The organism is Amycolatopsis sp. NPDC047767 (genome assembly GCF_040704195.1).
Taxonomy (GTDB): Bacteria; Actinomycetota; Actinomycetes; order Mycobacteriales; family Pseudonocardiaceae; genus Amycolatopsis.
Genome location: NZ_JBEYSJ010000020.1, coordinates 1 through 56,350, shown reverse-complemented (window position 1 = coordinate 56,350; position 56,350 = coordinate 1). Strand labels below are relative to the sequence as shown.

General features: G+C 71.8%; 55 protein-coding genes and 2 pseudogenes (1 of these 57 cut by a window edge). 22 read left to right on the top strand and 35 right to left on the bottom strand.

Annotation, left to right across the window (positions count from 1 at the left end; genetic code table 11):
- Positions 1-127, bottom strand: the 5' portion of a protein-coding gene (locus AB0878_RS30890; RefSeq protein WP_366583738.1) for a maleylpyruvate isomerase N-terminal domain-containing protein. It extends 641 nt beyond the left edge of the window; only the first 127 of its 768 coding nucleotides appear in the window; it begins with the start codon at positions 125-127; its stop codon lies beyond the left edge, outside the window.
- The gene (locus tag AB0878_RS30885; RefSeq protein ID WP_366583737.1) at positions 117-578 is read right to left on the bottom strand and encodes an SAV_6107 family HEPN domain-containing protein; all 462 of its coding nucleotides are present in this window, start codon (positions 576-578) and stop codon (positions 117-119) included. Before AB0878_RS30885 ends, AB0878_RS30890 begins: the two co-directional genes overlap by 11 nt.
- A gap of 220 nt (positions 579-798) precedes the next feature.
- Between AB0878_RS30885 and AB0878_RS30880 the strand changes: the two genes are divergently transcribed.
- Positions 799-1,323, top strand: coding sequence for a YbaK/EbsC family protein (locus AB0878_RS30880; RefSeq protein WP_366583736.1), 525 nt, complete (start codon positions 799-801; stop codon positions 1,321-1,323).
- Positions 1,320-1,892 carry a GNAT family N-acetyltransferase gene (locus AB0878_RS30875; protein ID WP_366583735.1) on the top strand — a complete coding sequence of 191 codons (573 nt, stop codon included), beginning with the start codon at positions 1,320-1,322 and terminating at the stop codon, positions 1,890-1,892. The genes AB0878_RS30880 and AB0878_RS30875 overlap by 4 nt, the downstream gene beginning before the upstream one ends.
- On the opposite strand, the gene AB0878_RS30870 is transcribed toward AB0878_RS30875, so the two are convergent.
- From AB0878_RS30870 to AB0878_RS30860, 3 genes are all read right to left on the bottom strand, one after another.
- Positions 1,831-2,739 carry an EamA family transporter gene (locus AB0878_RS30870; RefSeq protein WP_366583734.1) on the bottom strand — a complete coding sequence of 303 codons (909 nt, stop codon included), beginning with the start codon at positions 2,737-2,739 and terminating at the stop codon, positions 1,831-1,833. The two genes, AB0878_RS30875 and AB0878_RS30870, sit on opposite strands and share 62 nt — an antisense overlap.
- Before the next feature lie 294 nt (positions 2,740-3,033).
- Entirely contained in the window at positions 3,034-4,719 is a 1,686-nt protein-coding gene (locus tag AB0878_RS30865; RefSeq protein ID WP_366583733.1) for a DUF885 domain-containing protein, read from the bottom strand.
- A gap of 42 nt (positions 4,720-4,761) precedes the next feature.
- Entirely contained in the window at positions 4,762-5,646 is an 885-nt protein-coding gene (locus AB0878_RS30860) for a methylenetetrahydrofolate reductase (protein WP_366583732.1), read from the bottom strand.
- Between the two features lie 101 nt (positions 5,647-5,747).
- Here AB0878_RS30860 and merB point away from each other — a divergent pair, with 101 nt between their 5' ends.
- The 5 genes from merB (at position 5,748) to AB0878_RS30835 (ending at position 10,873) form a co-directional block, all read left to right on the top strand.
- The gene (gene merB / locus AB0878_RS30855; protein WP_366583731.1) at positions 5,748-6,434 is read left to right on the top strand and encodes an organomercurial lyase; all 687 of its coding nucleotides are present in this window, start codon (positions 5,748-5,750) and stop codon (positions 6,432-6,434) included.
- A 160-nt stretch (positions 6,435-6,594) separates the two neighbouring features.
- Positions 6,595-7,686 (top strand): polyprenyl synthetase family protein, encoded by a 1,092-nt coding sequence (locus AB0878_RS30850; RefSeq protein WP_366583730.1) that lies wholly within the window; start codon positions 6,595-6,597, stop codon positions 7,684-7,686.
- Positions 7,683-9,161 (top strand): phytoene desaturase family protein, encoded by a 1,479-nt coding sequence (gene crtI / locus AB0878_RS30845; RefSeq protein WP_366583729.1) that lies wholly within the window; start codon positions 7,683-7,685, stop codon positions 9,159-9,161. The genes AB0878_RS30850 and crtI overlap by 4 nt, the downstream gene beginning before the upstream one ends.
- A complete protein-coding gene (locus AB0878_RS30840) occupies positions 9,158-10,081 on the top strand; it encodes a phytoene/squalene synthase family protein (RefSeq protein WP_366583728.1) in 924 nt (307 codons plus the stop codon). The genes crtI and AB0878_RS30840 overlap by 4 nt, the downstream gene beginning before the upstream one ends.
- A 3-nt stretch (positions 10,082-10,084) precedes the next feature.
- The gene (locus AB0878_RS30835; protein WP_366583727.1) at positions 10,085-10,873 is read left to right on the top strand and encodes an LLM class F420-dependent oxidoreductase; all 789 of its coding nucleotides are present in this window, start codon (positions 10,085-10,087) and stop codon (positions 10,871-10,873) included.
- Between the two features lie 136 nt (positions 10,874-11,009).
- On the opposite strand, the gene AB0878_RS30830 is transcribed toward AB0878_RS30835, so the two are convergent.
- The gene (locus AB0878_RS30830) at positions 11,010-11,378 is read right to left on the bottom strand and encodes an Rv2175c family DNA-binding protein (RefSeq protein ID WP_360605980.1); all 369 of its coding nucleotides are present in this window, start codon (positions 11,376-11,378) and stop codon (positions 11,010-11,012) included.
- 103 nt (positions 11,379-11,481) lie between these two features.
- Here AB0878_RS30830 and AB0878_RS30825 point away from each other — a divergent pair, with 103 nt between their 5' ends.
- From AB0878_RS30825 to AB0878_RS30805, 5 genes and pseudogenes are all read left to right on the top strand, one after another.
- Positions 11,482-13,536: a PASTA domain-containing protein gene (locus tag AB0878_RS30825; protein WP_366583726.1), complete on the top strand. Its 2,055-nt coding sequence runs from the start codon at positions 11,482-11,484 to the stop codon at positions 13,534-13,536.
- Entirely contained in the window at positions 13,533-13,742 is a 210-nt protein-coding gene (locus AB0878_RS30820; protein WP_220238050.1) for a hypothetical protein, read from the top strand. The genes AB0878_RS30825 and AB0878_RS30820 overlap by 4 nt, the downstream gene beginning before the upstream one ends.
- A gap of 47 nt (positions 13,743-13,789) precedes the next feature.
- Complete coding sequence (locus tag AB0878_RS30815; protein ID WP_366583725.1) at positions 13,790-15,310, top strand: SPFH domain-containing protein; 1,521 nt, start codon at positions 13,790-13,792, stop codon at positions 15,308-15,310.
- Positions 15,311-15,313: 3 nt separating this feature from the next.
- Positions 15,314-15,928: pseudogene (locus tag AB0878_RS30810) on the top strand (hypothetical protein); the annotation flags it as partial.
- A gap of 801 nt (positions 15,929-16,729) precedes the next feature.
- On the top strand, positions 16,730-18,055 hold the full coding sequence (locus AB0878_RS30805) for a wax ester/triacylglycerol synthase family O-acyltransferase (protein WP_366583724.1): 1,326 nt from the start codon (positions 16,730-16,732) through the stop codon (positions 18,053-18,055).
- 3 nt (positions 18,056-18,058) lie between these two features.
- On the opposite strand, the gene AB0878_RS30800 is transcribed toward AB0878_RS30805, so the two are convergent.
- The 4 genes from AB0878_RS30800 to gltB all read right to left on the bottom strand — a co-directional run bounded on the left by AB0878_RS30800 (position 18,059) and on the right by gltB (position 25,885).
- Positions 18,059-19,450 carry a class II 3-deoxy-7-phosphoheptulonate synthase gene (locus AB0878_RS30800; protein ID WP_285969235.1) on the bottom strand — a complete coding sequence of 464 codons (1,392 nt, stop codon included), beginning with the start codon at positions 19,448-19,450 and terminating at the stop codon, positions 18,059-18,061.
- A 224-nt stretch (positions 19,451-19,674) separates the two neighbouring features.
- The gene (locus tag AB0878_RS30795) at positions 19,675-19,812 is read right to left on the bottom strand and encodes a hypothetical protein (protein WP_366583723.1); all 138 of its coding nucleotides are present in this window, start codon (positions 19,810-19,812) and stop codon (positions 19,675-19,677) included.
- 30 nt (positions 19,813-19,842) lie between these two features.
- Entirely contained in the window at positions 19,843-21,351 is a 1,509-nt protein-coding gene (locus AB0878_RS30790) for a glutamate synthase subunit beta (RefSeq protein ID WP_366583722.1), read from the bottom strand.
- On the bottom strand, positions 21,344-25,885 hold the full coding sequence (gene gltB, locus AB0878_RS30785; protein WP_366583721.1) for a glutamate synthase large subunit: 4,542 nt from the start codon (positions 25,883-25,885) through the stop codon (positions 21,344-21,346). The genes AB0878_RS30790 and gltB overlap by 8 nt, the downstream gene beginning before the upstream one ends.
- 371 nt (positions 25,886-26,256) lie before the next feature.
- Between gltB and AB0878_RS30780 the strand changes: the two genes are divergently transcribed.
- The 4 genes from AB0878_RS30780 to AB0878_RS30765 all read left to right on the top strand — a co-directional run bounded on the left by AB0878_RS30780 (position 26,257) and on the right by AB0878_RS30765 (position 29,807).
- Positions 26,257-27,042 (top strand): SDR family oxidoreductase, encoded by a 786-nt coding sequence (locus AB0878_RS30780; RefSeq protein ID WP_366583720.1) that lies wholly within the window; start codon positions 26,257-26,259, stop codon positions 27,040-27,042.
- Positions 27,043-27,184: 142 nt separating this feature from the next.
- Complete coding sequence (locus tag AB0878_RS30775) at positions 27,185-27,523, top strand: hypothetical protein (protein ID WP_366583719.1); 339 nt, start codon at positions 27,185-27,187, stop codon at positions 27,521-27,523.
- 41 nt (positions 27,524-27,564) lie between these two features.
- On the top strand, positions 27,565-28,980 hold the full coding sequence (locus tag AB0878_RS30770; protein WP_366583718.1) for a proline-rich domain-containing protein: 1,416 nt from the start codon (positions 27,565-27,567) through the stop codon (positions 28,978-28,980).
- Between the two features lie 14 nt (positions 28,981-28,994).
- Entirely contained in the window at positions 28,995-29,807 is an 813-nt protein-coding gene (locus AB0878_RS30765; protein WP_366583717.1) for a hypothetical protein, read from the top strand.
- Between the two features lie 232 nt (positions 29,808-30,039).
- Here AB0878_RS30765 and lgt read toward each other — a convergent pair whose 3' ends face one another.
- The 6 genes and pseudogenes from lgt to AB0878_RS30735 all read right to left on the bottom strand — a co-directional run bounded on the left by lgt (position 30,040) and on the right by AB0878_RS30735 (position 34,770).
- A complete protein-coding gene (lgt, locus tag AB0878_RS30760) occupies positions 30,040-31,110 on the bottom strand; it encodes a prolipoprotein diacylglyceryl transferase (protein WP_366583716.1) in 1,071 nt (356 codons plus the stop codon).
- A 91-nt stretch (positions 31,111-31,201) separates the two neighbouring features.
- Positions 31,202-32,377 (bottom strand): M20 family metallopeptidase, encoded by a 1,176-nt coding sequence (locus AB0878_RS30755; protein WP_366583715.1) that lies wholly within the window; start codon positions 32,375-32,377, stop codon positions 31,202-31,204.
- A complete protein-coding gene (locus AB0878_RS30750; RefSeq protein ID WP_366583714.1) occupies positions 32,374-33,504 on the bottom strand; it encodes an amidohydrolase family protein in 1,131 nt (376 codons plus the stop codon). The genes AB0878_RS30755 and AB0878_RS30750 overlap by 4 nt, the downstream gene beginning before the upstream one ends.
- 82 nt (positions 33,505-33,586) lie before the next feature.
- Positions 33,587-33,766 carry a DUF397 domain-containing protein gene (locus AB0878_RS30745; RefSeq protein WP_366583829.1) on the bottom strand — a complete coding sequence of 60 codons (180 nt, stop codon included), beginning with the start codon at positions 33,764-33,766 and terminating at the stop codon, positions 33,587-33,589.
- 3 nt (positions 33,767-33,769) lie between these two features.
- A pseudogene (locus tag AB0878_RS30740) lies at positions 33,770-33,925 on the bottom strand (DUF397 domain-containing protein); the annotation flags it as partial.
- Positions 33,922-34,770, bottom strand: coding sequence for a helix-turn-helix transcriptional regulator (locus AB0878_RS30735; RefSeq protein ID WP_366583713.1), 849 nt, complete (start codon positions 34,768-34,770; stop codon positions 33,922-33,924). The pseudogene AB0878_RS30740 and the gene AB0878_RS30735, both read right to left, overlap by 4 nt.
- 145 nt (positions 34,771-34,915) lie before the next feature.
- Between AB0878_RS30735 and AB0878_RS30730 the strand changes: the two genes are divergently transcribed.
- Entirely contained in the window at positions 34,916-35,563 is a 648-nt protein-coding gene (locus tag AB0878_RS30730; protein ID WP_366583712.1) for a hypothetical protein, read from the top strand.
- Between the two features lie 121 nt (positions 35,564-35,684).
- Here the strand turns inward: AB0878_RS30730 and AB0878_RS30725 are convergent, their stop codons facing one another.
- Positions 35,685-37,124 (bottom strand): APC family permease, encoded by a 1,440-nt coding sequence (locus AB0878_RS30725; protein ID WP_366583711.1) that lies wholly within the window; start codon positions 37,122-37,124, stop codon positions 35,685-35,687.
- An 89-nt stretch (positions 37,125-37,213) separates the two neighbouring features.
- On the opposite strand from AB0878_RS30725, the gene AB0878_RS30720 reads away from it, so the two are divergent.
- Complete coding sequence (locus AB0878_RS30720; protein WP_366583710.1) at positions 37,214-38,578, top strand: glutamine synthetase family protein; 1,365 nt, start codon at positions 37,214-37,216, stop codon at positions 38,576-38,578.
- Here AB0878_RS30720 and AB0878_RS30715 read toward each other — a convergent pair.
- From AB0878_RS30715 to AB0878_RS30685, 7 genes are all read right to left on the bottom strand, one after another.
- Positions 38,517-39,233 (bottom strand): peptidoglycan recognition family protein, encoded by a 717-nt coding sequence (locus tag AB0878_RS30715; protein WP_366583709.1) that lies wholly within the window; start codon positions 39,231-39,233, stop codon positions 38,517-38,519. The genes AB0878_RS30720 and AB0878_RS30715 overlap by 62 nt on opposite strands.
- Before the next feature lie 73 nt (positions 39,234-39,306).
- Entirely contained in the window at positions 39,307-40,134 is an 828-nt protein-coding gene (locus tag AB0878_RS30710) for a MarR family transcriptional regulator (protein ID WP_366583708.1), read from the bottom strand.
- A 49-nt stretch (positions 40,135-40,183) separates the two neighbouring features.
- On the bottom strand, positions 40,184-40,978 hold the full coding sequence (trpA, locus tag AB0878_RS30705) for a tryptophan synthase subunit alpha (protein WP_366583707.1): 795 nt from the start codon (positions 40,976-40,978) through the stop codon (positions 40,184-40,186).
- The gene (gene trpB / locus AB0878_RS30700; protein ID WP_366583706.1) at positions 40,975-42,195 is read right to left on the bottom strand and encodes a tryptophan synthase subunit beta; all 1,221 of its coding nucleotides are present in this window, start codon (positions 42,193-42,195) and stop codon (positions 40,975-40,977) included. Before trpB ends, trpA begins: the two co-directional genes overlap by 4 nt.
- Positions 42,192-43,001 carry an indole-3-glycerol phosphate synthase TrpC gene (gene trpC, locus AB0878_RS30695; protein ID WP_366583705.1) on the bottom strand — a complete coding sequence of 270 codons (810 nt, stop codon included), beginning with the start codon at positions 42,999-43,001 and terminating at the stop codon, positions 42,192-42,194. The genes trpB and trpC overlap by 4 nt, the downstream gene beginning before the upstream one ends.
- 154 nt (positions 43,002-43,155) lie before the next feature.
- A complete protein-coding gene (locus tag AB0878_RS30690; RefSeq protein WP_366583828.1) occupies positions 43,156-43,668 on the bottom strand; it encodes a Trp biosynthesis-associated membrane protein in 513 nt (170 codons plus the stop codon).
- A gap of 73 nt (positions 43,669-43,741) precedes the next feature.
- Positions 43,742-45,304 carry an anthranilate synthase component I gene (locus AB0878_RS30685; RefSeq protein WP_366583704.1) on the bottom strand — a complete coding sequence of 521 codons (1,563 nt, stop codon included), beginning with the start codon at positions 45,302-45,304 and terminating at the stop codon, positions 43,742-43,744.
- Positions 45,305-45,400: 96 nt separating this feature from the next.
- Between AB0878_RS30685 and AB0878_RS30680 the strand changes: the two genes are divergently transcribed.
- On the top strand, positions 45,401-46,009 hold the full coding sequence (locus tag AB0878_RS30680; protein WP_366583703.1) for a TetR family transcriptional regulator: 609 nt from the start codon (positions 45,401-45,403) through the stop codon (positions 46,007-46,009).
- A 9-nt stretch (positions 46,010-46,018) separates the two neighbouring features.
- Here the strand turns inward: AB0878_RS30680 and AB0878_RS30675 are convergent, their stop codons facing one another.
- The 10 genes from AB0878_RS30675 to AB0878_RS30630 form a co-directional block, all read right to left on the bottom strand.
- Positions 46,019-46,813, bottom strand: coding sequence for a hypothetical protein (locus AB0878_RS30675; RefSeq protein WP_366583702.1), 795 nt, complete (start codon positions 46,811-46,813; stop codon positions 46,019-46,021).
- The gene (locus tag AB0878_RS30670) at positions 46,810-47,529 is read right to left on the bottom strand and encodes a DUF3592 domain-containing protein (RefSeq protein ID WP_366583701.1); all 720 of its coding nucleotides are present in this window, start codon (positions 47,527-47,529) and stop codon (positions 46,810-46,812) included. Before AB0878_RS30670 ends, AB0878_RS30675 begins: the two co-directional genes overlap by 4 nt.
- Positions 47,530-47,811: 282 nt before the next feature.
- Complete coding sequence (locus AB0878_RS30665) at positions 47,812-48,579, bottom strand: DUF3592 domain-containing protein (RefSeq protein WP_366583700.1); 768 nt, start codon at positions 48,577-48,579, stop codon at positions 47,812-47,814.
- Between the two features lie 26 nt (positions 48,580-48,605).
- Positions 48,606-49,382, bottom strand: coding sequence for a DUF3592 domain-containing protein (locus AB0878_RS30660; RefSeq protein WP_366583699.1), 777 nt, complete (start codon positions 49,380-49,382; stop codon positions 48,606-48,608).
- A 227-nt stretch (positions 49,383-49,609) separates the two neighbouring features.
- Complete coding sequence (locus AB0878_RS30655; RefSeq protein ID WP_366583698.1) at positions 49,610-50,317, bottom strand: DUF3592 domain-containing protein; 708 nt, start codon at positions 50,315-50,317, stop codon at positions 49,610-49,612.
- Positions 50,318-50,346: 29 nt separating this feature from the next.
- Positions 50,347-50,709, bottom strand: a complete 363-nt coding sequence (locus AB0878_RS30650; RefSeq protein WP_366583697.1) for a DUF1304 domain-containing protein — start codon at positions 50,707-50,709, stop codon at positions 50,347-50,349.
- The gene (hisI, locus tag AB0878_RS30645) at positions 50,706-51,071 is read right to left on the bottom strand and encodes a phosphoribosyl-AMP cyclohydrolase (RefSeq protein ID WP_366583696.1); all 366 of its coding nucleotides are present in this window, start codon (positions 51,069-51,071) and stop codon (positions 50,706-50,708) included. The genes AB0878_RS30650 and hisI overlap by 4 nt, the downstream gene beginning before the upstream one ends.
- Positions 51,068-51,841, bottom strand: coding sequence for an imidazole glycerol phosphate synthase subunit HisF (gene hisF, locus AB0878_RS30640; RefSeq protein WP_360592030.1), 774 nt, complete (start codon positions 51,839-51,841; stop codon positions 51,068-51,070). Before hisF ends, hisI begins: the two co-directional genes overlap by 4 nt.
- A gap of 58 nt (positions 51,842-51,899) precedes the next feature.
- Positions 51,900-53,009: an FAD-dependent monooxygenase gene (locus tag AB0878_RS30635; RefSeq protein WP_366583695.1), complete on the bottom strand. Its 1,110-nt coding sequence runs from the start codon at positions 53,007-53,009 to the stop codon at positions 51,900-51,902.
- Positions 53,006-53,446 (bottom strand): MarR family transcriptional regulator, encoded by a 441-nt coding sequence (locus tag AB0878_RS30630; protein ID WP_366583694.1) that lies wholly within the window; start codon positions 53,444-53,446, stop codon positions 53,006-53,008. The genes AB0878_RS30635 and AB0878_RS30630 overlap by 4 nt, the downstream gene beginning before the upstream one ends.
- Positions 53,447-53,524: 78 nt before the next feature.
- Between AB0878_RS30630 and AB0878_RS30625 the strand changes: the two genes are divergently transcribed.
- Genes AB0878_RS30625 through AB0878_RS30615 form a run of 3 tightly spaced genes read left to right on the top strand, consistent with a single transcriptional unit; the run spans position 53,525 to position 55,360 of the window.
- On the top strand, positions 53,525-54,034 hold the full coding sequence (locus tag AB0878_RS30625; protein ID WP_366583693.1) for a sigma-70 family RNA polymerase sigma factor: 510 nt from the start codon (positions 53,525-53,527) through the stop codon (positions 54,032-54,034).
- Entirely contained in the window at positions 54,031-54,960 is a 930-nt protein-coding gene (locus AB0878_RS30620; RefSeq protein ID WP_366583692.1) for a hypothetical protein, read from the top strand. Before AB0878_RS30625 ends, AB0878_RS30620 begins: the two co-directional genes overlap by 4 nt.
- 19 nt (positions 54,961-54,979) lie before the next feature.
- Positions 54,980-55,360, top strand: coding sequence for a PPOX class F420-dependent oxidoreductase (locus AB0878_RS30615; RefSeq protein WP_366583691.1), 381 nt, complete (start codon positions 54,980-54,982; stop codon positions 55,358-55,360).
- A 3-nt stretch (positions 55,361-55,363) separates the two neighbouring features.
- Here AB0878_RS30615 and AB0878_RS30610 read toward each other — a convergent pair whose 3' ends face one another.
- Complete coding sequence (locus AB0878_RS30610; protein ID WP_366583690.1) at positions 55,364-55,705, bottom strand: DUF1330 domain-containing protein; 342 nt, start codon at positions 55,703-55,705, stop codon at positions 55,364-55,366.
- Between the last annotated feature and the right edge of the window lie 645 nt (positions 55,706-56,350).

Sequence of the window (56,350 nt, the reverse complement as noted above, 5' to 3'; positions counted from 1 at the left end):
AGCCGGGGGCCGTGGGCACCGGCGCCTCGGCCGACGCCGTGTGCGCCACTTCCCCCAGCACGCGCGCTTCGATCTCCAGCGCTTCGAGCAACCGGCCGTGGTCGACCGGACCGAGCTCACGCGACATGGGCTTCGCCGGAGATGGGCAGGCCGTGGACGAGCCGGCGGACCAGTTCGAGGAACAGACCGGTGGCGCGCAGCAGGTTCGCGGCCGACTCGGCCGTGACTTTGCCCGTGATGCCGGCTTCGGCGGCCGCACGGGTGGCCGAGTTGGCGGCGAAGAAGGCAGACCACTCCTGCAGCTCCGGCGCCACGGCGTCGAGCAGCACCCAGCCGCTGGCCGGACGGCCGCGGCCCCGGCGCGGCCGCCCGCGCACGGCGAGCACCGCCGCCGCACCGCGCAGCGCCGCGAGGTAAGCGCCGATGAACCGCTCGGCGGGATCACGTTCGTTCTCGGCGTCGGCCAGACCGCGCTTGGCCTGGGCGAGCAGGGTGGCCGCCGCCGGGGGTGCCGGCGGGCGAAGCGACAGGGGCAGCTGAGGCTGCCCGGGGTCAGGGGACACGACCGAGACGGACATGACGACCCTCCTCCCGCTCGGGCGAGTCCGGCAGGTGCCCGGCCGCGGGGCGCTTCCCCCGCCCCTCGCCGGGCACCTGCCGGTGAACACTCACCGGATGTCGAACGTCTGTTCGAACGATTTCCAGAGTAACCCCCGGTGCCGCGTTCTCTCAACCCCGCCGGTGGAATCCGGGGACGTGGTGCGGGACACGGTGCCGTCGGCGTGGTCTCATAACGGCATGAGCTCCCTCGACCATCCCGCCGTCGCCAAGGTCACAGCCGCTCTGAGCGAAGCAGGCCAGCAGGCCGCCGCCGAGGGGGTGCGCGTGTTGCCGGCCGAGGTCCGCACCGCGGCCCAGGCCGCCGAAGCGCTCGGGGTCGAGGTCGGGGCGATCGCCAACAGCCTCGTGTTCCGCGCCCGCACGACCGGGGGCGAGGAGACGGCCCTGCTCGCCCTCACCTCCGGCGCCCACCGCGCCGACCCGGCCCGCCTGGCCGCGCTCGCCGGCCTCGCCGAGGTGGGCAAGGCCGACGCGGACTTCGTGCGCGAGCACACCGGCCAGCCCATCGGCGGCGTCGCCCCCGTCGGGCACCCCCGGCGGCTCGTGACGCTCGTGGACACGGCCCTGCGCGCGTACGACGAGGTGTGGGCCGCGGCCGGGCACCCGAAGTCGGTGTTCCCGACGACGTTCGACGGGCTCGTCGAGCTGACCGGGGGCACCCCGGGCGCGCTCGCGGCGGGAGTGGAGGATGGACAGCCGTGACCGCCATGTCCTCCGGGTGTTCCCGATACGTGCAGTTGTCCGCGGACGAGTTCCGCACACGCCTGCCCGAAGCGCTGGCCATCTACGTGAAGGCCATGCAGTACCCCGAAGGCACCGCCGAGCAGCGCGCGCCGATGTGGCTCACCCACGCGTTGCGCGAGGGCTGGCGCTGCATGGCCGCCCTCGACGCCGACGACGTGCTGCTCGGCCTCGCCTACGGGTACAAGGGCCGCGCCGGGCAGTGGTGGCACGAGCAGGTGCGCCACGGCCTCACCCGCCGCTCCGGCCCCGAGGAGGCCGAGCGGTGGATGAGCGACTACTTCGAGCTCACCGAGATCCACGTGCGCCCCGAGAACCAGGGCAAGCAGATCGGCGAGGACCTGCTGCGCCGGCTGCTCGACGGGGTCCCGAACGCCAACGTGCTGCTGTCCACGCCCGAAGGCACCAGCCGCGCGTGGAAGCTCTACCGGCGCACCGGTTTCGTCGACGTCCTGCGCGACTACCAGTTCACGGGCGACCCGCGTCCGTTCGCGATCCTCGGCCGTCCGCTGCCGCTCGACCCGAAGTAGGTTCCGGGCGCCAATAGCCGACGGCCAGGGCCGCGGTCAGCAGGGCCGCGCCGCCCCAGGCCTGCGGGCTCAGGTGCTCGTGGAGGAAGGCGACGGACAGGATCGTCGCCGTGAGCGGTTCCAGCAGCGCCGACAGCGCGCCGAGCACGGGGTGGGCCGTGGTGAGGCCCTTGAAGTACGCGGCGTACGCGAGCGCTGTTGGCACGACGCCGAAGTAGACCGCGACGAGCAGCACGTCGGGGCGCGCGGGCAGCCCCAAGCCCAGCGTGAGGGCGGCCGGGGTGAGCAGCAGACCGCCGGTGAGGCAGCCGTACGCGGTGGTGGCCAGGGGGTCGTCGACCGGACGGGTGGTGAGGATCGCGAACCCGGCCGCCGCGGCGAGGGCCAGGACGATGGCTGTTTTCGAGGTTTCGACGTGCGGCGTCCAGGACAGCAGCACCAGGCCGGCCAGGGAGCCGACGACCGACAGCAGGGTCCAGGACCGCGGCGCCCGCCGCTTCCGGACCGCCGTGGCGACGGTGAGCATCACGGGCGCGGCGCCGATGGTGGTCATGGTCGCCGTGGCGACGGACCCGAGCGCGACGGCGGCGAAGTAGGTCGTCTGGAAGAACGCGAACAACACGCCGACCACGAGCACCCGCCCGATCCGGGCGCGCGGAACCCCCTTGCCGGACACCGCGATCGCCGCCGCCCCTCCCAGCAGCAAGCGATACGCGGCGACGGCCAGCGGGTGCAGCCCGGCCAGCTGCCCGAGCAACGACCCGGCCAACCCCCCGGTCCCCCACAACACCCCGGCGACAACCAGCGCGACCGACCCCCGGGCGCGCTCGGACAGCACAACAGACATGGACAACGCTCCAGCGTCGAAGGATTTCGGACATCGACGACGCGGGGCGGTTTTCGCTTTCGTGCAGCACTGATCAGCCGCGGGGTCCTGGGACGGACTCACACGCGGCGGACACCACCCCGCTCAGAGCGCGGGCGGTGGGGTGACGAGGAAGATCCGATGCACGGGCGGGAGTTTAGGGGGTGGGGCGGTGGTGGAGCCAAAGGGTTTTCGCGCGAAGGGAAGTTCCCCGAACACAGTGAAGCCCTCCACCGCCGCGGCCGTGGAGGGCTTCACCGAGCCGAACCAGAGAACTCAGCTCAACAGAGCCAACTGCTCCCGCAACGTGTCCAGCCCCATCCCGCCCATCTCCAGCGCGCGGGTGTGGAACTGCTTGATGTCGAACGCATCCCCCAGCCGGCGGCGGGCGTCGTCGCGGGCGGCCAGCCAGAGGCGTTCGCCGAGTTTGTACGCGGGGGCCTGGCCGGGCCAGCCGAGGTAGCGGTCGATCTCGTCGCGGACGTGGGCCTGGTCGGTGATGGTGCGGGTGAGCATGAACTCCAGGCCGAGGTCCGGGGTCCAGCGCGAGCCCTCGTGGAAGCCCGTGCCGCGCGGGATCTCGAGTTCCAGGTGCATGCCGAGGTCGACGACGACGCGGGCGGCGCGGAACAGCTGTTCCGAGAGCATGCCGAGCAGGTTGCCGTCGTCCGACAGGTAACCGAGTTCCTGCATGAGGCGCTCGGAGTACAGGGCCCAGCCCTCACCGTGGGCGGAGATGAAGGTCATGAGCCGCTGGTACTTGTTGAGCGACGCGGCCTGGTTGACGGCCGTCGCGATCTGCAGGTGGTGGCCCGGCACGCCCTCGTGGTACACAGTGGACACTTCGCGCCAGGTGGTGAACTCGTCCTTGTCCGCCGGCAGCGACCACCACATCCGGCCGGGGCGGGTGAAGTCCTCGCTCGGGCCGGTGTAGTACGCGCCGACGCCGCCGCCCGGCGGGGCGATGCGGCACTCCAGCGCCATGAGGCGGTCGGGGATGTCGAAGTGCTTGCCGCGCAAGGACTTCAGGGCCTCGTCGGACAGCGACTGCATCCAGACCTCGAACTGCGGGCGGCCCTGCACGCGGTAGCGCGGGTCGGCGTCGAGCACCTCGGCGGCCTCCGCGACGGACGCACCGGGGCGGATCCGCTCGGCCACCGCGCGCATCTCGGTGTCGATGCGGGCGAACTCGTGCCAGCCCCATTCGTACGCCTCGCGCAGGTCCAGCTCCGCGCCGATGAAGTACCGCGACCACAGCCGGTAGACGTCCTCGCCCACGGCGTCCTTGGCCGGGGCCTTCGGCGCGAGCTCGGCGCGCAGGAAACCGGCGAACTCCGCGAACGCCTCGTCGGCCGCGCGAGCGCCTGCCTGCAGATCACTGGACAACGCAGCACCCACCTCGCCCGCGTTGCCCACGAGGCCGGCGAAGAAGCTCGGCCCCTCGCCGAGGCCGGCGTAGGTCTCGCACTGCTCGGCGACCTTGCCGACCTGCCGCAGCGCCGACACGCGCCCGGCGTCGGCCGCGGCCAGCAGCGACGCGCGCACCCCCGCGAGCGCTTCGGGCACCTTCTTCAGGCGGGCCGCGATGTCAGCCCACTGCTCGGGCGTGTCCATCGGCATCAGGTCGAACACCATGCGCAGGTCCTGCACCGGGCTCGCGATCACGTTCAGCGCGGCGATGTCGAGGCCGGCGTCGTGGATCTCCACGTCCAGGCCCACGCGCTCGGTGAACACCGTCTTCGCGACCCGCTCCCCCGCGTCGGCGGGCTCGGCGGCGGTCACGTCCGCGAGCGCCTTCGCCGCGAGCTCGGCCCGGGCCGCGTGGCCGGCGGGCGAGTAGTCGGTGAGCTGGTCGTCGTACCCCGAGACGCCGAGCATGGTGGCCGCGACCGGGTCCACGGCCGCGTAGTCGTCGACGTACCGGTCCGAGATCCCGTGCACGCTGTGTTCGCTGGAAGCCATGGGCCGAACCGTACCGGCCGGGCCCCGGCCGGGGGTACGGACTTACGCGCGCGCCGGCACGAGCCCGAGGCGCGTCACCACCTCGCGCGTGGCTTTGGACCGGTTGAACGTGTAGAAGTGCAGGTCCGGCACACCCTCGGCGAGCAGTTTCTCACCCAGTTCGGTGACGGCGTCGATCCCGGCCGCGCGGAACGCCTTCGGGTCGTCCGAAAGGGGCTCCAGCCGGTCGAGCAGCCGCTGCGACGCGGGTGCGCCCGAGAGCTTGATCGTGGTGTGCAACGTGCGCAGCGTGGTCAGCGGCATGATGCCGGGCAGCACCAGCGCGTCGCAGCCCGCGGCGGCCACGCGGTCGCGCAGCCGCAGGAAGTCCTCGGCCTCGAAGAACAGCTGCGCGATGGCGAAATCGGCGCCGGCGCGGAACTTCCGCACGAGGTACTTGGTGTCCGACTCCAGGTCCGGCGACCGCGGGTGCCCGTACGGGAACGCCGACACGCCGACGCAGAAGTCGCCCAGCGAGCGGATGAGCTCCACCAGCTCCTCGGCGTACGTGAGACCTTCGGGGTGCGGCACCCAGTCGCCGTACACCTCGCCGGCCGGGTCGCCGCGCAGCGCCAGGATGTTGCGCACGCCGACGGCCGCGTACCAGCCGATCACGTTGCGCAGCTCCGACACCGAGTGGTCGACCGCGGTCAGGTGCGCCATCGGGCAGAGCGTGGTCTCGGTGGCGACGCGGGCGATGCTGCGGATCGTGCCATCGCGGCTCGAACCGCCCGCGCCGTAGGTGATCGACATGTACGCCGGGTCGAACGGCTCGAGCTCCCGGATGGAGCGCCAGAGCACGGCCTCGTCGGCCTCGTCGCGGGGCGGGAAGAACTCGATGGAGAACCGGGGCCCGTCCCCCTGCAACCGCTCGATCACCGACGTCATGAACGCACATGTTAGTGGGCGAAACCGGACACTGGCAGCCCCGGCGCGTGGCCTTGGCCACGGGTACCGTCGGACTCGCACCCTCCGGCGAGGAGCCACCGATGAGCCGCGAAGACGACACCGCCTGGGACGAAGACGTGCGAGTGGCCGTGTACCGGGCCTTCGCCACCCACGGACGCGCGCCGACGGCACCGGAGCTGGCCGACGCGGCGCACGGCTCGCTGGCCGTGGCCAAGCAGGCCCTGCACCGCCTCGCCGACGCCCGCCACCTGGTGCTCGACGAGTGCGAGCACGTGGTGCTGGCCCACCCGTTCGCGGCGATTCCGCTGGGGTTCTCCGTGATGGGCGAGCGAACGCTGTGGTGGGGCGGCTGCGCGTGGGACTCGTTCGCGATCCCGCACCTGGTGCCCGCCGAGCCCGAAGTCCTCGTCGCCACCCGCTGTCCGTGCTGCACCGAGCCCACCGCGTTGGTCGTGAGCCGCGAAGCGCCGCCCGAAGGGCCTCAGGTCGCCCACTTCCCCGTGCCGACGGCCCGCATGTGGGACGACGTGCGCCACACCTGTTCCGTCCAGCGCCTGTTCTGCGGCGAGTCCTGTGTGGACGAATGGACCGAGCGCACGGGCATGGCGAAAGGCACCGTGCTCGACCTCCCGGCCCTGTGGCGCCTGGCCGAGGGCTGGTACGCCGGACGCCTGGCGCACGGCTACCGGCGCCGGGAACCGGCGGAGGCCGCCGCGTACTTCACTGCCGCCGGGCTGCCCGGCGAGTTCTGGACAGGACGGTCGTAAGGGCCGCGACCGGGCGGGCAGGCTGAGACGACTCGGCCGCGAGCACCCGCCACGGTGCGCACCCACGACCGGCCGAGCACATCCCGCAGCAGACGTCTCGTGCGCCACATCGGGGGCACCCGGCGCGAGCGGCCGGGCCCGCGCCCCGGATGATGGCGGCATGGACGCGCCCGGTTTCGACGACGATCTGCCTGCCCACGTCGAGCGTGCGCTGACCGCGTTCCTCGAGCGTGCGGGCGACGAGATCGTGCGCACGGAGCCGAGTGTCGCGGCGGGCATCGACGTGCTGTCGGGCTTCGTGCTGTGCGGGGGCAAGCGCATCCGGCCGACGTTCGCGTGGTGGGGCTGGCGCGGGGCCGGCGGGGCGGCGTCCGGCACCGAAGCCGAGGGTGCGCTGCAGGTCGTGGCAAGCCTGGAGCTGATCCAGGCGTGCGCGCTGATCCACGACGACCTCATCGACTCCTCCGACTCGCGCCGCGGCAACCCGACCGTGCACGTCGCGTCGGCCAAGGTGCACGCCGACCACGGCTGGCTGGGTTCGCCCGCGACGTTCGGGCTGGCCACGGCGGTGCTCGTCGGCGACCTCGCGCTCGCGTGGGCCGACGACATGTTCGCCGAGGCCCCGCTGCCCGCGCAGACGCTGGCGAAGGCCCGCCCGGCCTGGCGCGCGATGCGCACGGAGGTGCTCGCCGGGCAGTACCTCGACGTCCGCACGCAGGCCGTCGGCGACGCGTCGCCCGAGGCCGCGCTGCGCATCGACCGGCTGAAGACCGCCGCGTACACCGTGCAGCGCCCGCTGCACCTGGGCGCCGCGCTCGCCGGGGCCGACGACCGGCTCGTCGACACGTTGCTGGAGTTCGGCGGCGACGTCGGCGTGGCGTTCCAGCTGCGCGACGACCTGCTGGGCGTGTTCGGCGACCCGTCCGTGACCGGCAAGCCCGCGGGCGACGACCTGCGCGAGGGCAAGCGCACCCTGCTCGTGGCCCTGGGCCTGCAGCTGGCCGACGAGCGCGGCGACCGCACGGCCGCCAAGGTGATCGCCGACGCCATCGGCAAGGCCGACCTGTCCGACACGGCCGTGGACGCCGTGCGCGAGGCCCTGACGAGCGTCGGCGCGGTCGACGCCGTGGAGCACCGCATCGACGACCTCACCGCCTCGGCGATGGCCGCCCTCGAGCGCGCGCACCTGGCCGAGCCGGCTCCGGCCGCACTGGCCGACCTCGTCGGCAAGGCGACGCGGCGGACCTCGTGACCAAGACCGTCTCCGGGCCCACCGACCACGTGGTGGTGGTCGGAGCGGGCCTGGCCGGGCTTTCGGCGACGCTGCACTTGCTCGGCGCGGGCCGCCGCGTGACGCTGCTGGAGCAGGACAAGGTGCCGGGCGGGCGCGCCGGGCAGCAGGACTTCGGCGCCAACGCGGTGGACACCGGCGCGAGCGTGCTGACCATGCCGGAGCTGGTGGACGAGGCCCTGCACGCCGTCGGCGAATCGCTGGCGGACGCGCTGCCGCTCACCAAGCTCGACCCCGCCTACCACGCCCGCTTCGCCGACGGCAGCACGCTCGCGCTGCGCACCGACGGCGACGCGATGGAGCAGGAGATCCGCGCGTTCGCCGGCCCCACCGAGGCCGCCGGTTATCGCGCGCTGCGCCGCTGGCTCACCGAGCTGTACGCGGCGCAGAAAGACCACTTCATCGGCGCCAACTTCGATTCGCCGCTCGACCTGGCGCGCCCGGAGCTGGTGAAGCTCGCCGCGCTGGGCGGGTTCGGGCGGCTCGGCCCGAAAGTCGCGAAGTTCCTGCGCGACGAACGCGTGCGCCGGCTGTTCTCCTTCCAGGCGCTCTACGCGGGGCTCGACCCGGCGCGGGCGCTCGGCGCGTACGGCGTGATCGCGTACATGGACACCGTCGGCGGCGTCTACTACCCGCGGGGCGGCATGGGCGCGGTTGCGCGCACGATGGCCGCGGCCGCCGCGAAAGCGGGCGCCGACCTGCGGTTCGGCACCGAAGCCGCGTGGCTGGAGCGCGTGTCGGCGCGGGTGCGGGCCGTGCGCACGCGTTCGGGCGAGCGGATCGGGTGCGACGCGGTCGTGCTCGCCACCGAGCTCGGCACCGCGTACCGGCTGGTGGGCGCCCGGCCCGGTCGCGTGCTCCCGTTGCGCTACTCGCCTTCGGCCGTGGTCCTGCACGGGCGCGCGAAGCGGTCGTGGCCGCAGCTCGGGCACCACACGATCTTCTTCGCCCGGGCCTGGGACCGGACGTTCGCCGAGATCGTGCGCGAAGGCCGGCTGATGAGCGATCCGTCGCTGCTCGTCACGCGGCCCACCGCGACGGAACCGGGGCTCGCGGGCGACGGCGGCGAGATCGTGTCGGTGCTCGCGCCCGCGCCGAACCTGCGCCGCGGCGGCATCGACTGGCCGCGCGTCGGCCCGGCCTACCGCGAGGAACTGCTGCGCACACTGGAATCCCGCGGGCTGACGGGGTTCGGCGACGAGTTCACCGTGGACGAGGTCGTGACGCCCGCCGACTGGGCCGCGCGCGGGCTGTCCGCGGGCACGCCGTTCTCGCTGGCCCACACGTTCACCCAGACCGGCCCGTTCCGGCCCGCCAACCTCGTGCGGGCCGCGGGCAACGTGGTGCTCGCCGGCTGCGGCACCACCCCCGGCGTCGGCATCCCGCCGGTGCTGATCTCCGGACGTCTCGCCGCGGAAAGGATCACCGGCCGGTGACAGAACTGGACGCCGCCGGCATCTCGGACCCCGGCCTGCGGGCCGCCTACGCCGAATGCCGCCGCATCAACGCCCACCACGGCCGCACGTTCTTCCTCGCCACCCGGCTCCTGCCCGCGCGGGCCCGGCCCGCCGCGCACGCGCTGTACGGCTTCGCGCGCATGGCCGACGAGCTCGTGGACAACCCGGAACCGGGTACGGATCCCAAGGCCGCGCTGGACAACGTGGCCGGGATGGTCGACGAGGTCTACGAAGGCGGCGCGCCGGCCGATCCCGTGCTGGCCGCGCTCGCCGACACCGTGCGCCGCTACGGCATCCGGCGCGAGCTCGTGGACGCGTTCCTGCACTCGATGCGGATGGACCTCACCGTCACCGAGTACGCCACATATGCGGAGCTGGCGGAGTACGTCCACGGTTCGGCGTGCGTGATCGGGCTGCAGATGCTGCCGGTGTTCGGCACCGTCGTTCCCTTGGCAGAGGCCGAATCCAGCGCCGCTGCGCTCGGGGAAGCGTTCCAGCTTACGAACTTCTTACGGGACATCGGCGAAGACCTCGACCGCGGCCGGCTTTACCTTCCCGTTGAAGAACTTTCGGCGTTCGGTATCGACCGCGAACTGCTCGTAGAGTCACGCCGGCGCGGGGTGCCCGATCCGCGCGTGCGGCGTGCGCTCGCCGTCGGCGTGTCGCGCGCCCGCGCGGTGTACCGGCGCGCCGAAGCCGGAATTCCCTTGCTGCGTCCCGAATCCCGGCCCTGCGTGCGCACGGCGATCACGCTGTACGAAGGCATCCTCGACGAGATCGAGGCGCTGGACTACGACGTGCTCAACCGGCGCGCGGTCGTCGGCAAGGGCCGCCGCCTGGCCGTGGCGCTGCCGCGGTTGGTCACCGTGTGGGCCCGCGGCCGCGTGCGTAGGCTCTGAGCCATGACTTCCGCTTCGAACCGGCGGCTGCGGGTCGGCCTGCAGCTCCAGCCGCAGCACGCCGACTACGACACCATCCGCCGCACCGCCTCGGCGGCCGAGGACATCGGCGCCGACATCGTCTTCAACTGGGACCACTTCTACCCGCTCTACGGCGATCCCGACGGCATGCACTTCGAGTGCTGGACCATGCTCGGCGCCTGGGCGGAGTCGACGTCCCGCGTCGAGATCGGCGCGCTGGTCACGTGCAACAGCTACCGCAACCCGGAGCTGCTCGCGGACATGGCCCGCACCGTCGACCACATCTCGGGCGGCCGGCTCATCCTCGGCATCGGCTCGGGCTGGTTCGAGAAGGACTACGACGAGTACGGCTACGAGTTCGGCACCGCCGGCGGGCGCCTCGACAACCTCGCCGAGTCGCTGCCGCGCATCGAATCCCGGCTGGGCAAGCTGAACCCGGCGCCGACGCGCAAGATCCCCGTGCTCATCGGCGGTGGCGGCGAGAAGAAGACCCTCAAGATGGTCGCGAAGCACGCCGACATCTGGCACGGCTTCGGCGACCCGGAGGTCGTCGAGCGCAAGGTGAAGATCCTCGACCAGCACTGCGCCGACCTCGGCCGCGACCCGCTCGAGATCGAGCGCTCCTGCGGCGTGCAGGGTGACCCGGAAGAGCTCGGCCCGAAGCTCGTCGAGCTGGGCGTGACCACGTTCACCGTCGGCGTCGGCGGTCCCGACTACGACCTCACGGCCCTCAAGACGTGGGTCGCCTGGCGCGACAAGCAGAACGGCTGACACACGAAGTTCTCCGAAGGCCTCCTCGCGCGAGCGGGGAGGCCTTCGGGCGGTTCGGACGGAAAACTCGGAGCGGCAGGCCGCGATCGGCTACCCCACGTGGTCGGACCGGCGCGGAGCGAATCGGGCGAAAAGCCTAGAAAGCCATGGCCTGGGCGCGCCGCTTCACTTCGGTGCCGTGGCTCGTCCGCAGCGCGTTGACGGGGGTCACGCCCGGCAGCGTGTCGTCCTCCGCGAAGAGCCAGCGCAGCATCTCGGTGCGGCTGAACCCCGAGTCCGCGAGCACCGTGATGGTGCCCGCCAGGCCCTTGACCACTCCGTCTTTGACGAAGAAATCGCTGGGCACGCACAGCTCGCCTTTGCGGCGCACGGCGATCAAGTGACCGTCGCGCAGCATCTGGCGCACCTTGTTGGACGAGATCCCGAGCACGGCCGCCACCTGGTTCAGGGGAAGGACGGTGACAGCGGAGTCGAGGACGTCATCGGCGACAGGAATCCCACTCACACGTGACACTGTGCCACATTCGACCGGTTTCCCGACTGGTACGCACGGGTGACCCGCCTCCTCACCTCACCCAGGCGGGCGTGGTTCCGTACGATAGCCAGCCGTGACACGCACGCACCCCAGCCTCGTCGGCACGCTGCTCGAACGCCGCTACCGCGTGGACAGGCTGCTCGCCCGGGGCGGGATGTCGTCGGTCTACCGGGGGATGGACACCCGGCTGGACCGCGCGGTCGCGATCAAGATCATGGATCCCCGCTTCGCCGACGACCGCTCGTTCGTGGACCGTTTCGTGCGCGAAGCGCGTTCGGCCGCCCAGCTGCACCACCCGAACGTGGTCGCCGTGCACGACCAGGGCTTCGACGTCCCGCCCGGCGAGGACGCGGGGCTCGCATTCCTCGTGATGGAGCTCGTCGACGGCGGGACGCTGCGCGACCTGCTGTCCGAGCAGGGCAAGCTCGACGTCGCCCTCGCGCTGAGCATCGCCGAGCCCGTGCTGTCGGCCCTGGCCGCCGCGCACGCCGCCGGGCTGGTGCACCGCGACGTGAAGCCCGAGAACGTGCTCATCGGCCGCAGCAGCGGCGCCCTGTCGGGCGGTGTGGTGAAGGTCGGCGACTTCGGCCTCGTGCGCGCGGTCGCCAGCGCGGGCACGACGAGCTCGAGCGTCATCCTCGGCACCGTCGCCTACCTCTCGCCCGAGCAGGTCACCACGGGCGTCACAGGGGCCCGCGGCGACGTGTACTCGGCCGGGATCCTGCTGTACGAGATGCTCACCGGCCAGACGCCCTACTCCGGCGACACGGCCCTGTCGGTCGCCTACCGGCACGTGAACGACGACGTGCCGCGCCCCAGCGAGCTGCGGCCGGACCTGCCGCCCGCGCTCGACGACCTCATCCTGCGCGCCACCCGCCGCGACCCCGAGCTGCGCCCGGCCGACGCCGGCGTGTTCCTGGCCGAGCTGCAGGCCGTGCGCGCGGAGCTGGGCCTGCCGGTCGTGCCGGTGCCCGTGCCCCCGCCGCCGGACGGCGACCGCATGTCCGACACCGAGCGGACCATGCCGCGCATCCCGGTGACCGAGCAGACGATGCCCGTCTCCGGTCCGCAGGGCACGCGAGCGCTGACCCGGGCCGTCCCGGTCGGGCCGCCGCCGTCGCCGCCCGCGGGCCAGCCGATGCCGACGCAGGTCGCCGCGGTCCCGCCCACCCCGCCTCCGCCGCGGCGCCCGCGTCCGCCGGCCGACGAGCCGAAGCCACGGGACCGGCGGAAGATGTTCGCCCTGATCGCGGTGGGCGTGCTGGTGCTGGGCGGGCTGATCGGCGCGTTCGCGTTCATCCTCAGCGAGTCGGCGCCCACCACGGCGGCCGTGCCGAAGCTGGTGGGCCTGACGCAGGCCGAGGCCGGTGACAAGCTGCGCGCGGCGAACCTGACGCCGCAGTACAGCCAGGAGTTCAGCAACACCGTGCCGGCCAACACCGTGGTCAAGGTGACACCGGCCGAGGGCACGCAGCTGGAGAAGGACGCGAACGTCTCCGTCGTGGTGTCCAAGGGCAAGCCGGTGGTGCCGAACATCCAGGTCGGCACTTCGCTGGCCGAGGCGACGAAGGCGATCCAGGCCCAGCAGCTCAACGTCACACAGGGCACGCCGGCGTTCAGCGACACCGCGCCCCAGGGCACCGTCGTGAGCGTGAGCCCCGCGGCCGGCACACCGGTGGACATCGGCGGCCAGGTCACCGTGGTCCTGTCGAAGGGTCCGGAACCGCTCCCGCCGGTGCCCGACGTCACGGGCCGGCCGAAGGACGAGGCGTTCCAGCTGCTGCAGCAGGCCGGCTTCCAGCCGGTGGACGGCGGCGAGGAGTTCTCGCAGACGATCCCGGCCGGCGGCGTCACCCGCACCGACCCGCCGGCGAACTCGCCGGGCAGCAAGCAGGTGAAGGTCTTCGTCTCCAATGCCGTGCAGGTGCCCGACGTGCGGTTCAAGCAGTTCGACGAGGCCGAGCAGATCCTCAAGCAGGCCGGGCTCGACGTCGACAAGCAGGGCGGCGGCGGTGGCCGCGGCCACGGCGGCGGCGGCGGCTTCAACTTCGTCTTCCAGCAGGACCCGCAGCCGGGTTCGCTGGTGCCGAAGGGCACGAAGGTGAAGATCCGGGGCTTCGGCGGATGATCGGCAACCGAGGCCGCGTCACGGGCGCCGTCGGCCCGGGCCTGATCGGTGAGGTGCTGCTCAGCGTCCGCGGCGGCACCGAGGCCTTCTACGCCTACGCGGCCGACCCCGAAGTGTCCTTTCCGACCGGTACGCAGGTCCTTGTGGTGGATTTCGAACCCCCGCGCACGGTTTACGTCGAACGGTGGCAACCGCTGAAGCCTTAGCGGCGTCGAAGAGCTACCAACAACCGAAAATCGGGCTGCGAGGGGTTATGGAAATCTGGCTCATCGTCGTGATCGCGGTCGTGGCCGTGATCGTGCTGTTCGGGCTCCTGCGGATCCTGTACAAGGTCGCGGAGCCGAACGAGGCGCTCATCATCTCCGGGTGGGGGATCCGGGTGGAGCGCACCGAGACCGCCGACAGCCTCGGATTCAAGATCGTGACCGGCCGGGGCGTCAACGTGATCCCCGGCTTCCAGACCGCGCGGCGGCTTTCGCTGGACACGCGCGGCGTCAACCTGCAGGTGTCCTGCGTGACCAAGCAGGGCCTGCCCGTGACCGTGCGCGCGGTGGTGATCTACAAGGTGGGCGACGACTACGCCTCCATCGCCAACGCCGCCCGCCGCTTCCTCGACCAGCAGAAGGGCATGAACGACACCATCCACGAGCTGTTCTCGGGCCACCTGCGCTCGATCGTGGGCGGGCTGACCATCGAGGAGATGATCCACAACCGCGACGCGCTGACCGGCGAGATCCGCCAGTCTTCGGCGACGGAGATGATCAAGCTGGGCCTGATCGTCGACTCGCTGCAGATCCAGGAGATCGACGACGAGTCGGGCTACATCCTCAACCTCGGCAAGCCGCACGCCGCGGCCATCGCCGCGTCGGCCCGCATCGCCGAAGCGCAGCGTGACCAGGAGGCCACGCAGGCGGAGCAGGCGGCCGCCGCGCAGAAGGCGGGCGCGATGCGGGAGAGCCAGATCAAGCAGGCCGGGTACCAGGCCGAGGTCGACCAGGCCAAGGCGAAGGCCAGCCAGTCGGGCCCGCTGGCCGAGGCGACGGCGCGGCAGGAGGTCGTGGTCCAGGAGACGCGAGCGGCCGAACTGGAGGCCGCGCTGGCCGAGCAGCGCCTGCAGTCGCAGGTCCGCAAGCCGGCCGACGCGAAGGCGTACGAGACCCGCACGACGGCCGATGCCGACCGCGACGCACAGATCGCCCGCGCGCAGGCCGAGGCCAAGGAGACCGAGCTGCGGGCCGCGGCCGACGCGACGCGCGTGAAGACGGCCGCCGAGGCGGAGGCGCAGGCCACGAAGGCCCGGGCCGAGGCGTCGGCGGGGGCCACGCGCGCCACCGGTGAGGCCGAAGCGGCGGCCGCGCAGGCTCGCGGTCTGGCGGAGGCAGAGGCCGCGAAGGCGCGGGGTCTGGCGGAAGCCGAGTCGGCCCGGGCCCGTGGTCTGGCCGAGGCCGAGTCGATCAAGGCGCGAGCGGCGGCACTGGCGGAGAACCAGGAAGCTGTGGTAGCACAACAGCTGGCCGAACGTTGGCCGGAAATCGTCGAGGCCGGCGCGCAGGCGTTCGGTAACGTCGACCACATGGTGGTCCTGAACGGCGCGGACGGGATGTCGGACATGTTCACCAAGGCGTTGTCGCTCGGCGGAACGGGCCTCGGCCTGGCCCGCCAGCTGATGGACGCCATGGGCAGCCCCTCGAAGCCGTCGGGTGGCAAGAGTTCGGAGCAGGCCCTCGGTTCGGAGCAGGCGCTGTCGAACGGCGACCTGTCCCCGCGCGAGTAGCCCATGAGCTTCTTCACGGACGGTCCTCGTGAACGCCCCCTGTTCCCCGTGCGGGAACGGGAGCTGTTCGGCTACGAGGGCCGTCCGTGGATGGGCCCGCCGAACGACCACATCGTCCCGGCGCTCCTGCCGTGGGCGCGGCCGCTCGGCCGTTCCGAACGCACGATCGTCGCCCTGCGCGGCATCGAGGTCTGGCCGTCGGCGCTGACGCTGCGGCTGGCCGTGTACTCGCGCGACAGCCTGGAGGAGGGCCGCAGCGGCTCCCTCATCGACCACCGGCGGGTCCCGGACTACAACGCGCTGCTCGTCGGTGTGCTGTACCCCGACGGGAGCCGGGCCAGCTCGGAGTCCATTTCGGTGCCGTCGGCCTCGGAGCCCACTTCGCCCGTGCTGCGCGCTGTCGGTGGCGGCGGGACGCAGTTCCACCTGGACCACCAGATCTTCGTGTGGCCGCTGCCGGGGGACGGGCCGTTCACGCTCGTGGTCCAGTGGCTGGACCGGGACATCAAGGAGACGCACACGGAACTCGACGGCGCGGCGATCCGGGCGGCGGCGGAGGAAGCCGGGGAGTTGTGGCCGGGGCTGCCGAAGCGGCCGGGCAACGGGGTGGCGCTGCGGAACGCCGTGGCGGTGACCGATTCCGGTGTTTCCGCCGGGCCTTCGGCTGCCAGGACCGACAGCGCGCTTCCCCAGCGCACCGATCCTGGTTCCGAGACCGGCCACGAGGCTGAGGACAGCAACGCCGCTGAGCCGGTGACCGCACCCGGTGAGCTTCGGCCGGAACGGTCCCCCTCCGTGCTGCTCCCGCGCTTGGCCGACGGGGGCTCGCTGCTCCCCCGCCGCAACGTCGCACTCGGCCCCGAGCGGCCGGTGCCGCGCCCACCCGGCACTGCCACACCCCTTCCCCGGCGGACCCCCACCAGCCGTTCCGGCAACGCGCCCCTCCCAGAACCGCCGGCCGGTCTCGCGGACCTGCTGGCCGGGCCCGTGCCACCGGAGCCGCCGGCCGAGCCCGCAGGGTCGCCCCCGGGCACCACCGACAGCCCGACCGTCGCGCTGCCTGTGCCCGGAGCAGCCGAACCGGCACCGCGGCCCGAGCGCACGGGCGACACGGGCGACAGCCCCACGGTTGCGCTGCCTGCACCCGCAGCCGCGGGTCCGGAGCCGCAGGCCGCCGAACCGCCGCGCCCACCGGCGCCGCTCCCCCAGCCCTCACGGCGGTTGCCGCAGCCGTCGAGGTCGGCGAAGGACGCGCCGCCGAAGCCGGGGCGGGGTGGCCGGGCGTGGCGGTGGCGTGACCCGGGTGAGTGAAACCGCGGGTCGTTAGCGCCGGCGAAACACGGTGACCACCCTCCCGTCATGTCAAGGTGGTGTCGTGGGGCGCATTCCACCCCTGCCTGCCGCAGAAGGACGGTCGCGATGGTTCGCACCCCGCTCAGCCCGCTCGACGTCGCGTTCCTTTGCCTGGAAAGCGAAACCGCGCCGATGCACATGGGTGCGGTACTGGTGTTCACCTCTCGCGGGCGAGCCGATGGCGCGGAGCTCGCGGCGCTGCTGGCCGAGCGCGCGGAGAAAATGCCGCAGCTGCGCCGAAAAATGCGGACCGAGCTGTTTCCGCCCGGTTCCGCGACGTGGTCGGACGACCCGGATTTCGTTGCGGCGCACCACATCCACCACCACCAGCTGAGCACGCTGTACGACCCCGACCCGCTCGCGGACTTCGCCGCGCGGTGGATCGCCGAGCCGCTCGACACGGGCCGTCCGTTGTGGGATTTGACCGTGGTGACCGGGCTGCCCCAGGATGGTTTCGCGGTGCTGCTCAAACTGCACCACGCGCTCACTGACGGCGAAGGCGCGTACGCGGTGACCGTCGGCCTGCTCGACGGCCTGGCCGTCGCGGACCGCACCCTCGCCCGCGCGTCCGGGCCGGCGCCGATCCCGCGGCCGCGTTCGGCACTGAACAGCGTCAGAAACAGTGTGAAGGACAGCCTCGCCCACGCCGGGGAGACGGCCGGGATCGCGACGTCGCTCGTCCGCGCGGCGCGGCCGCCGCTGTCACCGGTGTCGGCGCCCGCGTCGGCCGAGCGCCGGCTCGGGTTCGTGCGGCTGCCCACCGCCGACCTCCGCCGCATCCGCCGCGCGCACGGCGGCACGAGCAACGACGTCGTGCTCGCAGTGCTGGCCGGCGCGCTGCGCGAATGGCTGGTCAACCGCGGCAAACGCGCCGACGGCCGCACGCTGCGAGCGCTGATTCCCGTGAGCGTGCGCGGCCGCGCGAACGCCCAGGTCGGCGGCAACAAGCTGTCCGGCTACCTGTGCGACCTGCCGATCGGCGAGGACGACCCCGTGGAGCGCCTGCACGTGGTGCGCCGCGCGATGACGCGCAACAAGGCCGCCGGCCCGTCCCGCGGCGCCGGCGCGTTCCCGCTGCTGGCCGACCGCGTGCCCCCGGTGCTGCACCGCCTCGGCACGAAAACGGCCGGGCTGGCCGCGCCGCTGCTGTTCGACCTGGTCGTGACCACCGTGCCGCTGCCGGCCGCCCGCCTCACCCTCGCGGGCGCGCCGCTGGCGCAGGTGTACCCCTTCGTGCCGCTGGCCCCGCGCCACGCCGTGGGCATCGCCGTCGCGACCTACCGCGACGGCGTCCACATCGGACTCCAGGCGAACGCCGAGGCCGTCCCCGACCTCGGCGGCCTGCGCGACTCGGTGCTCAAGTCGACCGCGGCGCTGCTGAACACCGTTTAGGCGTCAGCCCCGCAGCATCTCCGCGACGAGGAACGCCAGCTCGAGCGACTGCTGGGTGTTCAGGCGCGGGTCGCAGGCGGTTTCGTAGCGGCCGGAGAGGTCGACGTCGGAGATCTCCTGGGCGCCGCCGAGGCATTCGGTGACGTCTTCGCCCGTGAGCTCCACGTGGATGCCGCCCGGGTAGGTGCCGAGCTTGTGGTGCACCTCGAAGAAGCCCTGCACCTCGTCGACGATGCGGTCGAAGTGGCGGGTCTTGTAGCCGGTGGACGACTCGTGCGTGTTGCCGTGCATCGGGTCGCACTGCCAGATGACCTTGTGGCCCGAGGCCTCGACCTTTTCGACGATCGCGGGCAGCACCTCGCGGACCTTGCCGTTGCCCATGCGCGAGATGAGCGTGAGCCGGCCCTCTTCGTGGCGCGGGTCGAGGCGCTCGACGTACTCCAGCGCCTGCTCGGGCGTGGTCGTCGGGCCGATCTTGAGGCCGATCGGGTTGGACAGCAGCTCCGCGAACGCGATGTGCGCGCCGTCGAGCTGGCGGGTGCGCTCGCCGATCCACAGGAAGTGCGAGGACAGGTTGTACAGCTTGGGGTTGGCCGCGTCGGCGTTGTCCAGGCGCAGCAGGGCGCGCTCGTAGTCGAGCAGCAGAGCCTCGTGGCTGGCGAAGATCTCGGTGGACTGCAGCGACGTGTCGGTGACGCCGCAGGCGTTCATGAACCGCAGGCCGCGGTCGATCTCGTTGGCGAGCGCCTCGAAGCGCTGCGCGGCCGGGGAGGCCGACACGAAGTCCTTGTTCCAGTCGTGCACCTGGTGCAGGTCGGCCATGCCGGCGCCGGTGAGGGCGCGGACCAGGTTCATGGCGGCACCCGCGTTGGCGTACGCGCGGATCATGCGGCCGGGGTCGGGCACGCGCAGCTCGGGCTTGGGCACCAGCGAGTTGATGATGTCGCCGCGGTACACGGGCAGGCCCAGCGCGTCGGTGGCCGCCGAGCGGGGCTTGGCGTACTGGCCGGCGATGCGGCCCATCTTCACCACGGGCAGGCTCGCGCCGTAGGTGAGGACCACGGCCATCTGCAGCAGCGTGCGCAGGTTGGCACGGATGTGGGGCTCGGTGTTGGACTCGAACGTCTCTGCGCAGTCGCCGCCCTGCAGCAGGAAGGCCTCGCCGCGCGCCACCATCGCGAGCCGGCTCTGCAGCCGGTCGATCTCGGCGGGCACGGTGATCGGCGGCACGCTCTCCAGCACGCCGCGGACCCGCTTGGCCAGCTCGACGTCCGGCCACTCGGGCTGCTGGGCGGCGGGCAGCGCCAGCGCCGCGTCGAGGCGTTCGCGCAGCTGGGGCGGAAGCGGCGGGAGCTCGGGAAGCGTGTCGACGGGAACGTCCACTGTCCAGTTCACGGCTCCCAGGATAGGGTTCGCCGCCCGCGCGGCTCCCGGAGGGCGGTGCGGGTCACACGTCCGGGTCGTCCTGGTGATCGTCCTGGCTCGTCCGCATCGAGCGCCGGGGGGACCACGGACCGGTGGTGGAGGCTCACGGTTCCGGCGACGATCCGGCAGCGGGCCCGGCACGAAGAACCGGCTCCGGCGCGTCCGCACGCCGGAGCCCGGTGGACCGCGAAACGTCAGGTGCGCAGCGTCAGCTTTTCGATCGAGCCGGACGGCTTGCCCGCGCTCGGCGACGTGCCGTGGTTGGCGATGTACACGTCGTCGCCGTCGTTGGCGAGGCCTGCGGGGTGAAAAACAGGCCCCCAGCGCGCCATTGCGCTGGAGGCCTGCGTACAGGGGACGGATCAGACCACTGCGAGGGGCAACGCCGTCGGGTGCACCGGAGCCGGCAGGTCCGAGTCGCCCATGAGGAACGCGTCCACGGCGTTGGCCACGGACCGGCCCTCGGCGATGGCCCACACCACCAGCGACGCGCCGCGGTGGGCGTCGCCGCAGACGAACACGCCCGGCGTCTCGGTCTGCCAGTCGGCGCCGCACGACAAAGTGCCGCGCCGCGTCAGGGAAAGGCCGAGCCCGTCGAGCAGCGGCATGTGCTCCACGCCTTCGAAGCCGATCGCCAGCAGCACCAGGTCGGCGGGCAGCACCTCGACCTCGTCGCTCGTCGGTACGACCTCGCGCCGGCCCGTCTCCGGGTCCTTCACCACGCGGACCTGCTGCAGCTCGAGAGCCTTGACGTTGCCGGCACCGTCGTCGACGAACCGCTTCACGGCCACGGCGAACTTGCGCTCGCCGGCCTCCTCGTGCGCCGGGTAGGTGCGCAGGATGTAGGGCCACGTGGGCCACGGTGAGCGGCCGTCGTCGCGGCTCGTCGGCGGCACGGGGTACTGGTCCAGCTGCGTCACCGACAGCGCGCCCTGGCGGGTGGCGGTGCCGTAGGAGTCGGCGCCGGTGTCGCCGCCGCCGATCACGACCACGTGCTTGCCGGCCGCGTCGATCGGCGACGGGCCGTCGCCCTCCACGAACCGGTTGGCGGGCACGAGGTGCTCCATGGCCAGGTGGATGCCGCGCAGCTCGCGGCCCGGCGTGGTCCGGTCGTCGCGACCGCGCAGCGCGCCGACGGCGAGCACCACGGCGTCGTACTGCTCGCGCAGGTCCTCCACCGTGAGGTCCACGCCGACCTCGCAGCCGGTGACGAACCGCGTGCCTTCCTTGCGCAGCTGCGCGAGGCGCCGGTCGAGGACCTTCTTCTCCATCTTGAACTCGGGGATGCCGTAGCGCAGCAGGCCGCCGAGGCGGTCGTCGCGTTCGAACACCGTGACCTCGTGGCCCGCGCGCGTGAGCTGCTGGGCGGCGGCGAGCCCGGCCGGCCCGGACCCGACCACGGCGACGCGGCGGCCCGAGGACACCTCGGACACCTGCGGCTGCACGTACCCGGCTTCCCACGACTGGTCGGCGATCGTCGCCTCCACCCGCTTGATGGCCACCGGCCCGCCCGAGAGCGGCGAGATCGACAGCACGCAGCCGGCCTCGCACGGCGCCGGGCACAGCTTCCCGGTGAACTCGGGGAAGTTGTTGGTGGCGTGCAGCCGGTCGCTCGCCGCGGCCCAGTCGCCGCGGCGGACGAGGTCGTTCCACTCGGGGATCAGGTTGCCGAGCGGGCAGCCCGAGGCGCCGGAGTGGCAGAACGGGATGCCGCAGTCCATGCAGCGCGAGGCCTGCGTGCGCACGGTTTCGTTGCGCTCGCCCGGCTCCACGTCGGCGTAGACCTCACCCCAGGAGGCGAGACGGTCCTCTTTGGACTTCTTCTTCGGCTCTTCACGCCGATACTTGAGAAAACCGGTCGGGTCAGCCACGAGCGGCCTCCATGATCGCTTCGTCGACGTCGCGGCCGGCGGCACGAGCCGCCGTCGCCGCGTCGAGGACCCGCTGGTAGTCGCGCGGCATCACCTTGGTGAAGGCCACCGAACGCCGCGTCCAGTCGCCGAGGAGCGACGCGGCCACCGCCGAGCGGGTCAGGTCGTGGTGCTGCTGGACGATCTGCTTGAGCCACACCAGGTCCTCGGAACCCGGCACGGACAGATCCACCATGTCACCGTTGACCTTGGCGCGATCGAGGTCGAGCACGTACGCGGTGCCGCCGGACATGCCGGCCGCGAGGTTGCGGCCCGTCGGGCCGAGCACCACGGCGCGGCCGCCGGTCATGTACTCGAAGGCGTGGTCGCCGACGCCCTCGGCGACGACCGTGGCGCCGGAGTTGCGCACGCAGAAACGTTCGCCCACCTGGCCCCGCAGGAACATCTCGCCGGCCGTGGCGCCGTACGCGAGCGTGTTGCCCGCGATCGTCTGGCGCTCGGCGGAGAACACGGCTTCGGGGTCGGGCCGCACGATGATGCGGCCACCGGAGAGGCCCTTGCCGACGTAGTCGTTGGCGTCGCCGACCATGTCGAGCGTGATGCCGCGCGGGAGGAACGCGCCCAGCGACTGCCCGGCCGAACCGGTGAGCAGCACGTGGATCGTGTCCTCGGGCAGGCCCTCACCGCCGTAGCGGCGGGTGATCTCCGAGCCCAGCAACGTGCCGACGGTGCGGTTCACGTTGCGCACCGGCAGCTCCAGGCGCACCGGGTGCGCGTCCTCCAGCGCCGCCTCGGCGAGCTGGATGAGCGTGCGGTCCAGGGCGTGCTCCAGGCCGTGGTCCTGCGCCCGCACGCGCCGCTTCGCCCCGCCGTACGGGGTCTCGGCCGGCACCTCGAAGATCGGCTTGAGGTCGAGCCCGGCCGACTTCCAGTGCGCCTCGGCCTCGGCGGTGTCGAGCACCTCGGCGTGCCCGATGGCCTCGTCGAGCGTGCGGAAACCCAGCTGCGCCAGCGTTTCCCGCACCTCCTCGGCCACGAACTCGAAGAACTTCACGACGTGCTCGACCTGGCCGGTGTACCGCTTGCGCAGCTCGGGGCTCTGCGTCGCGACGCCGACCGGGCAGGTGTCGAGGTGGCACACGCGCATCATCACGCAGCCCGCGACGACGAGGGGGGCCGTCGCGAAGCCGTACTCCTCGGCGCCGAGCAGCGCCGCGATCACCACGTCGCGCCCGGTCTTCATGGCGCCGTCGACCTGCACGGTGATGCGGTCGCGCAACCCGTTGAGCAGCAACGTCTGCTGGGTCTCGGCGAGGCCGATCTCCCACGGCGTGCCGGCGTGCTTGAGCGAGTTCATCGGCGAGGCGCCGGTGCCGCCGTCGTGCCCGGAGATGAGCACCACGTCGGCGTGGGCCTTGGACACACCGGCCGCGACCGTGCCGACCCCGAGCGAGGAGACCAGCTTCACGTGGACGCGGGCCTGCTCGTTGGCGTTCTTGAGGTCGTGGATCAGCTGCGCCAGGTCCTCGATGGAGTAGATGTCGTGGTGCGGCGGCGGCGAGATCAGCCCGACGCCCGGCGTCGAGTGCCGCGTGCGCGCGATCCACGGGTACACCTTGTTCGGCGGCAGCTGGCCGCCTTCGCCGGGCTTCGCGCCCTGCGCCATCTTGATCTGGATGTCGGTGGCGTTGACCAGGTACTCGCTCGTCACGCCGAAGCGGCCCGAAGCGACCTGCTTGATCGCGCTGCGGCGCTCGGAGTCGTACAGGCGCTCCGGGTCTTCGCCGCCCTCACCGGTGTTGGAGCGGCCGCCGATGCGGTTCATCGCGATGGCGAGCGTCTCGTGGGCCTCGGCCGAGATCGAGCCGTAGGACATGGCGCCGGTGTTGAAGCGCTTGAGGATCGCCGACGCGGGCTCCACCTCGTCGAGCGGCACGGGCTCGCGCACGCTGTCGCGGAACTTGAACAGCCCGCGCAGCGCGCCGCCCTCGCGGTAGAGGCGGTGCACCTCTTCGGTGTAGGAGCGGTACACCTCTTCGCGGCCGGTCTTCGACGCGTGCTGCAGCAGGAACACCGTCTCCGGCGTGAACAGGTGCAGCTCGCCCTCGCGGCGGTAGGCGTACTCGCCGCCGGTGTCGAGTCCACGGTGGACACGGTCGGTCGGGTTGTCCGGGTAGGCGCGGCGGTGGCGCACCGCGACCTCCTCGGCCAGCACGTCGAGCCCCACGCCGCCGAGCTTCGAGGACGTGCCCGTGAAGTACTCGTCGAGCAGGTCCTGGCTCAGGCCGAGCGACTCGAACACCTGCGCCGCCGTGTATGCGCCGACGGTGGAGATGCCCATCTTCGACATGATCTTCAGGACGCCCTTCACGAGCGCCTGCACGTAGTTGCGGATCGCCTTGCCCGCCTCGATGCCCGTGACCGCGCCCTGGGCGATCATGTCCTCGATCGTCTCGAACGCGAGGTACGGGTTCACCGCGGCGGCGCCGTAGCCCAGCAGCACGGCGATGTGGTGCACCTCGCGCGCGTCGCCCGTCTCCACGACGAGCGCGACGCGCAGACGTTCCTTGGTGCGCACCAGGTGGTGGTGCACCGCGGAGACCAGCAGCAGCGACGGGATCGGCGCCATGCGGTGGTCGGAGTCGCGGTCGGACAGCACGAGCGTGCGCGCCCCGGCGGCGATCGCTTCCGACGCTTCCCGGCGTACTCGCTCGATCGCGGCGGCCAGCGCCTCGGCGCCGCCGTCCACTTCGTACAGTCCGGAAAGGACACTGCACGCGAAGCCCGGCAGGTCGCCGTCGTCGTTGACGTGGATGAGCTTGGCGAGCTCGTCGTTGTCGATCACCGGGTAAGGCAGGTTCAGGTGCCGGCACGACGCGGGGCCGGGCGCGAGCAAGTTGCGCTCCGGACCCATGATGCGTGACATCGAAGTGACCAGCTCTTCACGGATCGCGTCGAGCGGCGGGTTGGTGACCTGCGCGAAGTTCTGCTTGAAGTACTCGTACAGCAGCCGCGAACGCTTCGACAGCACGGCGACCGGGGTGTCCGTGCCCATCGAACCGAGCGGCTCGGCGCCCTTGGCGGCCATCGGCGCGAGCAGGATCTTGAGCTCTTCCTCGGTGTAGCCGAAGGCGAGCTGCCGGCGCAGCACGGAGTCGTGGCTCTGCACCACGTGGTCGCGGTCCGGCAGCTCGGCGAGCTTCAGCAGCCCGGCGTGCAGCCAGCCCTCGTACGGCTGTTCCGCGGCCAGCGCCGACTTCACCTCGTCGTCGGAGACGATGCGGCCGGCCTCGGTGTCCACGAGGAACATCCGGCCCGGCTTGAGGCGGCCCTTCGCCACGACGTCTCCGGGGGCCACGTCGAGCACGCCGGCCTCGCTGGCGAGGACCACGCGGCCGTCGACCGTCTGCCACCAGCGCGCCGGGCGCAGGCCGTTGCGGTCCAGGACCGCGCCGACGAGCGTGCCGTCGGTGAACGTGACGCAGGCCGGGCCGTCCCACGGCTCGATGAGGCTCGCGTGGAACTGGTAGAACGCGCGCCGCGCCGGGTCCATCGTCGCGTGGTTCTCCCACGCTTCGGGGATCATCATCAGCACCGCGTGCGGCAGCGACCGGCCGCCGAGGTGCAGCAGCTCCAGCACCTCGTCGAACGACGCCGAGTCCGACGCGTCGGGCGAGCAGATCGGGAACAGCCGCGTGAGGTCGCCCGGGATCAGGTCGGACTCCAGCAGCGCCTCGCGGGCGCGCATGCGGTTGCGGTTGCCGCGCACTGTGTTGATCTCGCCGTTGTGCGCCACGAACCGGAACGGGTGCGCGAGCGGCCACGACGGGAACGTGTTGGTGGAGAACCGCGAGTGCACCAGGGCGATCGCGCTCTCGAGCCGCTCGTCGGTGAGGTCGCTGAAAAACGCGGGCAGCTGCGCGGTGGTGAGCATGCCTTTGTAGACGATCGTGCGCGCCGACAGCGACGGGAAGTACGTGCCGCAGCCCGAGGCCGCGCTCTCGTGCTCCACGCGCTTGCGCAGGCAGAAGACCAGCCGTTCGAGCTCCAGCCCGGCTTCCCCGCCCGGCGACGAGACGAACAGCATGGCGAAGTGGGGCATCACCGAACGCGCGGTGGGACCGATTCCGGCCCGGTCCGCGTCGACGGGGACCTCACGCCAGCCGAGGACCTCCAGGCCCTCTTCGGCGGCGATGCGTTCGGCCAGCTCGACGGCCTTGCGGCGCTGCTCGGCCTCGCCGGGCAGGAACGCGATGCCGGCGGCGTAGGCGCCTGCCTGAGGCAGGGCGAAGCCGGCTTCTGCGCGCAGCAGCTCGTCGGGCAGCTGCAGGAGGATGCCCGCGCCGTCACCACTCGTGGGTTCGGCGCCCGCGGCGCCGCGGTGTTCGAGGTTCGCCAGCGCGGTCAGCCCGTCGGCGACGATGCCGTGGGAGCGGCGCCCCTGGATGTCGGCCACCATGGCCACACCGCAGGAGTCCAGCTCGTTCGCCGGGTCGTAGAGACCCTGCTTGCCGGGAATGGCGGAGAAGATCATGGAAAAGGGACCTCCTTCGTCGTCTTCGTGCGAGGCCGGCGGACCGGCCGTGGGGAGCGCACGGGACGACGATGGCCCGCTTGTTAGCGCGACTTTAACACCTGGGAAACACCGGAGCAGCACCTCAGAGCGCCCCGGACGACGGTGAACGGTAACGATCTGGCTGCGCGGAACGACGTAGTTCCTGATGGCACCCAGGTCGTTCGCTTAGCTAACTATCGGATCTGGGCTGTTCCGTCAAGTGTAACCGGACTTTTACGCATCCGGCCTGACACAGCCGTTTCCGGCCGTTTTCCTGGGATCTGTGCGCGCTGAGTGATCGCCCGTGTGACCGATCCCGCTCGCCGCGCAACCGTGTTAGCGTCCGCCGCATGATCCTCGATCGGTTCCGTGTCACGGACCGCGTCGCGGTGGTCACCGGCGCCGGTCGCGGCATCGGCGCGGCCACCGCCGTGGCGCTCGCCGAGGCGGGTGCCGACGTGGTCATCGCCTCCCGCACCGAGTCCCAGCTGAACGAGGTGGCCGCCCGCGTGGCCGCGGCCGGGCGCCGCGCGCACGTGGTGACGGCCGACCTGTCGGACCCGGCCGCGGCCGGCGCGCTGGCCGCCGAGGCCATGGAGGCGTTCGGGCGGCTTGACATCGTCGTCAACAACGTCGGTGGCACGTACCCGCGGCCGTTCGTCGAGTCGACGACGGACTTCCTCGAGGAAGCGTTCCGGTTCAACGTCGCGACGGCCCACGCGCTGACCGTCGCCGCGACCCCGGCGCTGCTCGAAAGCGGCGGCGCGGTCGTCAACATCTCGTCGATCATGGGCCGCGTGCAGGGCCGCGGTTTTCTCGCCTACGGCACGGCGAAGGCCGCGCTGGCGCACTACACGCGGCTGGCCGCCGTGGACCTCGCGCCGAAGGTGCGCGTGAACGCGATCAGCGTGGGCTCGGTGCTCACGTCGGCGCTGGAACTGGTGGCGGGCAACGAAGAGATCCGCGTGAAGATGGAGAGCGCGACCCCGTTGCAGCGCATCGGTTCTGCCGACGACGTGGCTTCGGCGGTGCTGTACCTGGCTTCGCCGGCCGGCGCGTACGTGACGGGCAAGGTGCTCGAAGTGGACGGTGGGCTCCAGGCGCCGAACCTCGAACTCGGCCTGCCGGACCTCTGACCGTCCTTTGTGGATACGTGACTGATTTGCCCGTTTTGACGGGTTGCTGTTTCCGAACCGGTGGATTTCCCGAAACACCCCACGCTGGGTGATCACTTCCTGCCATAGTGTTCGTCGACCGACGATCACGGGGAGGGAATCGGTGTCGGACTTCGACGTACACACCGACGTCATGCGCGAGTACGCGGACGTCGTCGACGGGCTGCACGCCCAGGTCGGCAAGATCAGGGACTACATGCGCACGACCGCGTGCGACAAGTCGGGCTTCACCGGCTTGTTCGCGTTGCTGCAGCCCGTGGTCGACCTGGTCGGCAACCTCTACGGCAGCACCCTCGACTTCGGCGACAACCGCCTCACCTCGCTGAGCCAGGGCGTCCGCTCCGCCGCCGACTCCTACGACCACCACGACGGCCAGGTCGCGGCGGTCCTCAAGGAGTTCGGCATCGCGATCGACGAGGTCGGCGCGCCCGCCGCGAAGTGACCACCCACCACTGACTCCGACCACCACCGAGGGGGAACGACATGGCCAGGCACAGCCACCCGGGCGGGTCCGGCGGAACGACGCACCACACGCCGACGCACCCTGCCCCGCCCCGGCAAGGGCACGCGAACACACCGCCACCGCCGCACCCGAACACGCCGCCGCAGCACCCGACCGCACCGCCGAACCGGCCGGGTTCGCCGCCGCAGCAGCACACCCCCGGCACGCCGGCGCCGGGCGTGCCGCCGCAGGGGCACCAGCCGGAGGACCCGCGCAACCCGAACCGTCCCGGCCAGGACGAGGGCGACGAGCGCAAGCGGCCGGGGCAGGGCGAGGACGAGGACGGCAAGAACAAGGGCGACGAGGACAAGGACGAGAAAAAGAAGAAGGACGACGAGGACGACTCCGACGAGCCCGAAGACGACGACTCGGACGACGACTCGGACGACGACTCGGACGACGACTCGGACGATGACGACGACTCCGATGACGGTGGTGATTCCCCGTCGTCGTCCGGAGGGGATCCCGGCGCCGCGCCGACGACGTCGCCGAGCGGGTTCGACGAGGGCAGCTCGATCAGCGAACAGCTGCAGCCGCCCGAGGACACGTCCGGCGAGGACATCCAGGACCTCGTCAAAGAGGCCGGCGTCGAGGTCATGGCCGTCGAGTGGATCTTCCAGCAGCTGACGGGCCAGACGCTCACCCAGATGTTCATCGAGCCGATCACCGGTGACTTCTCGAAGATCTCCGCCGACGCCGAGGCGTGGCGCAACATCGCCGAGGCGATGAAGGCGTTCTCGACCGTGATGGTGGGCAACGAGAAGATCCTCGGCGAGAGCTGGTCGGGCCCGGCATCGCTGGCGCACAAGGCGTACGTGGACCTCGGGTGGCGCGCGGGGCTGGCCGCGGAGGCCGGGATCGCGGAGCTGATCGCCAAGGGGTTCGAGCTGCTGTCGGACACGTCGCAGAAGCTGGCGGCCAAGGCGCTCGACCTGTTGAAGAGCCTGATCGACCGGCTGCTGGTGATGGCGGCCGAGGCGTGCGTGCCGATCGCGGGGTGGATCGCCGACGCGATCACCGGGCTGTCGGAGATCCTGCCGCTCATCAACGCGCTGATCTCGATCATCGACATGATCAAGGACATCGTGCAGAAGGTCGGCGACCTGTGGAACTCGGTGAAGGACATCGGGTCGCAGCTGGCGAAGATCAAGGACGTCGGCAGCATCTCCGACGTGGTCGACATCGGCAAGGGCATCGCGGGCGACGTCGGCGACATCAAGGACAACGCCAAGGACATCGCCGGCGACGTCGGCGACATCAAGGACTCCGTGAAGGACGGCGTCGAGGAGTCCCGCGGCAACCACGAGGACAACAAGGACCACTGGGACAGCCGCCGCAAGACCCGCACCCCGGCCCACTCCGGCAGCGGCCGGATCAGCGGCCGCATCGACGACTGAGAGGACCCGCCGTCATGTCACGGCCCACCCCCGCGCAGGACGCGTGGAAGACGCCGGAGATCCGCCAGGCGGAATCGGCGCTCGACAGCACCGTGAGCAAGTCGCGGCAGCTGCTGAAGGACCTCGAGAAGATCCGCCTCAAGCCGTTGCGCAAGACCGACACGCCCGAACGCGTCGAGGCGCTCAAGACCGCCGCCTCGAAGCCCGACGCCCCGGCCGCCCTGCGCCTGGTCAAGCGCAAGGTCGACGCCGGTGAGCTGACGTGGAAGGACGTTGCCTCCGGCAAGGCCTTCGCCGACCCCGAAGTGCGCGCCCTGGCCGATGCCAAGCTCGGCGACGCCAAGGACATGTACGAGGAGATGCAGGAGGGCCTGTCGCCCGAGGAGGTGCTCGAAGCCCGCACGGGCTCGCGCGACTTCCTCGCCGACTCGAACCGCTCCACGTACCCGGCCGCCGTGGAGGAACCGAAGGGCTTCTCGACGGACGATCCGCTGGTGAGCAGCGCCTCACCGGCTCACCCGGCGCCGCCGCCGGGCCGCCACAGCGCTCCCCCGCCCGACGACGACTTCGCGAACCCGCTGGCCGACCACAAGCCGCCGGCATCGCCCGCACCGCCTTCGCCGGAACCAGACCACGGCCGGCACGCCGCACCCCGGCACGAGGACCCGCGCCTGCGCTTCACCACCCCGGACGACGACGAGTTCACCAGCCCCCTCGCCGACCGCGGCACCCCGAAACGCCAGGACCCGCCCTCCCCGCGCCGCCCCCGCGGCGAAGACCGCTCCGACGGCGACGACGACTACTTCGGCGGCTCCCCGCTCGGCTGACCCCCGGCTGACGGGTGGTGGTGCCGGTGCTCACCGCCACCACCACCCGCGAGCGCCGGGAACCCAAGCGCACGCGCGAAGGGTCTCGGACCATCCACCGCACCGAGCCCGCAACGCTCGATGCCGCCCCAGGCGACCGCGGCGCGCGGCCGGCTACGAGTGCCCAGACCACCAACGCACGAGGTCCCCGGCTCGAACCGCGAGCCGGGGACCTCGTGCGTGAAAAACCGGGTCAGGACTTCTCGGGTTTGTCCGAGTCCGAGCCGGACGAACCGGCGTCGACGGTGATCTCGTCGCGGGCTTCCGCTGTCGGGCCGTCGTCAGATGAGTCGGCCTCGGCCTTCGGCGAAGCAGGGGCCGAGTCCGAGGAAGACGAGTCCGATTCCGGCGATTCCGCCACCGCATCCCGTTCATCGCCCCGGCTTCGCAGGGTCTCGGGCAGCTCGCGAGGACCGCGTTTCTTGGCCACGATCATGTAGACCACCGCGCCGATGAAGACCAGGATCGAGGTCCACACGTTGACGCGCAGGCCCAGGATGTGGTTCGCGTTGTCGGTGCGCATGAACTCGATCCAGCAGCGGCCGAGGGTGTAGCCGGCCACGTACAGGGCGAACGCGCGGCCGTGGCCGAGCTTGAAGCGGCGGTCGGCCCAGACCACGACGAGGGCGACGAGCAGGTTCCAGATCAGCTCGTACAGGAAGGTCGGGTGCACGGGGCTGTCAGGCAGCGGGACGTGGCCGGTGGCGATGCCGGTGAGCTCGTTGGGCAGCCCGGTCGTCGGGTCGATGCGCTGGTAGATCTCCAGGCCCCACGGCAGGTCGGTGTGCGCGCCGTAGAGCTCCTGGTTGAAGTAGTTGCCGATGCGGCCGATGGCCTGCGCCGTGACGATGCCGGGGGCGATCGCGTCGGCCAGCGCCGGGAGGGGGATGCCCTTGCGGCGGCAGGCGATCAGGGCGCCGACGCCACCGAGGGCGATGGCGCCCCAGATGCCGAGGCCGCCGTCCCAGATGGCGAAGGCGTTCCACGGGTTCTTGCCGGCCGTGAAGTACAGCTCGGGGTCGGTGATCACGTGGTAGAGGCGACCGCCGACGAGGCCGAACGGCACCGCGAACACGGCGATGTCGATCACGGTCCCCTTGGTGCCCCCGCGCGCGGCCCACCTGCGCTCGCCCCACCAGATCGCCACGATGATGCCGGCGATGATGCACAGTGCGTAGGCGCGGATCGGGATGAACCCCAGGTGCCACACACCGCGGTCGGGGCTCGGGATCGTGGCCAGGAAGGCTGCCGAGGCGGAATACACGCGGTCACCGTAGCGCGTCAATGCTCCGGTGTGGTGAGGGAGCCGCCGAAGGGTTCGTGAAGGACCGGTCACGGTCCGGTCGCGACGGTGACTACTCGTAGCCGCCCGGCTGCAGAGCGGCGAGGTACCCGGCCATCAGTGCGCGCGCCACCTGGCCGACGGCGGCGTCCTCGGGCAGGAACACCTCGTCGTGCAGGCTGGGCGCGCCCGCGGTGTCGCCGAGGCCGACGAACAGCATCAGCCCGCGGGTGCCGGTGCCGCAGTAGTGGGCGAAGTCGTCGGCGCCGAAGGAGCGGAAGTCCACGTCGACGTCGGCACCGCCGTCGAGCAGCCAGGTCTGGGCGCCCGCGGCGAGCGCCGGGTCGTTGACCAGCACGGGCTCGCACGGGCTGATCTGCAGGTCTGCGGTGCAGCCGTAGGCGCGGGCGGTGGCGTGCACGATCTCGGCCAGCACGTCCAGCGCGCGGTCGCGGTCGCTCGCGCGCATGAGCCGCAGCGAGCCGAGCGCGGTGGCGGTGTTGGGGACGACGTTGGCGGCCGTGCCGGCGTGGATGCGCCCGACCGTGCAGACGGCGCCGTGCACGGGGTCGATCCGGCGGCTCGCGAGCTGCTGCAGGCTGACCACGAGCTGGCTCAGCGCCAGCACCGGGTCGCGCACCAGGTGCGGGTATCCCGCGTGGCCGCCCTGGCCATGGAGCACGATCTCGAACTCGTCGGTCGACGCGTTCACCGGCCCGGGCGCGGCGGAGACGACGTTGTGCGCGAGCCGCGGCTGCACGTGGGCGCCGATCACGGTGTCCACGCCGAGCTCCTCCAGCGCCCCCGACTCGACGATGTCCAGCGCACCCGAAGGCGATGTCTCCTCACGCGGCTGCAACACCGCGACCAGCCGTCGCGGCAGGTCCACGCGTTGCGCCGCCCGGCAGACGGCGACCAGTGCGGCCAGGTGCACGTCGTGGCCGCATGCGTGCATCAGGCCCGAGTCCGACGCCCAGGCTGCGCCCGTGCGCTCGACGATCGGCAACGCGTCCATCTCCGCCCGCAGCGCCACGGCGGGGCCGGCGTGCTCACCGGGCAGCTCGACCAGCCGTCCCGTCTTGGCAACGCGCAGGCCTTCGCCTGCGCCCAGCGCGGCGGCCACCACGCGCGCGGTGTCCTCCTCGTCGCCGGACGCGCGCGGGTCGGCGTGCAGCCGGTGGCGCAGCTCGATCGCGTCCGGCAGCTCGTCGGCGAGGGCGGCGCGCCAGCGCGCGGCCAGGTCGGTCATCGGGGCTCCAGGCGGTAGATCCGGGTCGCGTTCTCGTGGCCGGCGAGGCGCACGAGCCGTTGGGCGTCCACTTCGGACAGTGCGTCGGCTTCGAGCGCCGGCTGCAGGAAGTCGGAAAGCCCTTGGCGGAACAGGGTTGTACCGAGGTGGTAGAGCTCCGCGAGGCCGAACGCGTCGGTGGAGAACAGCAGCTTGCCGAACGGCACGAGCTCCAGCGTCTCGGCCAGGATCGCGGGCGCGCGGAAGCCGGCGTTGTGCGTGATGAGGCCGGTGTCCACGAAGACGTGCTCGAAGACCTGCGCGAGGTAGGCGGCGTTGCGATGGAACGGGTAGTTGTGCAGCAGCAGGATCGGCACGCCGGTCTCACGCGTCGCACGCAGGAACTCGGTGAGCAGCAAGGGATCGCAGCGGTGCAGGTCGACGTCGGAGTCGCCGTAGCCCACGTGGAACTGCACCGGCAGCCCGAGGTCGATGCCCGCCCACACGAGGTGGCGGTGCAGCACCTCGTCGGCCAGGCGCAGCCCCAGCCCGGCCCCGACGCGCGCGAGCCACCGCCCGGCCGCGTCGACCACTTCGACGGCGTCGGGCCGCTCCCCCGACAGCCCCAGCCCCACCCGGTACGCCGCGATCGACTTCACCCCGACGGCGTCCTTCGCCCGTTTTTCCAGCTCCGCCCCGAAGTCGGCGGCGAACCGGCCCGCCGTGGTGCCGGCGCGCACCACGTCCTCGGCGACCTGTTCGAGCCGCACCACGTCGTGCGCGCGGGCGCCGGCGAGGCGGGCGAACTCGGCGGTGCCGGTGAGCTCGTCGGGCTGGAAACCGCCGTCGAGCAGGAAGTCGGTGGTCCCGGTGCCGCGCAGGAACCGCCGGTTGACCTCCTCGGCGCCCAGCTCGGCGCGCCGGGCGAGGTAGTCGTCCGGTTTTGCGTGCTTCGGCAGGTCGAGGACCGGCGCGGACCGCTCGCGCACGGCGAGCCCGATGAGCGAGTCGAACAGCGACGTCCCCAGCGGCGAGACGCTGTCGGCCTCGGTGAGCATCCGCTCGAAGCGCTCGCGTTCCAGCGTGCCCGTCACCACGCCGTGGCAGTGGTGGTCGACCAGCGGCGCCTCCGCGACGAAGTCCAGCATGTCCCCACCATAAGGGCGGACACCGGAAAGCCCTCAGCGTTCTCGGGTCGCTGAGGGCTTTCCGCTGTTCAGTACCGGCTGGTCAACGCCCGAGCTGCGCGAGGAACGCCGACCATCCGTCGCGGGTCGCCATGAGGTGACCGGCCGCTCGGTCCTTCGTGTCACGGACACCGGCGCCGGTCGCGGTCACCGCGACTTCCACGCAATTCGAGGTGTTCTGCGACCGGCTTGACTTTCGCCAGTCGGCTCCGAGCTCGGCCAGAAACGCCGACCAGCTCTCCGCGCTTGCGATGAGGTGACCGGCCTCCCGCTGCTTGGTGTCACGGATGCCGACGAGGTCCGGTGTGACCGCGACTTCCACGCAATCCGAGGTGTTCTGCGACCGGCTCGACTTCCGCCAGTTGGTGAAGGTTTGTTTCATGTCACCGTCTCCAAGTTGCCGAGGACATCCGCGATGAGTGCCCGGGTCTCCGCCGGGCTCATCGCGATGTCCTGGACTCTATCGATTGCCAGCTGATACGCCTCGACATCGACAGCTTCATGGAAGAACAGCGCGGATCGGCGGTTCTCGATCTGCACGACAGGCGTGCGGTCGGCGAACTCCAGTAAGACGAATGGGCCTTCGAGCGCGGGGTGCCAGCCCGCGGACTCGGGGATGGCTCGCAACGTCACGTTGGCCCAATGGCTGGCTTCTTCGAGTGAGCGCAGCTGGTCGGCCATGACCGCCGGCCCGCCGATGTTGCGACTCAGCGCGGTCTCGTCGAACAGCGCGAGCAGTTCCGCCGGGCGCTCGCGGCGCATGATCACATCGCGCCGGCCGATTCGCACAGCGACTCTGGTCTCGACCTCGCCCGCAGGAACTCCCCCGCCGCCGATGATGGCGCGCGCATAGCCGGAGGTCTGGAGCAGGCCGGGTACCAGCAGCGGTGAGACGTTCACGATCCGCGCCGCATCGCGCTCCAGTTCGAGCAGGGCCGCGAGCTGGCGCTTCTGCTCCGGGAGGCCGGAGGCGACCCAGTGGCGCCCATCGGTGTTGCGGGACAGCTCGATCAGTTCCTCGCGCAGCTCGTGGTCCGCGCCGAGTGCGCCGAGCACCGCGGCGACGTCGGTCGGGCGCGGGCTGCGCTCGCCCGACTCCCAGCGACCGACCGTGGTGTGCGCGACGCCCAGCCGGGCCGCCAGCGTGCGTGCGCTCAGCCCGGCGTCTTCTCGGGCCCTGCGGAGTTCGGCGCCGATGGCGCGCGCTCGGGGAGTGGTGCCAGCCATGCACCACAGCAAAGCACATCTTTTGGTGCCACCAATTAACTCTATCGGTGCATTGTGCTAACTGGTGCCGCCGTTCATAGTTCTTCGGCTTTCGGCGGCACCGAATGGCACCAGGGCGGCACCGGCCGGAAAGACGGGAGAGGACATGACAGTGGAACTCGCGGAGCAGGAGACAGCGCCGATCCGGCTGTCGGCTCTCGAGCAGCTCGTCACCGTGGCCGAGCGGCTCGACCAGATCCGCCGGGAGGAGGGCCTGAGCTTCCGCGAAGCCGGGCGGATGCTGGGTCTCCGGGCGGCGAACGTGCTCGTGGTGAAGACGCGGGCGGCGACGAGTACGACGGTGCCGTTGTTCGATGCGTACGCGCGCTACCTCGGTTGTTCCCTGCGGGTGCTGCTGGTCGAGGACGATCCGGGGCAGCGGCGTCCGCCGTGGCGGCAGCGGATGCCCCACGGCGACAACCCCGCCGACGAGCACGCGATGACCGAGCTGTGGCGCCTGCAGCGGCAGCTGCGCCGGCTGCGGCAGCGGGCGGGGTACACGTGCGACGAGGTCGCGGCGGCGTTGGGGATCGACGCGATCGCGTTGTGGCGCAAGGAGAACGCGCCGGTGTTCGTGGATCACGCGGTGGCGAACGTGATGATGTTGGCGCGCTTCTTCGGCTACACCGTGCGCCTGTACCTGGTCGGGCCGGAGGTGATGGACGTGGGCTGGTGGATCGGCGACGACGATTCCGTGGTCTACGACGGCAACCCCGAAACCGGCGACGACGAGCCGCACCTGCCGGGCGAATGAGCTCCCGGCCGCCGCGGCCGTACCCCGAGCGGGCGCGGTGGCCGGGTTCCCGCTTCGCCGCGCGGCGGCGGAGGCCGGCGCCCCCGGTGGCTTCTCGGGCTCCGGGGGCGTCGTCGGGTGGTTACCCGTCCGAGGCGGCCACGCTCAGCTTCTCCCCCACCCGGCGGGCGAAGCCGGGCGCGGCGATGACCAAGAGGATGGCCAGCACGAGCACCGCGCCCGCCGTGACGGGGAACCAGCGGGCCGGGCCTTCGGTCGGGTAGGGGACGACGTTGACGTACACCGTGTAGCCCAGCAGCGCGAGCGCGCCGAGCGGGAAGATGAGGTGCCACCACGGGACGTGCATGCGCCGGCGCACGAAGAGCAGCAGGATGGCGCCGAGGGTGGTCAGCAGGTAGATCACCAGCAGGATCAGCGTGCCGATGGACCCGCTCCACGCGAAGGTGTCCGCCGCCGTCGCGCCGAAGAACACCGCACACACCACGATGATGAGGGCGGCCGCCGACGCCACCGCCGTGACGGCGACGACCGGCGTGCCCTTGGGGGACGTGCGGCCGATGCCGTGGCCGCCGAAGGCGTCGCGGCCCAGGGCGAAGAGCAGGCGTGAACCGCCGACTACGCAGGCGAGGCAGCAGCCGAACGCGGAGATCGCCGCGCCCACGCTGATGACGTCGCCGGCCCACGAGCCGACGAACGTGCTGCCCAGGTCGCCGAGCAGGGAGGGCGAGTCGTGGAAGGCCTGGGCGTCGGAGCGGAACGCCATCATCTCCACGGCCGTCACGATCACGAAGAACGCGCCGCCGAAGATGGCGGTGCCGAGGATGGCGCGCGGGATGTTGCGGCGTGGGTCGCGGGTCTCCTCGCCGAGCGTCGCGGCGGCTTCGAAGCCCGCGAAGGACAGGAAGCCGAACACGGCGCCGAGGAACACGCCGGACAGGCCGACGTCCGGGGTGAAGGTGAACACCGACATCGTGAAGTGCGCGTCGCCGGGTGCGTTGCCGGCGATCAGGCGGACCAGGATCACGGCGGTGACCAGGAGGATGACCGCGATCGTCGCGCCTTCCACGGCGAGCAGCGTCGACGTGCCGCGGCGCGCGGGCGCCACCGCGAGCAGCCAGCTGCCGACGAGCGCGACGCCCGTGAGCACGAACGGCCCCCACCACGGAGGGTTCGGCCAGATCCCCACCTGCGTGAGGAAGGCTGTACCGAGCGTGCCCGCGGCGGAGCTCGTGACCACGGCGTAGAAGGTGTACGTGCCGAGCAGGCCGATGCCCGACACCACCCCGGCGCGCGGGCCGAGCGTCGCGCCGACGAACGCGTAGACCGAGCCCGCGTGGTGGTAGTGCTGGCAGAGGCGGACGAAGCCGTAGGCGACCAGCAGCACGCCGGCGGCCGAGAGCAGGAAGGCCAGCGGCACGGCGCGCCCGGCCGCGGCCGCCGTCTGCTGGGGGTTGATGTTGGCGGCCATGCTCGGCGCCATCAGCGCCACGGACAGGCCCACGGCCTGCCACACCGAGAGACTGCGCCGCAGCGCTGGACGGGTTTCGACGATGTCTGACACGATGCGCTCCTTCGTCCGGAGGCAGCAGGTGGTTCCACGGCCGGCGAGGACGACGGCGTGAAGTACACAGTGAACATCGCGGGGGCAGGATGAGCCAGCTCGATCGGGTTGAACTTTCCAGGCGAGGTGCCGAGGAAGCGGCGCGGCTGGGCCGTTCGGGGGTCGAGGTGGTGGCGGTGACCTTCGTCGACAACTCCGGGATCTCGCGCGTGAAGGCGGTTCCGGTGAACCGGCTCGCCGAGGTCGCGGCGTGGGGTGTGGGCGCGTCGAACTCGTTCGACTTCTTCCTGTGCACGGACACGATCACGTCGGGCGCGTACTCGCTCGGCCCCGTCGGCGACCTGCGGCTGCACCCGGACCTCGACGCGCTCACGGTGCTCGACGCGCAGCGGGGGTGGGCGTGGGCGCCGGCGCTGCGCTACGACCAGGAAGGCGAGCCACACCCGCAGGACTCACGCGCGCTCGCGGCGACGGCGGTGGCGAAGCTGGCCGAACGCGGGTTTTCGGCGCGGATGGCGTTCGAGCTCGAGTGGGTGGTCGCCGGGCCGAGCGGGGCGCCCGTGGCGGGGCCGGCGTACGGGTATTCGCGGCTGGCCGAGCAGTCAGCGTACGTGCGAGATCTGGTGTCCGCTTTGGACAGTCAGCAGGTCGGGGTCGAACAGGTGCACCCGGAGTACGCCGCGGGGCAGTTCGAGGTTTCCGTGTCGGCCGACGATCCGGTGCGCGCGGCGGACGTCGCGGTGCTGGCGCGCGAGACGATCCGCGCGGTGGGGATGAACCACGGGTTGAAGACGTCGTTCACGCCTAAGTTCGCGCCCGGCGGCGTGGGCAACGGCGGGCACGTGCACTGCAGCCTGTGGGCGGGCGGGCGCAATCTGTGCGCCGGCGGCGACGGGGTGTTCGGGCTGAGCGAGGTGGCCGAGTCGTTCGCCGCGGGGATTTTCGGGCGGTTGCCGGCGTTGCTGGCCGTCGGGGCGCCTTCCGTGGTGAGTTACCTGCGGCTCGAACCGCACCACTGGGCCGGCGTGTTCACCGCGTGGGGTCTGGAAAACCGGGAAGCGCCGCTGCGGCTGGTACGCGGCCCGGCGGGGAAACGGGACACGGCCGCGAATTTCGAAGTGAAGTGCTTTGATCTCACGGCCAATCCGTATCTGGTCGTCGCCGGGCTGCTGTTCGCGGGAATCGCGGGCCTCGATTCCGCGGCGCGGCTGCCGGAGCCGGTGGCGGTGGACCCGGGGACGTTGTCTCCTGGTGACGCTGCCGCCGCGGGCGTGGTTCGCCTCCCCCGCTCACTGGAGGAGGCCGTCGCCGCGTTCGTCGCCGACGACGCGCTGAAGTCGGCCTTCGGCGCGGAACTGGCGACGACGTTGATGGACGTGCGCCGCGGCGAGATCACCGAACTGGGCGGGCTTGACGCCGACTCGCTGTGCGCCGTGATGCGCTGGCTTCACTGAGCTGCGCGGCGACTTCGTCACGCAGCTGCGGGAGCTTCGCGTAGAGCTTGTCGCCCGGGCATTCGGTGTTGTAGTAGTCGCGGTGGCCCTTGATCTCCTCGACGGGGATGCCGTACTGCTCGCAGACGTACGCGACGAAGACGACCAGCGAATCCCACTGCGCCTGCGGCAGTTCGACCGACGTGTAGGTGCCTTCGTTCTCGATGCCGATCGCATTGTCGTTCTGCCCGGGACAATGGGCGGCGCGCACGATCCGGTTGCCGCTGCGCAACGCGTCGAGGCTGCCGTGGCGGCCCTCCATGCGGTAGCCGCCGCGGGAGATCGTGAAGTGCTGGCCGGTGTCGGACCAGCCGTTGTTGTCGATGTGGTCGGCCTGATCGTCGCGCGCCACCTGGAACGCGTGGGCCAGCGAATAGTCCGTGCTGTTGGGGCACGCGATGTGGTGCACGAGGACGCGGTTGGCCGGGTGGTCGAGGGTGGTCAACGGATCCGCGGGTGGGCGGGCGCCCCACTCGGCGCAGCTGTAGATGCGGGGTTCGGTGGCGGCTTGGGCTTCGGCTTGGGCTCCCGGCAGGAGCAGCCCGGCGGCCGTCGCGGCGGTGAGACCGGCGGCGCCACGAAGGAACGAGCGCCGGGGAAGGTGGGTGAATTCCATGCTGTGGAGGGTCGGCGCGGGGCGTACATGATCTGTACAAATGGCCGAGTCCCTGCACAGCCCCCGCCGCTCGTCACTGTGACCCCGTGGCCACCAGCCTCGCCGTAATCGGTTCCAAAGCAGCGATCAGCTCCTCGAGCTCGGCAGCAGACAGCGCCTCATACGGTGGAGCGGCAAGCTCATCCGTCACAGTCTCGATGCGTTGCTTGGTCTCGCGGCCGGCGTCGGTGAAGTGGCCGCCGGCGTCGACGAGGCCGCGGGAGCGCAGGCCGGCCATCACCGCGGCCAGCCGAGGCTCAGGGAGGTGGTGGACGCGCCCGAACGACTCGGGCGGGTGGATGCCCATGTCGATTGCGGAAAGTACGTGGGCTTCCGTGCCGTCGATGCCCGCGCTGAGGAGGGCGGCGATGTGGCCGTCTCCACGGTGTTCGCGGAGCATCGTTGCCGAGTGCCACAGGCGGGCGACGGGGTCGGTGGGCACCGGGAGGGTGCGCATCCCGGCGAACATCATCCGGCCGACGGTGGGGGCGAGCGTGGCGGCCTGGGTGGTCAGGTCGGCGGCGCGCACCAGGCCCGGGGAGCCGGCCAGCTCGTCGCCGAGGATTCGGCGCAGCGAGGCGGCGCTGCCGCGTTGCCGGGCGGCGACGGAGGCCTCGGGCGGGATCGTCTCCCACGCGCTCGGGATGTGCCGCGCGACCTCGCCGTCGGCGAAGTTGTAGAAGGCCGCGTGCACGACCTCCGCCGGCACGCGCCCCAGCGGTGCGGCGCGGCTGGCGAAGTAGCCGTCCCAGTAGGTGCGGTGGCCGAGCGCCGCCAGCTCGTCGTTGCACTCGTCGGACAAGAACGTGACCAGGCAGATCGGCTCCAGGAGCTCGAACATGCGACGGGCGGTGCGGGTCATGGCCCGCATCCTGCCAGCGATCACGGCCCCGCGGAGCAGAACGCCGAAGTCAGGCCCGGGCCGGAGCCCGGCGCACACCTTCCGCGAGCTCCTCGGCCAGCTTCCGCACGCCGTCGACACTGCCCTCGGCCGCGGCCGTGACCAAGGCGGACCCGACGATCACCGCGTCAGCGAAGCCGGCCACCTGGGCCGCCTGGTCGCCGGAGCGGACGCCGAGGCCGACGCCGATCGGGAGGTGCGTGTGGGCCCGCGTGCGGCGGACCAGGTCCTCCGCGTGCACGCCCACCGCGTCGCGGGCGCCCGTGACGCCCATGACCGCCGTTGCGTAGACGAAGCCGGACGACGCCGCGGTGGTCAGCGCCAGGCGCTCCTCCGACGACGACGGCGCCACCAGGAAGATCCGGTCCAGGCCGTGCGCGTCGGACGAGGCCGTCCACTCGGCGGCCTCGTCGGGGATCAGGTCCGGTGTGATCATGCCCAGCCCACCGGCCGACGCGAGGTCGCGCGCGAAGCGGTCCACGCCGTAGCGGTGCACGGGGTTCCAGTACGTCATGACCACGGCCTTGCCGCCGCGCGCCGACACCGACTCGACGACCTCGAAGAGCCGCTTGAGCTTGAACCCACCGGACAGCGCCGACTCCGCGGCGGCCTGGATCGTCGGCCCGTCCATCACCGGGTCGGAGTACGGGACGCCGATCTCGAGCAGGTCGGCGCCGCCGTCGATCGTGGCGGCCAGGAGGTCCTTCGAGCCGTCGACCGACGGGAAGCCGGCGGGCAGGTAGCCGACCAGCGCGGCCCGGCCTTCCGCCCGCGTCGCCGCGAAGACGTCGTCGAGCGCGCTCACTGGTCCTCCCCGTCCACGAGGCCGAACCACTTGGCCGCGGTGTCCATGTCCTTGTCGCCGCGCCCCGAGAGGTTCACGACGATGAGGCCCTCGGGCCCCAGCTCGCGGCCGAGCACCAGGGCACCGGCCAGCGCGTGGGCCGACTCGATCGCCGGGATGATGCCCTCGGTGCGCGAGAGCAGCCGGAACGCGTCCATGGCCTCGGCGTCGGTGACCGGGCGGTACTCGGCGCGGCCGGAATCCTTGAGCCACGCGTGCTCCGGGCCGACGCCCGGGTAGTCGAGCCCGGCCGAGATGGAGTGCGACTCCACCGTCTGGCCGTCCTCGTCCTGCAGCAGGTACGACATCGCGCCGTGCAGGTTGCCCGGGCTGCCCTTGGTGAGCGTGGCGCCGTGGCGGTCGCCGTCGAGGCCCTCGCCGCCCGGCTCCAGGCCGACCAGCCGCACCGACGGGTCGTCGTAGAAGCCGGAGAAGATGCCGATGGCGTTGGACCCGCCGCCGACGCACGCGGCGACGACGTCGGGCAGCCGGCCGGCCTGCTCCAGGATCTGCTCGCGCGCTTCCTCGCCGATGACCTTGTGGAAGTTGCGCACCATCATCGGGAACGGGTACGGGCCCGCGGCGGTGCCGAACAGGTAGTGCGTGGTCTCGGAGTTGGTCACCCAGTCGCGCAGGGCCTCGTTGATCGCGTCCTTGAGCGTGCGGGAACCGGTCTTGACCGGCACGACCTCGGCGCCGAGCAGCTTCATGCGCGCGACGTTGAGCGCCTGGCGCTCGGTGTCGACCTCGCCCATGTAGACCAGGCATTCCAGGTCGAGCAGCGCGCACGCGGTGGCCGTGGCCACACCGTGCTGACCCGCGCCGGTCTCGGCGATCACGCGCTTCTTGCCCATGCGCTTGGTCAGCAGCGCCTGGCCGAGCACGTTGTTGATCTTGTGCGAACCCGTGTGGTTGAGGTCCTCGCGCTTGAGGAACACCCGCGCGCCCCCGGCGTGCTCGCCGAAGCGCTTGGCCTCGGTGAGCAGCGACGGGCGGCCCGCGTAGTCCTTGAGCAGGCGGCGCAGCTCACCGGTGAACTCCGGGTCGCGGCGCGCCTTGTCGTACTCGGCCGCGACCTCGTCGACGACGCCGATCAGCGCTTCCGGCATGAACCGGCCGCCGTACGGGCCGTAGTAGCCGCGCTCGTCCGGGTCGTGCTTGCTGTGCTCTTCGGTCACCGCGACGGCCTCGGGCAGGCGGGGTGCGAACCGGCGGTGACGAGCTTCACCAGTGCGCCCTTCGGGTCGCCGGAGGCCACCAGGCCCTCGCCGACCAGCACGGCGTCGGCACCTTGGCCGGCGTAGGACATCAGGTCGCCGGGGCCGCGGACGCCGGACTCGGCGACCTTGAACACCTCGAACGGCAGCCCCGGGGCGAGGCGGGAGAACACGTCCCGGTCGACTTCCAGCGTGTGCAGGTTGCGGGCGTTGACGCCGATCACCTGGGCACCGGCCTCCAGGGCGCGGTCGGCCTCTTCGGCGTTGTGGATCTCCACGAGCGCGGTCATGCCGAGCGACTCGACGCGGTCGAGCAGCGCGGCCAGCGCGTTCTGCTCCAGCGCGGCGACGATCAGCAGCACCATGTCCGCGCCGTGCAGGCGCGCCTCGTGGACCTGGTACGGGCTGACGATGAAGTCCTTGCGCAGCACCGGAACGTCGACGGCCGCGCGCACGGCGTCGAGGTCGGCGAGCGAACCGCCGAAGCGGCGCTGCTCGGTGAGCACGCTGATCACGCGCGCGCCGCCGTCCTCGTAGTCCTTGGCCAGGGAAGCGGGGTCGGCGACCGGAGCGAGGTCGCCCTTGGAGGGGCTGCGCCGCTTCACCTCGGCGATCACGCCGATGCCCGACTCACGCAGGGCAGCCATCACGTCTCGGGGCGCCGGGGCCTTGGCCGCGCGGGCCTTCAGTTCGTCGAAGGGCAGGGCGGACTCGCGCACGGCGAGGTCCTCCCGCACACCGGCGACGATGTCTTCGAGCACGCTCACCGGGCGCACCCGCCCGTCGGCGAAATCATCGATCCTGTCGCAAGTTCGCTCACAAAAACCTTCCCCTTCCCGCCGAAACGATGCTAACCCCCGCTCGAAGACCGGCCCGTTCCGGGTGCACGCCTTGCTCCGAATGCGCTTCGGTATCCGGCGCTCACCTGCTCGCGGTGGGGTCCTCACCCTCGGAAAGCGCCTCCCACAGCTCGATGTCCGGATCGCGCTTGGCGCGCTTGGCGCCCGGCGCCGCGTACCGGGTGCCGAGCCGCCGCGCGGTGCCCGCACCCTTGACCGCAACCAACCCCGCGACGACGAGGAGAATTCCGCCCAGCACGGCCAGCCCGCGGCCCAGCAGCAGCTCGGTGACGGGCAATCCCGGCGCCCAGCCGGTGAACTTGACGCCGTTCACGCCGGTCCAGACACCCGCGACGCCCGCCAGCGCCAGCACGACGCCCAGGATCCGCCGCGCCCAGCCGCCGGTGGCGATCACGCCCGCAACACCGGCCAGCGCCAGCAACGCCAGCGGCACGAGCGCCGTGGCGCGCTGTTCGCCGTCTTCGGTGTAGAGCTGTGTGCCGAGCACGCCGCCGTCGCGGAACTCGGCGAACCACGCGAGCTTGGACGCGCCCCACAACGCGAGCGCGCCCAGCAACAGGCCGACGACGATCATCCACAGTGGACGGCGCGAGGGCTTGGCCTCGGTCTGTACCTGCTGCGGTCCGGCCGGTTCCGGTTCCTGCTGCTCAGACACCGGCGGAGTCCTCGGCCGGATCCAGCTCGCCCGCGGGGACCATGGTCTGGGCCGCCGCGACGGCCGAAAGCACCGTGCGCGCCTTGTTGAGCGACTCGGTGTCCTCGTAGTCGGCCACGGAGTCGGCGACCACGCCGCCGCCGGCCTGGACGTAGGCGACGCCGTCGCGCATCAGGGCGGTGCGGATGGCGATGGCCGTGTCGGCGTCGCCCGCGAAGTCGAGGTAGCCGACGACGCCGCCGTACAGCGCGCGGCGCACGGGCTCGAGCTCCTCGATCAGCTGCATCGCGCGCACCTTGGGCGCGCCCGAGAGCGTGCCGGCCGGGAAGCACGCGGTGACGGCGTCGAAGGCCGTCTTGCCCTCGGCCAGCTCGCCGGTGACCGTGGACACGATGTGCATCACGTGGCTGTAGCGCTCGATCTGGAAGAAGTCGACCACGTGCACGCTGCCGGGGCGGCAGACCTTGCCCAGGTCGTTGCGGCCGAGGTCGACGAGCATGAGGTGCTCGGCGCGTTCCTTCTCGTCGGCCAGCAGGTCCTTGGCCAGCTGCGCGTCCTCGTCCGGATCGGCGCCACGCCAGCGCGTGCCCGCGATAGGATGCGTGGTCGCCCGGCCGTCGCGCACGGTGACCAACGACTCGGGGCTGGAGCCGACGATGTCGAAGCCCTCCAGCCGCAGCAGGTACATGTACGGGCTCGGGTTGGAGGTGCGCAGCACGCGGTAGACATCGAGCGCATCGGCGCCGGTCTCGATCTCGAACCGTTGCGAGGGCACGACCTGGAACGCTTCGCCGGCCTTGATCGCTTCCACGGCCTTGTCGACAGCGGCGTGGAAGTCCTCCTTCGTGCGGCGGCGCTTGAACTCCGGCGCCGGCCGGTCGAACGTCGCGACGGTGGGCGGCGCGGGCACGCGCAGCTGCTCGGTCATCGCCGACAGGCGCTCCAGCGCGCTGTCGTAGGCCGCGTCCACGCGCTCGGGCGAGTCGTCCCAGTTGACGGCGTTGGCGATCAGCGTGACGGTGCCCTCGTGGTGGTCGAACGCCGCGAGGTCGGTGGCCAGGAGCATGGTCAGCTCGGGGATGTCGAGGTCGCGCTCGGCGAGCTCGGGCAGCTTCTCCAGCCAGCGCACGGCGTCGTAGCCGATGTAGCCCACCATGCCGCCGGTCAGCGGCGGCAGGCCGGGCAACGGCTCGGTGTGCAGGGCCTCGACGGTCGCGCGCAGCACCTGCAGCGGGTCGCCTTCGGTGGGCAGGCCGACGGGCGGCGTGCCGGTCCACACGGCCTTGCCGTCCCGCACGGTCAGCGCGGCCGGGCTGCGCACGCCCACGAACGACCAGCGCGACCACGACTTGCCGTTCTCCGCCGACTCGAACAGGAACGTGCCGGGCCGGTCGGCGCCGAGCTTGCGGTAGATCCCGAGCGGGGTCTCCCCGTCGGCGAGGACCTTGCGCACCACGGGGATCACGCGGCGGCCTTCGGCGAGGGCGCGGAACTCGGCGCGCGAGGGGCTGACTGGGCCGGGCCCGGCGGATTTGCCGGCTGCTGAGCTGACCATGGGCCCCATTGTGCCGCGCGGGCCTCGGCGGACCTTGGGCGGCCCTTGAATTCAGCACCTGTTGAATTCAAGGGGGCGGCGAGTCATAGTGGACCCGTGAGCACCGAAGACACTACCTCCCGCAGGCGCGGCCGCCGCCCCGCCGGACAGGACACCCGGACGGCGCTGATCGAGGCCGCGCGCGCAGTGTTCGCGGAACACGGCTACGAACGCGCCACCGTGCGCGCGATCGCCGCGCGCGCCGGCGTCGACGCGGCCATGGTCAACCACTGGTTCGGCGGCAAGGAGGGCCTGTTCGCCCAGGCCGTGCTGGAGCTGCCGTTCTCCCCGCACGAACTGCTCGCGTCCCTGCGCGACGGCCCCGACGAACTGCTGGGCGAACGGATCGTCCGCGTCTTCGTCACCCGCTGGGACGGCGCCGGCGGCGACACGTTCCAGGCGCTCATCCGCAGCGTCGCGGGCCACGAGCTGGCCGCGACCGTGCTGCGGGAGTTCTTCTCGCGGTTCTTCGCCGAGGTGATCGGCGACATCGGCTCCGACCAGCTCGGGCTGCGGACGACGCTCTGCGCCTCGCAGGTCGTGGGCCTCGGCATGGTCCGCTACATCGCCCGCTTCGAGCCGATCGCGACGGCCGAGGTCGAAACGCTCGTGACGGCAATCGCGCCGAACCTGCAGCGGTATCTGACCGGGGATCTCGGGCTTTAGGTTTCGGACTCAGGTCCAGCGCGTGGACACCGCCTCCACCGCGACCGAGCCCGTGCCGGGGACGAGCAGCAGCATGTGTGCGTCTTCGCCCGCGAGGAAGCCGGTGCGCCGTCCGGTGCCGAAGCGCGCGTACTCGCGGGACAGGCCGCGGACCGGGCGCAGCCGCAGGCGCGTGCGGTCGCCGAAGGTGGCGAGGACGACACCCGGCTCGCCGAAGTCGAACCGGGCCGCCCGCCACCCGGTCTGCCGGGCCGCGCGACGGCGGCGCCACGCGGCCGCGCCGAACCCGACCCCCGTCAGGACGCCGGCCATCCCGGCGGCGATCAGCAGGCTCGCGAAAGTGGCCATGAGGCCGTCGATCCGCGAGCCGGCCACCTCCCGCGCGGCGGCGGGCGCGCCCTCGTCGTAGGTCACGTCGATCCGGTCGCCGACGCCGCGGACCTCGCCGTCCCGTTGCGGCATGAGGGTGGTGTACTCGCCGCCCGGGCCCTCGTAGCGCGCCTGGAAGTACTTGTCGCCGGCCCAGACCACCAGCGCGGAAGCGGTGAACGCGGCCGGATTGCCGCGCGCCGCCCACGCCGCGGTGTCGAGCGCCTGGACACCGCCCACCACCAACCCGACGGACACGATCACGCCGACGATCCCCTCCACCGCCCGGCGCGTGAGCCGGGCGACGGCGGCCTCGCCATCGCCCGGCGCCGCGTCGGGTCCCGGAGGAAGCCACGGCTGCAGGTCGCCGGGCGTTCCGCGGACGACCGGGAACCTGGGCTCGCGGCGGCGTTTCTTGCCGACCGGACGGTTCACCGGCCGGCGATCCGGCGCGAGCCGCGCGGGACGTGCAGCGGGATCGCGTACGGGCGGGTCGAGAAGTCCGGCAGCACGAGGGCGAAGCTGCGGCCCTCACCGGAGATCCACGCGTCGACCGGGCCGGCGCGCAGGAACGAGTAGCGCCCGCGCACGGCCGCGACGGTGCGGGCGATCAGCTGCGCCCCGCCGGGGAAGTCGAGGCGCAGCACCTGGTAGCCGCCGGAGGAGTCGACCACCGTCGCCGTCACCGGCTGCCACCCCTCGCGCCGGGCGATCTTGCGCCGGCGGGCCCAGACCACCGCGTACGCCACCGTCATCGGGAAGGCGAACACCGCGACGAGCAGGGGCACGACGAAGACTCCCGTCCAGCCCTCGGAGAGGTTCTGCTCGTCGGCCGTCCGCACGTCGTGCGGGTCGGCCGGGTCGTAGAACACCCGCACGGTGTCGCCTTCGGCGTACGTACGGGCGGAGTCACGGGTGACGACGGCCTCGTCGAGGACGTCGCCGACCTCGTAGTCGACCGTGATGGTGGGCGTGCCGTTCCCGCGGTGGGGGTTGTCCACTGCGGTCACCGTCCCGGTCACTTCCGTGCCGTGGGTCAGCAGCCAGTCGGCGTCCGTCGTGAGCAGAGCGACCCCGGCGAAGGCGGCGGGTATCACGAGGAACCACACCACCGCGGCCAGGAGCGCGCGCCGGAAACGGTGGCGCAGCACCAGATCCCACTCTCCGGCGGCGGCCGGCTGGGGTCGGGTCCGGTCTCGGTGGGTTCGCTCGGCTCCGCCGGTGGCGTGTGGCGGCCGGGTCTCGTTGCGGTGGCGTTTGGCTCGCGGCCGTCTCGCGGGTCGGTCATCCCCCAGATCCATCAGCAGAGATTACGACCGGGAAATCGCGCTCCACCAGCGAAAAAGCTGCGATCCAAAACACCGGACGGGAAGGCAACCGGCAGTGCCGGTCGAGCGTGTTGCCGATTGGCGTCCCCCTGGGATCGCGAAGCGCTACTTTCCGGCGCGTGCCTTCAAGGCGACGACCCGCGGCCGGCCGCGGCGGGAACCTTGGGGCAGCACGAGAACGAACCGACGGCCCGCCCCCGCGATCCGCGCGCCGGCCCGGCGGTTCCGCTCGGCAGGGGGCACGCGCGTCAGCGAGGTCGGGCGGGCGACGAGCCGACGGCCGCCGAGGGCGAAGCGAACCTCCTGCGCGCTGTCGTCGGAGTCGGAGGACTGGACGTGGACCGGCCGCCAACCCGTGTCGCGAGCGAGCCTGCGGCGACGCGCCCAGCCCACCGCGAGGGTGATCAACCACGGCAGGAGGATCACGACGAAGATCAGCGGGATCGAGAAGACGGCCATCCAGCCGTCGCCGACGTTCTGTTCGTCTTCGGTGCGCACGTGGGTCGGATCGTCGGGGTCGTAGAAGACCGAGACCGGTTCGCCCATCTCGTAGTCGCGGTCGGAGTCGCGGTTGATCTCGGCCTGTTCGGGGACTCCGCCGGCGGTGTAGGAGACCGTGACCGTGGGCGTCCCGTCGCCGCCCTGAGGGTTGGTGACCCGCACGACCTTGCCGGTGACCTCTTCGCCGTGGTCGAGAAGCCAGTCCGCGCGGTTCTCCTGCCACCCGATGCCCAGCGCCGACGCCGGCACCACCAGCGCGCACAGCACGGCCCAGCCGACGGCCCGCCGGAACTGCCGGCGCAACGCGCGGTCCTCGGACACGGCGTTCACAGCCGGCTCGCCGACGGTTTTGTTGGTCTTCCCCAGTGCCACCGGCAAAGAGTACGACGGCGCGGGGTTCAGGCGAGCTTCCACTTCGAGGCGGACGTCAGGCGAAGCGGGATCGCGTACGGCTCGCCGCGAGGGCCGACGGACAGGACCACGACGAGGGTGCGGCCGGAGCCGGAGACCCAGACCGTTCGCGCGGCGCGGCGGAGGAACGCGTACCGGCCGGGCAGGACGGAGGTGGTCTTCGCCTCGATGGTGACGCCGCCGGGGAGGGCGAGCTCCAGCGTGTGGAACACCTCCGGCGCGGTGGGACTCAGCCGCGGAGGCAAGACGATCGCCGTGGTGGGGAACCAGGGCGAACCCCGGCGGCGGGCCCAGCCCACGACGTAGGCGATCTCGATGGGGATGGCGACCAGGCTCACGAGAACGGCGAGGAGGGACGGCAACGTCAGCCAGGGGCTGAGGCTCACGTCGTCGGGCAGGCGCACGGCGTGCGGGTCGGCGGGGTCGTAGAACACCGGCACGATCTCCCCGGCGACGTACCGGTGGTCGGAGAGGTGGTCGATCACCGCCCGCAAGCTCACGCGGGCGACCGCGTAGTCGACGGTCACGGCCACGTCGCTCACGTCCGCCACCTTGCCGTCCGTGCGGGCGCCGTGGGTCAGGAGCGTTTCGGCCACGACACCCGCCACCAGGAAACCGCCGACCCCGGCGAGCAGCACGACCAGCCACGCCACGGCAGCCCGCACGGAACGCCGGAAGCGACGACGGACCGCGGCGACCCACTTCCGCTGCTGTTCCGCGAGCCGCTTGTCCTGCCGGCGCGCGCGGGCGTTCCGAGGCCGCACCGGCCCGCTGACCGGCGTCGCCCGGCCCGGCGGAGGCGGACCACGGCGTTGTCCCGGTCTGCCGGAAGAGGCTGGTCGTTTGCACCGCCGACGCTTTCGCGTCCGCCGGTCCTCCCCAGGTCCATCGGGAGAGGGTACGGCCAGGAAATCGCACTCCACCAGGGAAAAGGTGCGATCGAAAACACCGGCGGCGAAGGCAACCCGACAGCCCTGTGCGGCGTTTTGGCTCAGCTGCGCGCAACCACGGCCGGCACGGCGTACGGCGCGTCGCCGCGGCCGTGGCGGAACAGGACCACCGACGCGGACCCGGTGCCGCCCAGCCAAACGGGGCGGTTGGTGTAGGTGCGCAGGAAGCGGGCGCCGTGGGTGGACGGTACGGCACGCAGGCGGACGGCTTCGCCGGAGAGCAGGCGCACGTGCAAGTACGGCGGGTTCACGCCCCGGCCGGTGCCGGGCGCGAGGACGACGGTGGCCGTGCCCTCCTGCCAGCCCGTGCGGCGCACGGCGCGGAAGCGGCGGGACCAGCCGACGGCGCCCGTCGCGGCGACCAGGAAGCACAGCAGCGCCAGGCCGAAGCCGATCCAGGCGAAGCCCAGGCCGTTCTCGCTCAGGCCGTCCTCGGCGGTCGTGCGGGCGCGCGCCGGGTCGGCCGGGTCGAAGACCACCGTCACGCGCTGGCCCGGGGTGTAGGCGGCCCGAGAGCTGCGGTCGACGCGGGCCGTCAGCACCCGGCCGTCGGCCCGGAAGGACACGTCGATCCAGCGCGTGCCCTTCGGCGGGGTGGCGACGGAAACGACCGTCCCCGGCACGCGCGTGCCGGTCGACAGGAGGGTGTCCGCCGAGTGGAGGACGCCCAGCACCGCGGCGAGCCCGCCCGCGGAAACCAGGCACCACAGCGCCGCGAGCGCCCAAGCCCGCGAGGCGACGGCACGCAACCGCCGCGTCTCGCGGTCCGCATCGGCGATCAGCGCGCCAGCAGCACGAACACCAGCGCGAGGACGCCCGGCAGCACCTGCACCAGCAGGATCCGCTTGGACGCCGTCGCGGCGCCGTACAGGCCGGCGACGATCACGCAGGCCAGGCCGTAGATCTTGAACTGGAAGCCGGTCGGGTCGGTCGCGATGAGACCCCAGATCAGGGCGGCCGCGAGGAAACCGTTGTAGAGCCCCTGGTTCGCGGCGAGCGCCTTGCTCTCCTGCGCGAACGCCTCGGTGGTGCCGAACGCCGCGCGGGCGCGCGGGGTCGTCCAGAGGAACATTTCGAGCACCACGATGTAAACGTGGATGAGGGCGACCAGCCCCACCAGCACGTTCGCGACAACCGTCACGGGGTGTTCTCACTCTCGTCGGCGAGGAGCAGGCGCTCCGCGGAGTCGAAACAGGTGTGGGTGCCCGTGTGGCAGGCCGGGCCGGTCTGGTCCACGCGCAGGAGCACTGTGTCACCGTCGCAGTCGATCCGCACTTCGCGAACGTGCTGGACGTGGCCCGAGGTCTCGCCCTTCACCCACAGCTCCTGGCGGCTGCGGGACCAGTAGGTCGCGCGCCGGGTGGTGAGGGTGGATTCGAGGGCCTCGTCGTTCATCCAGGCCATCATCAGCACGTCGGACGTCGAGTGCTCCACGACGACGGCCGCGATCAGGCCGTCGGCGTTGCGCTTGAGCCGCCCGGACAGGTCCGCATCGAGGCTCATCGGACGACGACCCCGCCCTCGCGCAGCGCGCCCTTGACGTCGCCGATCTTCAGCTGTCCGAAGTGGAACACGCTCGCCGCGAGCACCGCGTCGGCGCCGGCCTCCACGGCGGGCAGGAAGTGGTCGACGGCGCCCGCGCCGCCGCTGGCGATCACCGGCACGCGCACCGCGCGGCGCACCATCTCGATCAGCGACAGGTCGAAACCGGACTTGGTGCCGTCGGCGTCCATCGAGTTGAGCAGGATCTCGCCGACGCCCAGCTCCTCGCCGCGCGCGGCCCACTCCACCGCGTCGATGCCGGTGCCGCGCCGCCCGCCGTGGGTCGTCACCTCGAAGCCCGACGCCGTCGGCTCGCCGCCCTCGGGCACGCGCCGCGCGTCGACCGACAGCACGATGCACTGGGCCCCGAACCGGCGCGACGCCTCGCGCAGCAGCTCCGGACGCGCGATCGCGGCCGTGTTGATGCTCACCTTGTCCGCGCCCGTGCGCAGCAGGCGGTTGACGTCGTCGTTGGAGCGCACGCCGCCGCCGACGGTCAGCGGGATGAAGACCTGCTCGGCCGTGCGGCGGACCACGTCGAAGGTGGTCTCGCGGTTGCCCGACGACGCGGTGACGTCGAGGAAAGTCAGCTCGTCGGCGCCCTCGTGGTCGTACAGCCGGGCCAGCTCCACCGGGTCGCCCGCGTCGCGCAGATCGGCGAAGTTGACGCCCTTCACCACGCGACCCGCGTCGACGTCCAGACACGGGATCACCCTCACCGCCACAGCCATGCCACCAGGGTAGCCGTCCACCTGCGACGGTCCGCCCGCCCGGTCGGGGCACGGGCGGTCAGAGCACGGGCGGCGTCCAGTCCCACAAGGGCGCGGCCTGGCCGCGGATCACCGACGCGGGCATCAGCGGCACGGTCACCGTCAGCAGCGCGTGCAGCCACCACGCCGACGACGTGTCCGCCACCGCCTTGCCGCGCGCCTGCTTCGTGACGTACGCCGCACGCGGGCGGCGCGCGGCGTCGTACGCGGCGAGCGCCTCGGGCACGGGGTGGTCCCGCAGCGAGGCGGCGAGGACCACGGCGTCCTCGATCGCCTGGCACGCGCCCTGGCCGAGGTCCGGCGGCACGGCGTGAGCCGCGTCACCGAGCAGCGCGACGCGTCCGCTCGTGAACGCGGGCAGCGGGTCGAGGTCGAGGATGTCGTTGTGCAGCACGGCGTCCGGCCCCGTCGCCGCCACGAGCTCGCGGGTCTCGGCGGGCCAGTCCGCGACGCGGCGGGTCACCTCGGCGTGCTCGCTCGGGTAGCGCGCGCCGGGTGTGGACTCGGCGGCGCCGAGGGCCCAGCAGGCCCGGCCGCCGGGCAGCGGGTGGATCATGAAGTACGCGCCGCGGCCCATCGTGAAGCTGCTGCGCACCGGCGGCGCCGCACCGGGCTCGGTGACGCCGCGCCAGGCCGTGTAGCGGAACCCCGGCTCGGGCGCGGCGGGGAAGAGCCGGTGGCGAAACCCGCTGTGGACTCCGTCGGCCGCCACGATCACGTCCGCGTCCACTTCGGACGGATCGATCACCTCGGTTCCCGTGTGCACCAGGGTTTCCGGCAGCTCCGCGAGCAAAGCCGAGTACAGCTCCGCGCGGTGGAACGCGGCGAGCGGCTCGTCGCGGCCCTCCCGGAACCGGCGCAGGAACCGGCCCGAGGACGTCCGCAGCGTGCCGGTGACCTCCGACGGCGCCGAATGCTTCCGCACCCGCTCCCCGATCCCCAGCGCGTCGAGCGCCCGCATCGCGTTGGGCGCCAGGGAAAGCCCGGCGCCGATCTCCCGCAGCTCGGGCGCGCGCTCCAGCACCGTGACGTCGTGTCCCGTGCGGCGCAACGCGATCGCTGCCGTCAGACCGCCGATCCCACCGCCGACCACCGTAGCCTTCAAACTGGCCTTCACTGTGCCCTTCACTCTGGCTCCCCCGCGTCCGCGAACGCCTCGGCCAGCCACGCGAACGCCGCGTCGGCACTGCGCACCCGGGCCGCCCGGGCGCCGTCGCGTTCGAGCAGCTCGATGCCGGCGTTGGTGATGTCGCGGAACGAGCCCAGCGTGGCGATGCGGCGGCGGATCACGCGCTGCCACGCGTCGTCGTCCACGCGGTAGTAGGCGGTGCGCTCGCCGCGGCCGGGGCGTTTGCCGACGAGCCCGGCGTCGAGCAGCAGCCGCAGGTTCGTGGTGAGCGACGCGCGGCTCGCGCCCACCGCGGCGGCCAGCTGCGCCGCCGACTGCTCCGGCGGGTCGCACGCCATGAGCCAGCCGAGCACGCGCCCGGCGATCGGCGGCAGGCCGTACTCCTGCGTGAGGAAGCCCGCGACCCGCTCGACCCACACGAGCACCTCGTCGTCCATGAGTGTCAGCATAGGCTAGTCGTCACTGAAATTCGCCCGGAATGCATCAGAACGGGGCCCTCGCGCGTCTGAGGGAACGTGACCACCAGCTTCGACGAGTTCGTGGCGGAGCGCCTCGACGGGCTCCTGCGCTACGCGACCGTCCTCACCGACGATCCGTACCTGGCGCAGGACATCGTGCAGGACGTGCTGCTGCGCGCCCAGGAGCGCTGGGCGAAGATCGACTCGCCGCCCACGTACGTGCGCCGGATGGTCACCAACGAGTACCTGTCCTGGCGGCGCCGTGCGGTGCGGCGCGTGGTGCCGTCGAGCCACGAGGTGCTCGACGCGATCAGCCCGCCGGCGGCCGACCCGTCGGTGGCCTACGACGAGCGTGACGAGATGCTGGCCCGCCTCGCGACGCTGCCGCGCAAGCAGCGGGCGGCGCTGGTGCTGCGCTACTACGAGAACTACTCCGACGAGGAGATCGGCGACGTCCTCAGATGCACCACCTCCACCGTGCGAAGCCAGATCTCGCGCGCGCTCGCGACCCTGCGCGCCACGGCGTACCCCTTGCCCACCGCCCTGACCACCGGAGCCGGAGAATGAGCCAGCCCGCCCGCGACACCGAGACGCTGCTGCGCGACAGCCTCGAACGGCTTGCCGAACGCGCTCCCGACGGTCACGAAGTCCGCAACGCGCTGGCGCGGGCCCGGCAGGCTCGGCGACGTCGGCCCGGGTTGGCGTTGGCCGCGGTGGCTGCTGCGGTCGTTGCGGTGACCGTCGGGGTGTCCGTGGTGGTCACGTGGCCTTCGCGGGTGCCGCCGGCCGCAGGTGAGCCGGTGCTCGGGTACTCGCCGGGGTGGTTGCCGGACGGGTTCACGGAGCAGTACCGCTCGGCCGGACCGGAGACGGCGCCGCAGGTGCGGCGGTGGTTCGCGGGGCCGAGCCGGATCGAGTTGTCGGCGTTTTCGACGAAGGATCCCGAGTGGTCGGCGACGGCGCTGAGGATCGCGGCGGTGCGTGACCAGGTGCTGGTGCACGGGCGGGTCGCGATGCTGACCGGGTCCACGACGTCGGCGGAGCTGACCTGGTCGCCTGACGAGACCCACGTGCTGCGGGCCGAGGTTGATGCGGTGCCGTCGGCGAAGGAGGTCGCGCAGAGGATCGCGGAGGATGTTTCCCGGTCTCAGCCGATCCCGGTTCGGGGAGAGGTGCGGTTCGGGACGTTGCCGGACGGGCTTCGGGAGACGGGGACGACCGTCAGCGGGATGAGTGCCGCGGAAGCGACGACGACGTTGGAGGCCGGGCCGGTTCGGGTCACGGCGGGGGCGGCGTCGCCCGGACTTGGGGGGTCGGTGCCGGTGACGGTGCGGGGCGTGCCGGGGGCGGCGGTGGCGGATCTGGTCACGGTGCGGTTGGCGTCGGGGCGGTGGCTGACGGTGTCGGGGAAGGTGCCGCGGGGGGAGTTGGTGGCGGTTGCCGGGGCCGTGGTGGTGGATCCGGCGCCGGATTACGGCTGGCTGGGGTCTTGATCGCGGCTAATGTGGATCCATGTCTACGGAACTGAGCCGGTTTGCCGGTGAGAAGTACGTGGTTCTCACTACGTTTCGCCGGGATGGGCGGTCCGTGCCCACCGCTGTGTGGTTCGGGATCGACGGCGACGAGTTGCTGATTTATTCGGAACGCAAGGCGGGGAAGGTCAAGCGGATCCGTAATGGTGGGCGGGTGGAGGTTCAGGCTTCCGATGTCCGGGGGCGGACGCATGGGCCTGCGGTGGGGGGAATTGCGCGGTTGCTGGATGATGCCGGGACTGAGCGGGTTCGCAAGGCGATTCGGCGGCATTATCCGTTGGTGGGGCCGGTGTCGATGTTCTTCAGCAAGTTGCGTGGGGGGCCGGAGCGGACGATCGGGATCGCGGTGAAGCTGGACTGAGGGTCATGGGGTGTTGGTGAGTCCTGCGGCCAGTTTTGCCGGGTCGTGGTCTGGGGCTACGCCGTCGATCAGTACTACGTCGCCGGTCAGGTGGTCGGTGCGGAGGGGGAGGATCTTGCGGTAGGCGGGTGAGTCGTACCAGTTCCGGGCTTGGGTCAGGTCCGGAAAGGAGATCACGACGATCGGGCCCGGCCATGCTCCCTCGACGACTTGTGCTTGTGCTCCGTGGATGAGGAAGCGGCCCTTGAAGGGGTCCAAAGTGGATTGGATGCGGCGGAGGTATTCGCCTACGTCGGGGTGGATGACGCCGGGCTGGCGTAGGTGGGCGATGGCGTAGGCGGTCATTTCGGTCTCCTTGGATGGGGTTTTCTGGGTGGGACCGATGGTGCCTGGGGGACGTAAGGGAGTCGATTACCTGGGGGGTAATGGCTGTTCTCAGGGGGTGGTGGCGGCTCGGCGCGCGAAGCGCGCCATTGCGCCGGGGAGTGTGTGGTGGGCACCCCGATTTTTGATTGTGACGACGGTAGGGATCGGCTTGTCAAGGCGGGAAAGCGTGCCTTGACAAGCCGATCTCTACCGTGTGGGGGAAAAGAATCGGGGGGCTGGGAGGGGGAAGGTTGCGGGGAGGGGTAGGGGGATTGTGGGTTGGGTTGCCGGGTGGGGGTTGGGTAGAGGCAAGAACGCGCGCGGGTCCGTCGGGCGGTCGGGTTGCGCAGGCGGCCGAAGGTCGGGCAGAGGCAAGAACGCGCGTGGGCCCGTCGGGCGCTAGGGATGTGCAGGCGGCCGGGGGCTGGGTAGAGGCAAGAACGCGCGAAGGTCCCTGGTGCGCTGGGGTTGCGCAGGCGGCCGGAGGTTGAGGTGGGGCCAAAGCGCCCCAATGAGGTTTTCTCAGTACGGCGAGGTGGGGGTGCGTGTTGCCGTGAGGTGAGGCGTGGGGCCGCTGGTAGGACTGGATTTGCGAAGATCGAATCCTAAAATTCCAGAGGCCCC

Coding starts and splice junctions, on each gene's coding strand:
- AB0878_RS30885 (WP_366583737.1), bottom strand. CDS start 578: ATGTCCGTCTCGGTCGTGTCCCCTGACCCCGGGCAGCCTCAGCTGCCC.
- AB0878_RS30880 (WP_366583736.1), top strand. CDS start 799: ATGAGCTCCCTCGACCATCCCGCCGTCGCCAAGGTCACAGCCGCTCTG.
- AB0878_RS30870 (WP_366583734.1), bottom strand. CDS start 2,739: ATGTCTGTTGTGCTGTCCGAGCGCGCCCGGGGGTCGGTCGCGCTGGTT.
- AB0878_RS30865 (WP_366583733.1), bottom strand. CDS start 4,719: ATGGCTTCCAGCGAACACAGCGTGCACGGGATCTCGGACCGGTACGTC.
- AB0878_RS30860 (WP_366583732.1), bottom strand. CDS start 5,646: ATGACGTCGGTGATCGAGCGGTTGCAGGGGGACGGGCCCCGGTTCTCC.
- merB (WP_366583731.1), top strand. CDS start 5,748: ATGAGCCGCGAAGACGACACCGCCTGGGACGAAGACGTGCGAGTGGCC.
- AB0878_RS30850 (WP_366583730.1), top strand. CDS start 6,595: ATGGACGCGCCCGGTTTCGACGACGATCTGCCTGCCCACGTCGAGCGT.
- AB0878_RS30835 (WP_366583727.1), top strand. CDS start 10,085: ATGACTTCCGCTTCGAACCGGCGGCTGCGGGTCGGCCTGCAGCTCCAG.
- AB0878_RS30820 (WP_220238050.1), top strand. CDS start 13,533: ATGATCGGCAACCGAGGCCGCGTCACGGGCGCCGTCGGCCCGGGCCTG.
- AB0878_RS30815 (WP_366583725.1), top strand. CDS start 13,790: ATGGAAATCTGGCTCATCGTCGTGATCGCGGTCGTGGCCGTGATCGTG.
- AB0878_RS30805 (WP_366583724.1), top strand. CDS start 16,730: ATGGTTCGCACCCCGCTCAGCCCGCTCGACGTCGCGTTCCTTTGCCTG.
- AB0878_RS30795 (WP_366583723.1), bottom strand. CDS start 19,812: ATGGCGCGCTGGGGGCCTGTTTTTCACCCCGCAGGCCTCGCCAACGAC.
- gltB (WP_366583721.1), bottom strand. CDS start 25,885: ATGATCTTCTCCGCCATTCCCGGCAAGCAGGGTCTCTACGACCCGGCG.
- AB0878_RS30780 (WP_366583720.1), top strand. CDS start 26,257: ATGATCCTCGATCGGTTCCGTGTCACGGACCGCGTCGCGGTGGTCACC.
- AB0878_RS30770 (WP_366583718.1), top strand. CDS start 27,565: ATGGCCAGGCACAGCCACCCGGGCGGGTCCGGCGGAACGACGCACCAC.
- AB0878_RS30765 (WP_366583717.1), top strand. CDS start 28,995: ATGTCACGGCCCACCCCCGCGCAGGACGCGTGGAAGACGCCGGAGATC.
- AB0878_RS30755 (WP_366583715.1), bottom strand. CDS start 32,377: ATGACCGACCTGGCCGCGCGCTGGCGCGCCGCCCTCGCCGACGAGCTG.
- AB0878_RS30750 (WP_366583714.1), bottom strand. CDS start 33,504: ATGCTGGACTTCGTCGCGGAGGCGCCGCTGGTCGACCACCACTGCCAC.
- AB0878_RS30735 (WP_366583713.1), bottom strand. CDS start 34,770: ATGGCTGGCACCACTCCCCGAGCGCGCGCCATCGGCGCCGAACTCCGC.
- AB0878_RS30730 (WP_366583712.1), top strand. CDS start 34,916: ATGACAGTGGAACTCGCGGAGCAGGAGACAGCGCCGATCCGGCTGTCG.
- AB0878_RS30720 (WP_366583710.1), top strand. CDS start 37,214: ATGAGCCAGCTCGATCGGGTTGAACTTTCCAGGCGAGGTGCCGAGGAA.
- AB0878_RS30715 (WP_366583709.1), bottom strand. CDS start 39,233: ATGGAATTCACCCACCTTCCCCGGCGCTCGTTCCTTCGTGGCGCCGCC.
- AB0878_RS30710 (WP_366583708.1), bottom strand. CDS start 40,134: ATGACCCGCACCGCCCGTCGCATGTTCGAGCTCCTGGAGCCGATCTGC.
- AB0878_RS30690 (WP_366583828.1), bottom strand. CDS start 43,668: ATGATCGTCGTCGGCCTGTTGCTGGGCGCGCTCGCGTTGTGGGGCGCG.
- AB0878_RS30685 (WP_366583704.1), bottom strand. CDS start 45,304: ATGGTCAGCTCAGCAGCCGGCAAATCCGCCGGGCCCGGCCCAGTCAGC.
- hisI (WP_366583696.1), bottom strand. CDS start 51,071: ATGAGCCTCGATGCGGACCTGTCCGGGCGGCTCAAGCGCAACGCCGAC.
- hisF (WP_360592030.1), bottom strand. CDS start 51,841: ATGGCTGTGGCGGTGAGGGTGATCCCGTGTCTGGACGTCGACGCGGGT.
- AB0878_RS30630 (WP_366583694.1), bottom strand. CDS start 53,446: ATGGACGACGAGGTGCTCGTGTGGGTCGAGCGGGTCGCGGGCTTCCTC.
- AB0878_RS30620 (WP_366583692.1), top strand. CDS start 54,031: ATGAGCCAGCCCGCCCGCGACACCGAGACGCTGCTGCGCGACAGCCTC.
- AB0878_RS30615 (WP_366583691.1), top strand. CDS start 54,980: ATGTCTACGGAACTGAGCCGGTTTGCCGGTGAGAAGTACGTGGTTCTC.
- AB0878_RS30610 (WP_366583690.1), bottom strand. CDS start 55,705: ATGACCGCCTACGCCATCGCCCACCTACGCCAGCCCGGCGTCATCCAC.